55 protein-coding genes and 1 other annotated feature (2 of these 56 cut by a window edge) are annotated in these 57671 nt (G+C 40.1%); of the genes, 40 read left to right on the top strand and 15 right to left on the bottom strand.

Going from position 1 to position 57671, the window contains the following annotated elements:
* On the top strand, positions 1 to 363 hold the 3' portion of the coding sequence (locus tag K5Q58_RS21345; RefSeq protein ID WP_374758488.1) for a protein YgfX. The gene continues 51 nt to the left of window position 1, outside the view; the window shows 363 of its 414 coding nt (coding positions 52-414); its start codon lies off the left edge, out of view; its stop codon occupies positions 361 to 363.
* A 110-nt stretch (positions 364 to 473) separates the two neighbouring features.
* On the opposite strand, the gene nadB is transcribed toward K5Q58_RS21345, so the two are convergent.
* Positions 474 to 2087 (bottom strand): L-aspartate oxidase, encoded by a 1614-nt coding sequence (gene nadB / locus K5Q58_RS09035; RefSeq protein ID WP_220753605.1) that lies wholly within the window; start codon positions 2085 to 2087, stop codon positions 474 to 476.
* A 224-nt stretch (positions 2088 to 2311) separates the two neighbouring features.
* On the opposite strand from nadB, the gene rpoE reads away from it, so the two are divergent.
* The 12 genes from rpoE (at position 2312) to K5Q58_RS08975 (ending at position 12633) form a co-directional block, all read left to right on the top strand.
* On the top strand, positions 2312 to 2890 hold the full coding sequence (gene rpoE, locus K5Q58_RS09030) for an RNA polymerase sigma factor RpoE (protein WP_102529698.1): 579 nt from the start codon (positions 2312 to 2314) through the stop codon (positions 2888 to 2890).
* 25 nt (positions 2891 to 2915) lie between these two features.
* A complete protein-coding gene (locus K5Q58_RS09025; RefSeq protein ID WP_220753604.1) occupies positions 2916 to 3545 on the top strand; it encodes a sigma-E factor negative regulatory protein in 630 nt (209 codons plus the stop codon).
* Positions 3546 to 3557: 12 nt separating this feature from the next.
* Entirely contained in the window at positions 3558 to 4514 is a 957-nt protein-coding gene (locus tag K5Q58_RS09020; RefSeq protein WP_220753603.1) for a MucB/RseB C-terminal domain-containing protein, read from the top strand.
* A 63-nt stretch (positions 4515 to 4577) separates the two neighbouring features.
* On the top strand, positions 4578 to 5045 hold the full coding sequence (locus K5Q58_RS09015; protein ID WP_220753617.1) for a SoxR reducing system RseC family protein: 468 nt from the start codon (positions 4578 to 4580) through the stop codon (positions 5043 to 5045).
* Between the two features lie 141 nt (positions 5046 to 5186).
* On the top strand, positions 5187 to 6977 hold the full coding sequence (lepA, locus tag K5Q58_RS09010; RefSeq protein ID WP_220753602.1) for a translation elongation factor 4: 1791 nt from the start codon (positions 5187 to 5189) through the stop codon (positions 6975 to 6977).
* Between the two features lie 259 nt (positions 6978 to 7236).
* The gene (gene lepB / locus K5Q58_RS09005; RefSeq protein ID WP_220753601.1) at positions 7237 to 8151 is read left to right on the top strand and encodes a signal peptidase I; all 915 of its coding nucleotides are present in this window, start codon (positions 7237 to 7239) and stop codon (positions 8149 to 8151) included.
* A complete protein-coding gene (gene rnc, locus K5Q58_RS09000) occupies positions 8151 to 8831 on the top strand; it encodes a ribonuclease III (RefSeq protein WP_220753600.1) in 681 nt (226 codons plus the stop codon). Before lepB ends, rnc begins: the two co-directional genes overlap by 1 nt.
* Positions 8828 to 9832 carry a GTPase Era gene (era, locus tag K5Q58_RS08995; RefSeq protein ID WP_220753599.1) on the top strand — a complete coding sequence of 335 codons (1005 nt, stop codon included), beginning with the start codon at positions 8828 to 8830 and terminating at the stop codon, positions 9830 to 9832. The genes rnc and era overlap by 4 nt, the downstream gene beginning before the upstream one ends.
* 48 nt (positions 9833 to 9880) lie before the next feature.
* Positions 9881 to 10609, top strand: coding sequence for a DNA repair protein RecO (gene recO, locus K5Q58_RS08990; RefSeq protein ID WP_220753598.1), 729 nt, complete (start codon positions 9881 to 9883; stop codon positions 10607 to 10609).
* Positions 10610 to 10770: 161 nt separating this feature from the next.
* Positions 10771 to 11508, top strand: coding sequence for a pyridoxine 5'-phosphate synthase (gene pdxJ / locus K5Q58_RS08985; RefSeq protein ID WP_220753597.1), 738 nt, complete (start codon positions 10771 to 10773; stop codon positions 11506 to 11508).
* Positions 11508 to 11888 carry a holo-ACP synthase gene (gene acpS, locus K5Q58_RS08980; RefSeq protein ID WP_220753596.1) on the top strand — a complete coding sequence of 127 codons (381 nt, stop codon included), beginning with the start codon at positions 11508 to 11510 and terminating at the stop codon, positions 11886 to 11888. The genes pdxJ and acpS overlap by 1 nt, the downstream gene beginning before the upstream one ends.
* A gap of 202 nt (positions 11889 to 12090) precedes the next feature.
* Positions 12091 to 12633 (top strand): DUF962 domain-containing protein, encoded by a 543-nt coding sequence (locus K5Q58_RS08975; protein ID WP_220753595.1) that lies wholly within the window; start codon positions 12091 to 12093, stop codon positions 12631 to 12633.
* Between the two features lie 90 nt (positions 12634 to 12723).
* On the opposite strand, the gene K5Q58_RS08970 is transcribed toward K5Q58_RS08975, so the two are convergent.
* Together K5Q58_RS08970 and K5Q58_RS08965 are read right to left on the bottom strand one after the other, a co-directional pair.
* A complete protein-coding gene (locus tag K5Q58_RS08970; protein WP_220753594.1) occupies positions 12724 to 14007 on the bottom strand; it encodes an HlyC/CorC family transporter in 1284 nt (427 codons plus the stop codon).
* Between the two features lie 113 nt (positions 14008 to 14120).
* Positions 14121 to 14909, bottom strand: a complete 789-nt coding sequence (locus K5Q58_RS08965; protein WP_220753593.1) for an inner membrane protein YpjD — start codon at positions 14907 to 14909, stop codon at positions 14121 to 14123.
* Between the two features lie 265 nt (positions 14910 to 15174).
* Here K5Q58_RS08965 and ffh point away from each other — a divergent pair, with 265 nt between their 5' ends.
* The 8 genes from ffh to K5Q58_RS08925 all read left to right on the top strand — a co-directional run bounded on the left by ffh (position 15175) and on the right by K5Q58_RS08925 (position 21624).
* Positions 15175 to 16548: a signal recognition particle protein gene (gene ffh, locus K5Q58_RS08960; protein WP_153914082.1), complete on the top strand. Its 1374-nt coding sequence runs from the start codon at positions 15175 to 15177 to the stop codon at positions 16546 to 16548.
* A gap of 215 nt (positions 16549 to 16763) precedes the next feature.
* Positions 16764 to 17015, top strand: coding sequence for a 30S ribosomal protein S16 (gene rpsP, locus K5Q58_RS08955; RefSeq protein ID WP_153914083.1), 252 nt, complete (start codon positions 16764 to 16766; stop codon positions 17013 to 17015).
* A gap of 20 nt (positions 17016 to 17035) precedes the next feature.
* Positions 17036 to 17566 (top strand): ribosome maturation factor RimM, encoded by a 531-nt coding sequence (rimM, locus tag K5Q58_RS08950; protein ID WP_220753592.1) that lies wholly within the window; start codon positions 17036 to 17038, stop codon positions 17564 to 17566.
* A gap of 15 nt (positions 17567 to 17581) precedes the next feature.
* Positions 17582 to 18328, top strand: coding sequence for a tRNA (guanosine(37)-N1)-methyltransferase TrmD (gene trmD / locus K5Q58_RS08945; RefSeq protein ID WP_220753591.1), 747 nt, complete (start codon positions 17582 to 17584; stop codon positions 18326 to 18328).
* A 34-nt stretch (positions 18329 to 18362) separates the two neighbouring features.
* Positions 18363 to 18716 carry a 50S ribosomal protein L19 gene (gene rplS, locus K5Q58_RS08940; protein WP_055025610.1) on the top strand — a complete coding sequence of 118 codons (354 nt, stop codon included), beginning with the start codon at positions 18363 to 18365 and terminating at the stop codon, positions 18714 to 18716.
* Positions 18717 to 18924: 208 nt separating this feature from the next.
* On the top strand, positions 18925 to 19998 hold the full coding sequence (locus tag K5Q58_RS08935) for a 3-deoxy-7-phosphoheptulonate synthase (RefSeq protein WP_285165143.1): 1074 nt from the start codon (positions 18925 to 18927) through the stop codon (positions 19996 to 19998).
* Positions 19999 to 20034: 36 nt separating this feature from the next.
* A complete protein-coding gene (gene tyrA, locus K5Q58_RS08930; protein WP_220753589.1) occupies positions 20035 to 21174 on the top strand; it encodes a bifunctional chorismate mutase/prephenate dehydrogenase in 1140 nt (379 codons plus the stop codon).
* Positions 21175 to 21291: 117 nt separating this feature from the next.
* On the top strand, positions 21292 to 21624 hold the full coding sequence (locus tag K5Q58_RS08925) for a hypothetical protein (protein WP_220753588.1): 333 nt from the start codon (positions 21292 to 21294) through the stop codon (positions 21622 to 21624).
* Positions 21625 to 21723: 99 nt separating this feature from the next.
* On the opposite strand, the gene K5Q58_RS08920 is transcribed toward K5Q58_RS08925, so the two are convergent.
* Both K5Q58_RS08920 and hpf read right to left on the bottom strand, forming a co-directional pair.
* The gene (locus tag K5Q58_RS08920) at positions 21724 to 23679 is read right to left on the bottom strand and encodes a chorismate mutase (protein WP_220753587.1); all 1956 of its coding nucleotides are present in this window, start codon (positions 23677 to 23679) and stop codon (positions 21724 to 21726) included.
* Positions 23680 to 23742: 63 nt separating this feature from the next.
* Positions 23743 to 23858 (bottom strand) — a sequence feature (Phe leader region).
* 176 nt (positions 23859 to 24034) lie between these two features.
* Positions 24035 to 24388: a ribosome hibernation-promoting factor, HPF/YfiA family gene (gene hpf / locus K5Q58_RS08915; protein ID WP_220753586.1), complete on the bottom strand. Its 354-nt coding sequence runs from the start codon at positions 24386 to 24388 to the stop codon at positions 24035 to 24037.
* 593 nt (positions 24389 to 24981) lie between these two features.
* Between hpf and K5Q58_RS08910 the strand changes: the two genes are divergently transcribed.
* Positions 24982 to 25662, top strand: a complete 681-nt coding sequence (locus K5Q58_RS08910; protein ID WP_220753585.1) for a cytochrome b/b6 domain-containing protein — start codon at positions 24982 to 24984, stop codon at positions 25660 to 25662.
* 178 nt (positions 25663 to 25840) lie between these two features.
* Here K5Q58_RS08910 and K5Q58_RS08905 read toward each other — a convergent pair whose 3' ends face one another.
* Positions 25841 to 26290: a cytochrome c gene (locus tag K5Q58_RS08905; protein ID WP_220753584.1), complete on the bottom strand. Its 450-nt coding sequence runs from the start codon at positions 26288 to 26290 to the stop codon at positions 25841 to 25843.
* Between the two features lie 209 nt (positions 26291 to 26499).
* On the opposite strand from K5Q58_RS08905, the gene trpR reads away from it, so the two are divergent.
* The gene (gene trpR / locus K5Q58_RS08900; protein ID WP_220753583.1) at positions 26500 to 26778 is read left to right on the top strand and encodes a trp operon repressor; all 279 of its coding nucleotides are present in this window, start codon (positions 26500 to 26502) and stop codon (positions 26776 to 26778) included.
* Positions 26779 to 26817: 39 nt separating this feature from the next.
* Here trpR and K5Q58_RS08895 read toward each other — a convergent pair whose 3' ends face one another.
* Positions 26818 to 27207: a hypothetical protein gene (locus K5Q58_RS08895; RefSeq protein WP_220753582.1), complete on the bottom strand. Its 390-nt coding sequence runs from the start codon at positions 27205 to 27207 to the stop codon at positions 26818 to 26820.
* Positions 27208 to 27505: 298 nt separating this feature from the next.
* Positions 27506 to 28063, bottom strand: coding sequence for a peptidylprolyl isomerase (gene slyD, locus K5Q58_RS08890; RefSeq protein WP_220753581.1), 558 nt, complete (start codon positions 28061 to 28063; stop codon positions 27506 to 27508).
* 690 nt (positions 28064 to 28753) lie between these two features.
* On the opposite strand from slyD, the gene thrA reads away from it, so the two are divergent.
* The 4 genes from thrA (at position 28754) to K5Q58_RS08870 (ending at position 34218) form a co-directional block, all read left to right on the top strand.
* Positions 28754 to 31222, top strand: a complete 2469-nt coding sequence (gene thrA / locus K5Q58_RS08885) for a bifunctional aspartate kinase/homoserine dehydrogenase I (protein WP_220753580.1) — start codon at positions 28754 to 28756, stop codon at positions 31220 to 31222.
* Positions 31219 to 32151, top strand: a complete 933-nt coding sequence (gene thrB, locus K5Q58_RS08880; RefSeq protein ID WP_220753579.1) for a homoserine kinase — start codon at positions 31219 to 31221, stop codon at positions 32149 to 32151. Before thrA ends, thrB begins: the two co-directional genes overlap by 4 nt.
* A 28-nt stretch (positions 32152 to 32179) precedes the next feature.
* Complete coding sequence (gene thrC / locus K5Q58_RS08875) at positions 32180 to 33463, top strand: threonine synthase (protein ID WP_220753578.1); 1284 nt, start codon at positions 32180 to 32182, stop codon at positions 33461 to 33463.
* Between the two features lie 200 nt (positions 33464 to 33663).
* A complete protein-coding gene (locus K5Q58_RS08870) occupies positions 33664 to 34218 on the top strand; it encodes a hemerythrin domain-containing protein (RefSeq protein WP_259651298.1) in 555 nt (184 codons plus the stop codon).
* 85 nt (positions 34219 to 34303) lie between these two features.
* On the opposite strand, the gene K5Q58_RS08865 is transcribed toward K5Q58_RS08870, so the two are convergent.
* The 5 genes from K5Q58_RS08865 to K5Q58_RS08845 all read right to left on the bottom strand — a co-directional run bounded on the left by K5Q58_RS08865 (position 34304) and on the right by K5Q58_RS08845 (position 41398).
* Positions 34304 to 34489 (bottom strand): DUF3545 family protein, encoded by a 186-nt coding sequence (locus K5Q58_RS08865; protein ID WP_055025622.1) that lies wholly within the window; start codon positions 34487 to 34489, stop codon positions 34304 to 34306.
* A 199-nt stretch (positions 34490 to 34688) separates the two neighbouring features.
* Positions 34689 to 36326: a glucose-6-phosphate isomerase gene (gene pgi, locus K5Q58_RS08860; RefSeq protein WP_220753577.1), complete on the bottom strand. Its 1638-nt coding sequence runs from the start codon at positions 36324 to 36326 to the stop codon at positions 34689 to 34691.
* Positions 36327 to 36351: 25 nt separating this feature from the next.
* Positions 36352 to 37305, bottom strand: a complete 954-nt coding sequence (tal, locus tag K5Q58_RS08855) for a transaldolase (protein WP_220753576.1) — start codon at positions 37303 to 37305, stop codon at positions 36352 to 36354.
* A 328-nt stretch (positions 37306 to 37633) separates the two neighbouring features.
* Entirely contained in the window at positions 37634 to 38737 is a 1104-nt protein-coding gene (locus tag K5Q58_RS08850) for an OmpA family protein (RefSeq protein ID WP_220753575.1), read from the bottom strand.
* Between the two features lie 294 nt (positions 38738 to 39031).
* Positions 39032 to 41398 carry a phosphoketolase family protein gene (locus K5Q58_RS08845; protein ID WP_220753574.1) on the bottom strand — a complete coding sequence of 789 codons (2367 nt, stop codon included), beginning with the start codon at positions 41396 to 41398 and terminating at the stop codon, positions 39032 to 39034.
* 548 nt (positions 41399 to 41946) lie between these two features.
* Between K5Q58_RS08845 and K5Q58_RS08840 the strand changes: the two genes are divergently transcribed.
* Positions 41947 to 43383: a sodium:alanine symporter family protein gene (locus K5Q58_RS08840; RefSeq protein ID WP_220753615.1), complete on the top strand. Its 1437-nt coding sequence runs from the start codon at positions 41947 to 41949 to the stop codon at positions 43381 to 43383.
* A 159-nt stretch (positions 43384 to 43542) separates the two neighbouring features.
* The gene (gene yaaA, locus K5Q58_RS08835) at positions 43543 to 44322 is read left to right on the top strand and encodes a peroxide stress protein YaaA (RefSeq protein ID WP_220753573.1); all 780 of its coding nucleotides are present in this window, start codon (positions 43543 to 43545) and stop codon (positions 44320 to 44322) included.
* 96 nt (positions 44323 to 44418) lie between these two features.
* Here yaaA and K5Q58_RS08830 read toward each other — a convergent pair whose 3' ends face one another.
* Positions 44419 to 45864: a M28 family metallopeptidase gene (locus tag K5Q58_RS08830; RefSeq protein WP_220753572.1), complete on the bottom strand. Its 1446-nt coding sequence runs from the start codon at positions 45862 to 45864 to the stop codon at positions 44419 to 44421.
* A gap of 135 nt (positions 45865 to 45999) precedes the next feature.
* On the opposite strand from K5Q58_RS08830, the gene K5Q58_RS08825 reads away from it, so the two are divergent.
* Positions 46000 to 46296 (top strand): metalloregulator ArsR/SmtB family transcription factor, encoded by a 297-nt coding sequence (locus tag K5Q58_RS08825; protein ID WP_102529665.1) that lies wholly within the window; start codon positions 46000 to 46002, stop codon positions 46294 to 46296.
* Between the two features lie 215 nt (positions 46297 to 46511).
* Here the strand turns inward: K5Q58_RS08825 and rpsT are convergent, their stop codons facing one another.
* Positions 46512 to 46778 (bottom strand): 30S ribosomal protein S20, encoded by a 267-nt coding sequence (rpsT, locus tag K5Q58_RS08820; protein ID WP_102529664.1) that lies wholly within the window; start codon positions 46776 to 46778, stop codon positions 46512 to 46514.
* A gap of 255 nt (positions 46779 to 47033) precedes the next feature.
* On the opposite strand from rpsT, the gene murJ reads away from it, so the two are divergent.
* The 10 genes from murJ to K5Q58_RS08770 all read left to right on the top strand — a co-directional run.
* Positions 47034 to 48593, top strand: coding sequence for a murein biosynthesis integral membrane protein MurJ (gene murJ / locus K5Q58_RS08815; protein ID WP_220753571.1), 1560 nt, complete (start codon positions 47034 to 47036; stop codon positions 48591 to 48593).
* A 64-nt stretch (positions 48594 to 48657) separates the two neighbouring features.
* Entirely contained in the window at positions 48658 to 49593 is a 936-nt protein-coding gene (gene ribF, locus K5Q58_RS08810) for a bifunctional riboflavin kinase/FAD synthetase (RefSeq protein ID WP_220753570.1), read from the top strand.
* 32 nt (positions 49594 to 49625) lie between these two features.
* Positions 49626 to 52448 carry an isoleucine--tRNA ligase gene (ileS, locus tag K5Q58_RS08805; protein ID WP_220753569.1) on the top strand — a complete coding sequence of 941 codons (2823 nt, stop codon included), beginning with the start codon at positions 49626 to 49628 and terminating at the stop codon, positions 52446 to 52448.
* 9 nt (positions 52449 to 52457) lie between these two features.
* A complete protein-coding gene (gene lspA, locus K5Q58_RS08800; protein ID WP_220753568.1) occupies positions 52458 to 52955 on the top strand; it encodes a signal peptidase II in 498 nt (165 codons plus the stop codon).
* An 11-nt stretch (positions 52956 to 52966) separates the two neighbouring features.
* A complete protein-coding gene (gene fkpB, locus K5Q58_RS08795) occupies positions 52967 to 53401 on the top strand; it encodes an FKBP-type peptidyl-prolyl cis-trans isomerase (protein ID WP_259651297.1) in 435 nt (144 codons plus the stop codon).
* A 1-nt stretch (position 53402) separates the two neighbouring features.
* Positions 53403 to 54362 (top strand): 4-hydroxy-3-methylbut-2-enyl diphosphate reductase, encoded by a 960-nt coding sequence (ispH, locus tag K5Q58_RS08790; RefSeq protein ID WP_220753567.1) that lies wholly within the window; start codon positions 53403 to 53405, stop codon positions 54360 to 54362.
* A gap of 286 nt (positions 54363 to 54648) precedes the next feature.
* Positions 54649 to 55176 carry a type IV pilus modification protein PilV gene (gene pilV / locus K5Q58_RS08785; protein WP_220753566.1) on the top strand — a complete coding sequence of 176 codons (528 nt, stop codon included), beginning with the start codon at positions 54649 to 54651 and terminating at the stop codon, positions 55174 to 55176.
* On the top strand, positions 55177 to 56184 hold the full coding sequence (locus K5Q58_RS08780) for a PilW family protein (protein ID WP_220753565.1): 1008 nt from the start codon (positions 55177 to 55179) through the stop codon (positions 56182 to 56184).
* A gap of 11 nt (positions 56185 to 56195) precedes the next feature.
* Positions 56196 to 56630, top strand: a complete 435-nt coding sequence (locus K5Q58_RS08775; protein WP_220753564.1) for a PilX N-terminal domain-containing pilus assembly protein — start codon at positions 56196 to 56198, stop codon at positions 56628 to 56630.
* 3 nt (positions 56631 to 56633) lie between these two features.
* A protein-coding gene (locus tag K5Q58_RS08770) for a pilus assembly protein (protein WP_220753563.1) crosses the window boundary here: on the top strand, positions 56634 to 57671 show its beginning. 2502 nt of this gene lie beyond the right edge of the window; 1038 of the gene's 3540 nt are visible here — the first part of the coding sequence; it begins with the start codon at positions 56634 to 56636; the stop codon falls past the right edge of the window.

Genomic DNA, 57671 nt, shown 5'->3' with positions numbered 1-57671 from the left:
CTTATCTGTTTGTGCTTAACAAGCTTTTTGTTGTGGCCTCAAGTTAACGCCCTCGCTTTAACAATACTTTATTGGTTGGTGATAATTGCTGTGGTTACTTTCTTTAGCTGGCATTTAATTAAGCTTAAACATTGGCACTATGATATCTACTTGAGTGATATCTATGAGGGGAAGCTTAATCAACAGTTGTTTTGTTTTTGGCGTGAGCCCATAGTGACTGTTTTTGCTTGTGTGATGTTTATTGAGCTAGATTCAACATCCGATAAGAAGAAAAAGGTATTACTAATAGTATGGAGTGATATGTTATCTGATAAGGATTATCGTCAACTTTGTCGATTACTGATTAAGCTTAAAAATCAATAATCATAAATCTTGTAATGTTTCAATTTTACCTTTTATAAAACTGATACCGTTAAAATATCTGATTTAAACAGTATCAGTCAGTGTACTTATCTAGGTTTGCTTTTTACAAATCACCTTTCCGATTGTAAAATTGTTGGCTGTGGATTGTCCAGTTGCTCTGGATAATCGGCATTATAATGTAAGCCTCGACTTTCTTTACGTTCCATCGCGCATCGAATGATAAGCTCAGCAACTTGAACTAAATTTCTTAACTCTAATAAGTTGTTACTGACGCGGAAATTACTGTAATACTCTTGAATTTCCTGCTGGAGCATAGCGCAGCGACGCAGTGCACGCTCTAAGCGCTTATCGGTCCTTACAATGCCTACGTAATCCCACATGAATAACCTCAATTCATGCCAGTTATGGGCAATGACAACTTCTTCATCGGAATTACTCACCTGACTTTCATCCCAATGAGGAACTTGGCCTGGTGTTGGGATTTTTGAAAGTAAACTTTCAATATCTTGCGCAGCAGCGCGGGCAAAAACAAGACACTCTAATAATGAATTACTGGCAAGACGGTTTGCCCCATGAAGCCCAGTGTAGGCCACTTCCCCAATAGCGTATAAGCCATTAATATCAGTTTGACCATGTAAATCCGTCATTACGCCACCACAAGTATAGTGGGCTGCAGGTACTACTGGGATCGGGTCGGTGGTGATATCAATACCAAACTCTAGACAGCGTTGATGAATGGTTGGAAAATGTTTTATCACGAAATCGGCAGGTTTATGGCTGATATCAAGATATAAACAATCAGCACCTAAACGTTTCATTTCGTAATCTATTGCTCGAGCTACAATGTCACGTGGAGCAAGCTCTGCACGTTCATCAAACTCTGGCATAAATCGAGTGCCGTCAGGGCGCTTAAGATAGGCGCCTTCGCCGCGTAATGCCTCTGTTAATAGATAATTTCGCGCATCTGCATGGTATAAACAGGTTGGGTGGAATTGATTAAATTCCATATTCGCGACGCGACATCCTGCGCGCCAAGCCATGGCGATACCATCTCCACTGGCAATATCAGGATTAGAAGTATATTGATAGACTTTGGAACTACCACCTGTTGCGATTGCAACAAATTTTGCGGTGACGGTTTCTACGTGTTCGGCATCACGATTCCAAACATATGCACCCACGACTCGATTTCCCGGTCTATTGAGTTTGCGAGTGGTGATTAGATCAATCGCATTATAACGCTCTAGTACTTGAATGTTTGGGTGAGCTAGGGCTTGGTCTTGTAAAGTCGTTTGTACTGCTTTACCTGTGGCATCAGCAGAATGTAAAATGCGGCGATGACTATGACCACCTTCTCGAGTGAGGTGATAAGGTGCGTTACTTTGGTCACCATCTGCTGTTTCTTCTTTATCGAAGGCCACACCGCATTCAATCAACCATTTCATAGACGCTTTGGCATTTTCAGCTGTATAAGTCACCACTTCTTTGTCGCAAAGTCCCGCACCAGCGATAAGTGTATCGCTTACGTGAGACTCAATAGTGTCTGATTCATCGAAAACAGAGGCTATTCCGCCTTGGGCATAATAGGTTGAGCCTTCTGCTAAAGGGCCTTTAGATAAAAGAATAACTTTAGACTTTTCAGCTAGATGGAGTGCTAGGGTTAACCCTGCAGCACCACTACCAATAACCAAAATATCAGATTGGTGTTCAACTGCTTGTTTCATAAGGTATCATGGGTGACTTAATATGGTTTCTCAATGGTAAAACAAAACCGCTTTTTTGGGTACTGAGACATCGCTATTAAGCGATATTTAGCCATTAATTATAAAAAATTAAATTTTTTTCATTCAATATCGAACTTTTTCAAAGCATACGAGTCTACTTTATTGTGAATATGATTCGAGCGACTGAGAAATCAGTATTATAGATTTAGGAGTAGTCGGCTCGGATGAGTGGACAAATAAGTGATCAACAGTTAGTTGAACGTGTACAACGTGGTGACAAAAACGCATTTAATCTGTTAGTTCAGAAGTACCAAAATAAAGTAATGAGCTTGATCTCACGTTACATTAGAAATCAAGCTGACATCGCCGATGTAGCACAAGAAGCGTTTATAAAAGCTTATCGTGCATTACCTAATTTTCGTGGTGAAAGTGCGTTTTACACATGGTTGTACCGAATTGCAGTAAACACTGCAAAAAACCATTTGGTTTCTCAAAGCAGAAAAACACCGGCTAACAGTGTTGATGCAGAAGAAGCTGAATACTACGAAGGTAGCGATGCGTTAAAAGAATTTGCATCTCCAGAACGTTTAGTTTTGTCAGATGAAATTAACAAGGTGATTTTTGAAACCTTAGAAACGTTGCCAGAAGAATTGAAGATAGCAATATCATTGCGTGAACTTGACGGTATGAGTTACGAAGATATTGCCAATATCATGGATTGTCCTGTTGGAACGGTAAGATCGAGAATCTTCCGAGCTAGGGAATCAATCGATAAGAAACTCCAGCCTTTGCTGGAACAGTAATAGTCTTAATTGACACAGGTGAAAAATGCTTAAATCAGGTCAAGAATGGGTTTCATCAGCAGTTGATGGCGAAGTTGATGCTAAGACATTAGCGGAACTATCAGCAGACGAAGGCTCACATAAGCAGTGGCAAAACTATCATATGATTGGTGATGCTATGCGTGGTGAATTACCGCAGACAATTGATTTAGATCTAACTGCAAACATTGCAGCTGCCATTGAGTTAGAGCCAGCGATAATGGCGCCTCAAACAGAAACAGTATCAACTCATGATACTGCGACTGCAGCGGCTAATACTGACACCACACAAACCAAGAAAGATAATGTTGTGCCTTTCTTTAAACAATTTGGCCAATACGCTATTGCTGCTACTGTTGCTATGGTTGCAATCGTTGGTGTGCAAAACTATGGTCAAGAGCAAGACGCTGAATCGCCATTACCTGTACTAAATACTCGTCCATTAGTGGGTACGGCTTCACCTGTGAGTTTGCAAACTGGTGCAGTTCAAAACCAATCTAACGTTAACAATGACAATGTTGTTGAGCAACGCCGTAGAATTAATTCTTATATTCAAGACCATATGCTACAACAAAGGTTGAATTCAGGTGTAGTTGTGCAGCACAATGACGGTATTGATAACAACGTTAATAATTAATTCGGAGTTAGCTTGCGTCTAATCCTGTTAGCCCTTGTTGTATTGGCATTTCCTACTTTTGCCAATAGTAATACTGAAAGTATTGCCGAAGAAGAAATGTCTGCAAAAGCTTGGCTTGAAAGTATGAGCCAAGCGCTACAAACCAAACAGTACAAATCCTCTATTATTCAACTTCAAGCGGACCATATTCGTCCTCTTGTTTACCTGCACGGTACTGTGAACAACAAAGAAGTCGCTTTCTTAGAATATCTCAATGGCCCGCCTAAAAATGCCGTAAGAGTTGCAGATACAGTGACTTTTATTGAGCATGATCAACCCGCATACAGTATTACTGCGCCGCGCATTCAAGGTGTTTGGCCTACTATTTTTGCAACCGATTTGAGCTCTTTAGAAGAGGGATATCAGTTTATATTAGGTGGCCGTAGCCGTATTGCTGGGCGTCCAGGGCAAATGATCCGCATAATGCCAGTCGATGATAACCGCTTTATGTCACAAGTATGGATTGATATGGATACGCGCCTTCCACTGCGCTATGACATGATTAATCAAGACAAGCAACTCATCGAACAAATGATGGTTATTGAGCTATTAGAGTTGAATGAGCCTGCAAAGATTCTAGTCGAAGCTGAAAAGCAAGGTTTGCCACCTGTTATGAACCCAGCTGAGCGAATTAAAGGTCAGAACTGGGAATTTAGTTGGCTGCCTGCTGGTTTTCATATGGTCGTTAAAGACCACCATCGTTTAATAGGTAGCGATGAGTCTGTTGAATACATTGCACTGAGTGATGGATTAGTTAATATTTCTGTCTATGTTGCACGAATGGGTGATAGCCCAATGCCTGATGAACTTATTACTCGTAATGGCTTATCTATGATTGTTGAACAAGTTGGCAATGTAGAAGTGGTTGCTGTGGGTAAAGTGCCAGCTGAAACTTTAAATCGTATTGCTAAAAGCCTTATCTTAAAGTAAATCCCAACCATGTCGGAACCTTCCTCGCACAAGCCTGAACAACAGCCAGCATTGAGTAAATCAATGCTGGAGGAAGTTGCGACTGTTACTGCTTACAACCCAGATGGCTGGGTTACGGTCGAAATTGAACTTAAGAGTGCCTGTAATCATTGTTCAAATAGTGATAATTGCGGAACTTCCACTGTGGCGAAAGCTTTTTCAGTAAAACGTCAGCGATTTTCATTAATGAGTGAAAAGCCATGTGAAGTTGGCGACTTGCTCAAGCTCGCTTTACCTGAAAGTGTCATTATTAAAGCTGCTATGTTGGTTTATATTGTGCCTTTAATTGGACTATTTGCTGGAGCAGCTATGGGTTTATGGCTTGGCGACTTGTTAAGCGTTAACGCTGATTACACTTCAATGATATTTGCTTGTATTGGTGGGGTTAGTGCTTGGTTTGCCGGAAAACGACAAGCTGCCAAATTAGAAAAGTCTTCAACACCGGTAATAACAGCTTATTTAGGTCAAGCTGTGAGTTTGCATCGCGGCTAAAACGCTAAAATCTTCCATATAAACCGCCTATTTTTACATTGATTTCCATTGGTCTATTGATTCTGATTGGTATTAACCCCTTATTCAGGTACAATTTGGCACCATTATTTTCATCATTTTAGTAGTAGTCATTTCATCCAAATGAAACACATTAGAAACTTCTCAGTTATTGCTCATATCGATCACGGCAAATCAACCTTGTCAGATCGCCTTATCCAATTTTGTGGTGGTTTATCAGACCGTGAAATGGCCGCTCAAGTTCTTGATTCTATGGATATCGAGCGTGAGCGTGGTATTACCATTAAAGCACAGAGTGTTACACTCGATTATAAAGCTGAAGATGGCGAAACCTATCAGTTAAACTTCATTGACACGCCTGGTCACGTTGATTTCTCGTATGAGGTATCTCGTTCGCTTGCTGCGTGTGAAGGCGCATTGTTGGTTGTTGATGCGGGGCAAGGCGTAGAAGCACAAACACTTGCTAACTGTTATACCGCGCTTGAAATGGACCTTGATGTGGTACCAATCTTAAACAAGATTGATTTGCCACAAGCAGATCCTGATCGCGTCGCAGCTGAAATTGAAGACATTGTTGGTATTGACGCCATGGATGCCGTTCGTTGTTCAGCTAAAACCGGAATCGGTATTAAAGATGTATTAGAAACCATCGTTTCTGATATTCCGCCACCTGAAGGTGATGTTGATGCTCCACTGCAAGCATTGATTATTGATTCCTGGTTCGACAGCTATTTAGGCGTCGTGTCTTTAGTTCGTATTAAACATGGCGTACTAAAGAAAGGCGACAAATTTAAAGTGATGTCGACAGGTCAGAACTACAATGCTGACCGAGTTGGTATTTTTACGCCGAAACAAACGGACACACCTGACTTAAAAGCTGGTGAAGTTGGTTTTGTTATCTCTGGTATTAAAGAGATCCACGGCGCGCCTGTAGGTGATACGCTCACACACGCTAAAAATGGTGCAGAAGAGCCACTTCCTGGTTTTAAAAAGGTGACTCCGCAGGTTTACGCTGGTGTTTTCCCAATCTCTACCGATGAATTTGAAAACTTCCGTGAGGCATTGAATAAGCTGAGTTTGAATGACGCTTCATTATTCTTCGAGCCTGAATCATCGTCTGCGCTAGGTTTTGGTTTCCGTATTGGTTACCTTGGCTTACTGCACATGGAAATCATTCAAGAACGTTTAGAACGTGAATACAATCTTGATTTGATTACCACAGCGCCTACTGTAGTTTACGAAGTTGAAATGACTAGTGGCGAAGTTTTGTATGTCGATAACCCATCAGGTTTACCTGCGATAAACAATATCGAAGAAATTCGTGAACCAATTGTTGAAGCTAACATGTTGGTACCAAAAGAATACTTAGGTAACGTCATTACCTTATGTGTTGAAAAACGTGGTGTTCAAACCAATATGGTTTATCACGGTAATCAAGTATCTGTGACTTACGAACTGCCAATGGCAGAAGTGGTGATGGATTTCTTTGACCGTCTAAAATCTACCAGTCGCGGTTATGCATCATTAGAGTATAACTTTGTTCGTTTTGAAGCTGCTGACATGGTTCGCTTAGATATCTTGATTAATGGTGATCGCGTCGATGCTTTAGCAATGGTTATTCACCGTTCAAACATCCGTCATCGCGGTTTAGCACTTGTTGATAAGATGAAAGAGCTTATTCCAAGACAAATGTTTGATATTGCTATTCAAGCAGCAGTTGGTAGCCAGATTATTGCGCGTTCAAATATTAAAGCGATGCGTAAAGACGTAACAGCAAAATGTTATGGTGGCGATGTTTCTCGTAAGAAGAAATTATTACAGAAGCAAAAAGACGGTAAAAAACGTATGAAGCAGGTAGGTAATGTTGAAGTACCTCAAGAAGCGTTTTTAGCCGTATTGAAGCTAAATGACTAAGCTCTTAATCAATAAGCCTTACTGAGGCTTTTAATAAGAGTAAAGATAACGCCGCAGTTTGCGGCGTTGTTATTCCTAAAAGTCATTTTTATACGTTTTTTGAAAAATTTATGAGCAAAAGTTAATTTTGCAAACGAAGTGATTTTGTATACTTTGTAACATTACAGACAGTGATTCTGAATGACCTACACAGGATACTTATTAAGCAGTTTAAATCACTGAATCCATTTTAAAGTGTAAGGCAGGAGCTTAATACCCAATGGCAGCCCATTTTTCTCTTATTTTAGTTATAGTCACTCTCGTGAGTGGTTTGATTTGGCTCGTCGATGTTATCGCGTTTGCGCCAAAGCGCCGCGAAAAGCTTGCAATTGCAGAAGCAAAACAATCAGATTTGAGTGACGAAGCAAAAGAAGTCATCACTCGTGAGCCTGTGGTAGTTGAATTTGCCCATTCAATATTCCCAGTGATTGCCTTCGTATTGATTTTACGTTCTTTCATTTATGAGCCTTTTCAAATTCCTTCGGGTTCAATGAAACCAACGCTGCTTGTTGGTGACTTTATTCTCGTTGAGAAATTTAGCTATGGATTACGCGACCCAGTTTGGCGCAGCAAATTAGTTGAAACGGGCGAGCCTGAGCGTGGTGATGTGTTCGTATTCAAATATCCAGAAAACCCACAAATAGACTATATTAAAAGAGTTATCGGTTTGCCTGGCGACCGAATCGTTTATCAAAATAAGCAATTTTTAATTGAACCAAAGTGTGAAGAAGGAACCAATTGTCCCCCAGCCAAAGCTATTAAGTTAAGTAATGTCAATCGTGGTGAGTTTTCACAGGAAGGCATTCCATTATCTCGTTACACAGAGCAACTTGGTGACGTAGCACATGACATTCTAATTAACCCGTCACGTCCAGACTTTAGTAATCATTTTTACGAACAAGCTGGCACCGCGGTAGGTGAGTTTATTGTTCCTGAAGGGGAATACTTTGCAATTGGTGATAACCGCGATAACAGTACTGACAGTCGTTTTTGGGGATTTGTCCCTGAAGCTAACTTAGTCGGTAAAGCGGTTGCCATTTGGATTAGTTTTGAATTTGAACGTCCAGCTAGCAGCTGGTTGCCAACTTGGGTACCAACAGGTGTTCGTTTTGACAGAGTAGGTGCAATTAAGTAATGGAACCAATAAAGAATTTACCTCGTTTATGCAGAACGCTGGGTTATGAGTTTACTAACGTGGATTTGTTAACTCAGGCATTAACGCACCGAAGCGCTGCCTCAAAGCATAACGAACGTCTTGAGTTTTTAGGTGATTCGATTCTATCAATCATTATTTCAGATGCGCTATATCACCAATTTCCAAAAGTGACCGAAGGTGATTTAAGCCGTATGCGCTCTACGTTAGTAAAAGGTGAAACCCTTACCGTAATAGCGAAAGAGTTCAAGTTAGGTGATTACCTTTATTTAGGCCCTGGTGAACTAAAAAGTGGTGGGTTTAGACGTGAATCGATCCTTGCTGATGCGGTTGAAGCCATTATTGGCGCAATTTATCTAGACGCTGATATTGAGACTTGCCGTGGCTTATTACTGACTTGGTATAAGCAACGTTTAGCAGAAATTAAACCGGGTATTAATCAAAAGGATCCTAAAACGATTCTTCAAGAATACTTACAAGGTTATAAAAAGCCGTTACCTGAATATCAAGTTGTTGATGTTAAAGGTGATGCACACAACCAGACATTCACGGTTGAATGTCGCATTTCAGAAATTGATAAAGTAGTGACAGGTGTCAGTACTTCAAGAAGAAAAGCTGAACAGCTAGCAGCTGCTCAGGTATTGGAGCTAATTAATAAATGACCAAAAAAACAGACTTGCCAGAAAGCTCGCCAGCAGAGCCAAGCTTGGATGAATTATTGGCAAGGATGAATGGCGCTGCACCCGCTGCTGAAGCTAAATACGAAGTGACTTTTTGTGGCATGGTTGCCATTGTCGGCCGCCCTAATGTAGGTAAGTCGACTTTATTGAATAAGTTGCTTGGGCAAAAAGTTAGTATTACTTCTAAAAAGCCGCAGACCACACGTCATCGTATTATGGGTATTCATACTGATGAAGCGAAACAAATCATCTTTATTGATACTCCAGGTCTTCATATTGATGAGAAACGGGCTATCAACCGTTTAATGAACCGTGCTGCTGCCAGTTCATTAGCTGATGTTTCTATGGTTGTGTTTGTTGTTGACGGTATGACATGGACTGAAGATGACGAAATGGTGCTTAACAAACTGCAACAAGGTAGTGGAAAGCGTAAAACGGTTTTAGCCATTAACAAAGTCGATAATATTAAAGATAAAGAAGCGCTATTTCCTTATCTAGCTGAGCTGTCTGAAAAGTTCACCTTTGATGAAATTTTGCCAATTTCAGCAACTAAAGGCACTAACGTTCAGCGAATTTTAGATTTAGCCCAAGAGTCATTACCTGAAGGGCAATTTTATTTCCCTGAAGACTATGTGACTGACCGTTCTCAGCGCTTTATGGCTTCTGAAATTGTGCGCGAAAAACTCATGCGTTTCTTAGGTGATGAACTACCTTACGATGCTACCGTTGAAATCGAACAATTTAAAATGATGGATAATGGTGTTTATCAAATCAATGCCTTGATTTTGGTCGAACGTACAGGTCAAAAGCGCATGGTAATTGGTAACAAAGGTGAACGTATTAGAACCATTGCTACCCAAGCTCGCCTTGATATGGAAACCTTATTTGATAATAAAGTTTTCTTAGAGGTGTGGGTAAAAGTTAAATCGGGTTGGGCTGATGATGAACGTGCGCTGCGCAGCTTAGGTTATGGCGAAGACTAACGCTATGTCAGTCTCGTGCTTATCCATTAGCCTTTAGGCGTCGCTCTGATGCTGCGCGGCTATATACTCCACCATCGTCCTTACAGAGAATCAAGTGTGATTGTTAATCTGTTAGTCGATGGTGTAGGTCGCCTTGATGCCTTAGTCAGGGTGGGTAGCGGAAAAAAATCTATTAAAAGTATCATTCAGCCTTTTCAGCCGCTGATATTTCAGTTCAATAACAAGTCAGACTCTGCTGATACCTCACTTAAATTTATTACTCAAATTGAGCCAGCCGCACCAGCATTACCGTTAAAGTCTAATAGTTTATATTCTGCGATGTACCTCAATGAACTTCTGGTTAGAGTACTTAATGCCGGCCAGCATGCTGAAGGCTTGTTTTTACATTACCATCGCAGTTTAATGGCACTTGCAAGTGAGTTTGACTCTCAACATTTACGTTACTTTGAAATGGAATTGCTGAATGAATTAGGCGCTTTACCATCCCTTGAATATGACACTCAAGGTGAAAATATAACTGCTGAGACTAGCTATCGAATTATTGCAGATGAAGGTTTTTTACCTGTGGCTCAGCAGGCATCGGCAAACGTGACAAATAGCCGACATTTATTATCAGGTGAGATGCTAATTAACTTAAAATCCAAACAACTTGCTGAAAATAATTTAGTGCAAGCTAAAGGCTTAATGAGGTTACTATTATCTCCTTTGCTAGGTGGGAAGCCATTATTGAGTAGAAAGTTATTCATTAAAAATCCCCCAAAAAACAACAGTGAATAGCAAGTAAAGGACTATGGCAATAGTTTGACCTAGATTTCATGCCTAATGAACATTTTAAAAAGTAGTTTCTCTGTAGATTTCTTTATAAAGTGTTCATAAAAACTAATTGAGTATTGATGTCAAAACTGACATCAGGCGATAAAAATATAAAGGAGCCCACAGTGAGTGGAATTTTATTAGGAATTAACATCGACCATATTGCCACTTTACGTCAGGCTCGTGGTACTGAATACCCCGATCCTGTTCATGCAGCAGCAGTGGCAGAGCACGCAGGCGCTGATGGTATTACTATCCATTTACGTGAAGACCGCAGACACATTGTTGACCGCGATGTTTATTTACTCGCTAAAACATTAAAAACAAGAATGAACTTTGAGTTTGCTGTTACTGAAGAAATGATTTCAATCGCTTGTGATGTAAAGCCAGCTTACGCATGTCTTGTTCCTGAAAAGCGTGAAGAACTGACGACAGAAGGCGGTTTAGATGTTGCTGGTCAGCTCGATAAAATAACTCAAGCTGTCAAACGATTAGCGGCAGAAGGTATCAAAGTGTCTTTATTCATAGATGCTGATAAAACTCAAATTGATGCCGCCGTTGCTTCAGGCGCTCCGTATATTGAAATTCATACAGGTTGTTATGCTGATGCCAAAACAGATGCTGAGCAGTCACTAGAATTAGCCCGAATTACCGAAATGGCAAAGTATGCCCATGGAAAAGGTTTAATCGTTAATGCGGGGCATGGTTTGCATTACCATAACGTAAAGCCTATCGCAGCAATTCCAGAGTTATATGAGTTGAATATTGGTCATGCAGTTATTGCTCGTGCTGCGATTGATGGTTTAGCTGTAGCGGTAAAAGATATGAAGCAACTGATGCAAGAAGGTCGTAGAGGCGAGTAATGGCAATAATTGGTTTAGGGACTGATATTGTCGAAATAGCGCGAATAGAGTCGCAGTATGAGCGTCTTGGCGATAAATTAGCTAAACGTGTATTAACGGCTGTGGAACTCGATATTTATCAAGTATCTAAAGTTCCACATCGTTACCTTGCGAAGCGATATTCAGCGAAAGAAGCGGCTGCTAAAGCGCTTGGGACTGGGATTGGACGTGGTGTATCGTTTCAGCACATTCATATCAGCAATAATGATAATGGTGCTCCGCAGATAAGTTTCACCGATGGTGCTTTAGCGAGAATGAATGAGTTGGGTGCTACCTGTGCGCACATTACTATTGCTGACGAACTGCATTATGCAGTGTCGACGGTCATCATAGAATCTTAGTTTTATCGCTCTTTATCCCCTTGAAAATTATAAAGGCGCTTATGCGCCTTTTTTATTGCGCTTTATAAGCCTATGTATGCAGCAGTTAGACTGTATTTTATTATTCCTGATTCAAACAGTTGTTTATCTAGAGCTTGAGCTCCATCGCTGAAATAGGGTAAGTTAATGGGGTGTTACATTATAAAAATAACAAGGACTCCTAATGAAAACGGCTGTGGAACAACTCGCCACTTATAAAAGTGTGCATTTAAATCCTAAAAATATCAGAACACACTTTGTAGGCGTACCACTCATCATTTGGTCTGTATTTTTGTTACTGAATTTGATACCAATCAATTTTGTATTCTTAGCTGAAGATGGCTTAAAAATTAATATCGCCACTATTTTTGCTATAGGCACACTCATTTATTACTTCATTTTGCATAAAGGTTTAGCGCTGGGATTAACGATTTTTATTATTCCAGTGCTCATTACATCATCGATGGTAGCAACGCTTAATGGTGCTTGGGCTATTGGTGTAGGGGTATTTTTTGTTGGTTGGGTGATTCAGTTCATTGGTCATAAATATGAAAAAGCTAAACCCGCTTTTATTGATGACTTAAATCAATTACTCATTGGCCCTTTTTTCTTGATGGCAGAGTTATATTTTATGCTAGGTATAAACAAACCTTTAGAGGCAGAGATAACCCCGATTGCCCGTGATAAACGTAGAGCCCTTGAAGCAAAAAGAAAACAAGCTGCATAGCATTAAACTTAACATTATTAGTAAACAAAAAGGCGCATGATGCGCCTTTTTTGATGTTAATAATCAATACTGAATAGAGACACGCTTGTGCTAATCCGTATCTTCTTCAGGTTCTTCAATTAGCCCAGGGATAACTTTGACGGCCTTGATCATGTTGTCGGATACTTCAATCACTTCTATATCATAATGATCTATTTTTAGCTTTGTGCCAGCATCAGGGATATCTTCAAGGTATTCAATAATTAAGCCATTGAGCGTCTTAGGGCCATCTATTGAAAAGTTCCACTTCATCTCTTTATTCAAATCACGGATGTTAATTGTTGCATCAATGACAAAGCTACCGTCTTGCTGAATATCAATATCTTCACTGGCAGTGGTGATCATTGAGGTAGTAAAGTCACCGACAATCTCTTCAAGAATATCTTCTAGGGTGACTAAGCCTTGAATATCACCATACTCATCAACTACTAAGCCAAAGCGTTCTTTGTTCTGTTGAAAGTTCGATAGTTGAACCGTTAGAGGTGTGCCTTCGGGAATAAAATACAGCTCTTTTACAGCTCGAAGAAGAGACGATTTACTAAACTCTTCCTTAGACTGTAACCGCAAAGCATCACGTAAATGAATAAAGCCAACCGCATCATCGATGTTATCGCGATAAACTAATACGCGAGTATGAGGGCTTTGAGTAACTTGTTTATTAATCAGTTTGAATTCGTCATTAACGTTAATTGCATAGATATCGGAGCGAGGGATCATGATATCTTCAACTGTGACCTTTTCTAAGTCGAGGATCGACAGCAACATTTCTTGATGTCGTTGTGGAATAAGGGCGCCAGCCTCATGGACTACAGTACGCAACTCTTCCTGACTTAATGCATCATTGACGCTGATATTTTTAATACCTAATAGACGCAAAAAACCTGATGTGATGAGGTTAATGACCTTAACTAATGGCCATAATACTGAAAGTAACCCACGTAGTAAAAAACTCGATGGGAAAGCAATACGTTCAGGGTGGAGGGCTGCAACGGTTTTAGGAGTGACTTCTGCAAAAATTAACACCACTAATGTCAGCACGCCGGTAGCTATCGCAACGCCGACATCACCAAACAAGCGCATACCAATGATTGTGGCAATAGCAGAGGCTAAAATGTTGACTAAATTATTGCCAATCAAGATTAACCCAATCAATCTGTCTGGTCTTTCAAGCATTTTTAATGCGCGTTGCGCACCCTTATGGCCGCTAGCAGCAAGGTGACGAAGACGATAGCGATTTAACGTCATCATAGCTGTCTCTGAACCTGAAAAGTAGGCTGAGATCAGGATTAACACCAGTAAAGAGAGAAGAAGTGTGCTGGTAGAAATGGCGTCCAAAAAGGGCTCCAGTTGACTTAGTAAAATTTACAGTAAAAAAAAGACGAATGATGAGTATCAATCATTCGTCATGAGTGTCAAGTCTGAGAGGGGGTACCTGCCAGATTTGTAGTTTATCTTAAAATGATTTCAGTCACTATTCGAGCGCCAAAATAAGCTAAAGACAATAATGTTGCCCCTGATAATGTGTAAATAACAGCAGTGCGGACTCTACAACCAATGGCATAGTTCTGCCAAAGCATCGCACCATAAACTAACCAAGCTAAGATTGATAAAATAGCTTTGTGACCTTTTCCGTCTTCAAACATATCTTCTAAAAAGATAAAACCAGTGGCTAAGGATAGGGTCAGTAGAATCATGCCGATAGTCACTAAATGATAAAGTTGTTTTTCAACTGTCATTAAAGGTGGCATGCCAGGGCTCATCATTGCTTTTTTGTTTTTGAGTTTGTTCTGAATCAACAACAATTGAATTGCATAAAGTGCGGCAATCATTAATGCACTGTATGCCATTAGAGAAAGCACAATGTGGGCTAAAATCTCTGGATGAATATCAAAATGGATAATGTACTGAGGTGGAATTAACCACAAAACAGCTACCGAGATCACCGAGCAAGCATAAACCACTGGGACCACCACAATTACTTTTAAGCGATGCATGATGATGGTAAAGCTGAATGCGATAATCCAGTTAACCAATGATATTACATTGGTTAAACTAAAGTTCTGCCCATCAGCGGTGAAAATCGTTTGCGAAAGTGCGATACCGTGCAGCACAACTGCAATTGATGCAAAAATGGCCACTAATCTACGATTAGGACCTTCTGCATGGAATAATCGACTCGTTACTAGCACAAGTGCAATGCAATAAAACAACATAGCCGAAGCTGAAAAAATGACCATCTGGAATAAACCTATCAAGTTATGAGTGCAGGTTGTTTTTAAAAATAAAATCAGCACATCTATATTTATCTTAGATTAACATGAACCCTACCCATTAGGGCAGTGACCCAAGACTCAAAATTTAACAGTTTCCACCATTTAACTCCAAATAATTTACGAATAATGACCTACATCAATAGTCAGGCTTAAGGCTAATCTCGCATCTTTAAGTAGTTTGGGTATAATAGGCGCCAATTATCGAATCGTTTAAGGTAAACAGCAGAGCATGTTTGAGAATCTAACCGACAGACTGTCACGAACCCTCAAGAATATTAGTGGTCGTGGTCGCTTAACCGAAGACAACATTAAAGAAACCTTACGTGAAGTGCGCATGGCACTACTTGAGGCTGATGTTGCTTTGCCCGTTGTACGCCAATTTGTAAACAGCGTAAAAGAACGTGCAGTCGGTCAAGAAGTCTCTAAAAGTTTAAGTCCAGGACAAGCATTCATTAAGATTGTCCAAAATGAACTTGAAAAAGCGATGGGCGAAGCTAATGAAGCATTAGATTTAGCCAGTCAGCCTCCAGCAGTATTAATGATGGCAGGTTTGCAAGGTGCGGGTAAAACCACCAGTGTTGCAAAACTTGCGAAATTCTTACGTGAGCGTGAGAAAAAATCTGTTTTAGTTGTGAGTGCTGATGTTTATCGCCCAGCTGCGATTAAGCAATTGGAAACCTTGGCTGAAGAAGTTGAAGTCGAGTTTTTCCCATCAGATGTTAGTCAAAAGCCAATTGATATTGCTACTGCAGCAATTGCACACGCGAAATTAAAGTTCATTGATGTTGTTATTGTCGATACGGCAGGTCGTTTGCACGTTGACGAAGCCATGATGGATGAGATTAAAGATCTCCATGCGGCTGTGACCCCTGTAGAAACTTTATTTGTTGTTGATGCTATGACAGGTCAAGATGCGGCTAATACAGCAAAATCATTTAACGAAGCGTTACCTTTAACCGGTGTTATTTTAACAAAGGTTGATGGTGATGCTCGTGGTGGTGCAGCGTTATCAATACGCAACATTACTGGAAAACCAATTAAGTTCTTAGGTGTTGGTGAAAAAACTGATGCGTTAGAGCCTTTCCACCCTGAACGTATCGCTTCACGAATTCTTGGCATGGGTGACGTATTGTCACTGATTGAAGAAGTAGAACGTGGCGTTGATAAAGATAAGGCCATGAAGCTTGCTTCAAAGGTGAAATCTGGTGGTGGATTCGATCTTGAAGATTTTCGTGAACAACTGCAGCAAATGAAAAACATGGGCGGCATGATGGGCATGATTGAAAAGTTACCAGGAGTAGGGCAACTTCCTCCAGAAGCATTAGCTCAAGTTCAAGATGGCAAGATGACCAATCAAATGGAAGCTATCATCAACTCAATGACGCCTGGCGAACGCCAACGTCCTGACATTATCAAAGGCTCGCGTAAGCGCCGTATTGCATTAGGTTCAGGTACACAAATTCAAGACGTTAACCGTTTATTGAAGCAGTTTACCCAAATGCAAAAAATGATGAAAAAGATGTCAGGTAAAGGTGGCATGAAGAAAATGATGCGTAGCATGGGCGGAATGATGCCTCCTGGAATGAAATTTCCAGGGCGTTAATACGCTTTAAAACTTCAAAAAATTTATCTACTTCAGTCCGTAAGACTGATTCTCAACTATGCGGCCATTGTCTCTTTGGTTTTTAAAACAACGGATTTGGTTGCAATAGTTGAAAAATCAGGTAAAATCTTGCGGCTTTCTCTGGGGCCCTTCGCGAACACGGAGTCCCAGTTTTTATTTTTGCTTACTAGCAAATCATTAGAGGAATAAAACGCATGGTTACCATTCGTTTAGCTCGTGGCGGCGCAAAAAAGCGTCCATTTTACAATATCGTTGTTGCTGATAGCCGCAATGCTCGTGACGGTCGTTTCATCGAACGTGTTGGTTTTTTCAATCCTTTAGCTAAAGGCCAAGAAGAAACTCTACGTTTAGATCTTGATCGTGTTGATCACTGGGTTGGTACTGGTGCAGCAACTTCAGAACGCGTAGCGAAATTGATCAAAGACGCTCGTAAAGCTGTTGCTTAATAGCGTTAAGGTATAAATAGATGAGTAGTAACCAACAACCAATCGTACTAGGCAAAATTGGCTCTAGTCATGGTATTAAAGGTTGGATGAAAATCACTTCTTATACCGATTCTGTTGAAGGTATTTTTGATTATTCACCTTGGTTCATTAAAGAACAAGGCGAATGGCGTGAAGTAAAAGTCGCTCAGTGGCGTTTTCAAGGGAAAGCACTTGTTGCTTGTCTTGAAGGTATAGATACACGTGAGGATGCGCAACAACTTACAAATTGTGAGATTGCAATTCAGGCTGACCAAATTAAAGACTTGTCAGAAGATGAATTCTACTGGCGAGACTTGATTGGTTGTACTGTGACCAATACTAAAGGCTACAACATGGGGGAAGTTGAACAGATCGTGGAAACAGGATCTAACGACGTACTTCTTGTTAAAGCTAACGTAAAAGATGCATTCGGCAAAGCGGAACGTATGATCCCCTTTGTCCCTGAGCAGTTCGTCCTAGAGGTGAACGTGCAAAGTAAACAGATATTAGTGGATTGGGATCCAGACTTTTAAGTCGAGGTACAACATATGTGGTTAGGGGTAGTAACCCTGTTTCCTGAGATGTTTCGTGCTGTTACAGACTTTGGAGTTACGGGTCGAGCCGTTAAAAACGGCCTGTTAGAGTTGCAAACGTGGAATCCTCGTGATTTTACGAATGATCGACATAATACTGTTGATGACCGTCCTTACGGTGGTGGTCCAGGTATGTTGATGATGGTGCAACCGTTACGCGATGCTATTCATGCAGCGAAAGCTGCGGCAGGTGACGGTGCGAAGGTGATTTATTTATCGCCTCAAGGACGCAAGCTGGATCAGCAAGGCGTCAGTGAGTTAAGTAAATCATCTAGTTTGGTATTGGTATGTGGTCGATACGAAGGTGTTGACGAACGTATCATCCAATCTGAAGTTGATGAAGAGTGGTCGATTGGTGATTATGTGCTTTCGGGCGGAGAACTACCAGCAATGACTCTTATTGATTCAGTTGCAAGGTTAGTACCTGGTGTACTAGGTAAGCAAGCGTCAGCAGAGCAAGATTCTTTCTCTGATGGCTTATTGGATTGTCCACACTATACTCGCCCTGAAAACTTAGATGGTGTCGGTGTTCCAGCAGTGTTGTTAAGCGGTGACCACGAAAAAATTAGACTCTGGCGGTTACAACAAAGTCTTGGTAGGACTTTTTTGAGACGACCAGAATTATTTGAAAATCTAGCTCTGACTGGCGAACAAAAGACTCTTTTAGCAGAGTTTGTTTCAAACATGGACAAGCCTGTTTAGTCGAAGCTCAGTTAATCCTAGAACGGAGTAAGTTATGAACAATATCATTAAAATGCTCAACGATGAGCAAATGAAAACTGACGTACCTGAATTTGGTGCTGGTGATACAGTAGTAGTTCAAGTACGTGTTAAAGAAGGTGAAAAAGAGCGTCTACAGGCGTTTGAAGGTGTGGTAATCGCTAAGCGTAACCGTGGTCTTCACTCTGCATTCACTGTACGTAAAATCTCTAATGGCGAAGGTGTTGAGCGTGGTTTCCAAACTCACAGCCCACTAGTAGCTAGCATCGAAGTTAAGCGTCGCGGCCGTGTTCGTCGTGCTAAGCTTTACTACCTACGTGAGCGTTCAGGTAAATCTGCACGTATCCGTGAGAAGTTGGCAACTAAGTAATAGTTACCTGCTTGAAAAATTAGATGCAGTGTTCGCACAACAACCCGCCTATATGGCGGGTTTTTGTTTATTTGGAGAAAATTGTATTTATGGGTTGCTAAGACTCATTGAAAAAGGCATAGTTAGCTCAAGTTTGTAATGGTGTAGCGTTACACTAATATTTTAAAGTATTGTTTAGTGATAAACCGATAAGAAGTGAGTAATGAGCATGCAACAAGATACGATTAATAACGTCCATATTAGTTCTGAAAAAGTGCTGGTGACCCCAGCTGAGTTAAAAAAAGAGTTACCGTTATCTGATCATGCTTATCAGTATATTTTAGATGCACGCCAAACCGTGGCCGATATTGTGCATAAGCGTGATAATCGCGTGTTAATCGTTACAGGTCCTTGCTCTATTCACGATATCGATGCCGCTAAAGAATACGCTTTAAAACTTAAAAAGCTTCATGATGAGTTAAGCGGCGAGTTTTACATCTTAATGCGAGTCTATTTCGAAAAACCACGCACAACAGTAGGCTGGAAAGGACTAATCAATGATCCAGATATGAATGAATCATTTGATGTAGAAAAAGGCTTAAGAATGGCACGTGAGCTGATGATTTGGCTTGCAGAATTAGAGTTACCTGTAGCCACAGAAGCACTCGATCCAATTAGTCCACAATATATGTCAGAACTTGTTACTTGGTCAGCCATTGGTGCACGTACAACTGAATCGCAAACTCACCGTGAAATGGCTTCGGGGTTATCTATGCCCGTCGGATTCAAAAATGGCACAGATGGCAAACTTGATGTGGCCATTAATGCATTAAAATCTGCAGCGAGTAGCCATAGATTTATGGGGATAAATCAGCAGGGGCAAGTATCATTACTGCAAACAGCAGGTAACCCAGATGGTCACGTGATTTTACGAGGTGGTAAAACACCGAATTATGATGCACAAAGTGTCGCAACATGCGAAGAGCAGTTACATAATGCTAAGCTCAATGCCCGATTAATCATTGATTGTAGTCATGGTAATTCATCGAAAGACTATACAAGACAGACCATAGTTTGCGAGGATGTATTTCAGCAAATAAATAACGGTAATCGTTCAGTGATTGGTGTCATGTTAGAAAGTCATTTGAATGAAGGTAATCAATCATCTGATAAGCCTTTACCAGAACTTGCATATGGCGTTTCTGTTACTGATTCATGTATTAATTGGGCAACAACAGAGTCATTATTACGTCGAAATGCCGATTTATTAAAAAACATATTACCGAATCGCTTTGCTGATTAACTAATGAGTAAGTCGTGCGATAGATGGATATAAGCTATGAATGAAAAAACCACATTAGATTTAGAAAACTTGCGCGACTTGATAGATGGCGTTGACCAACAACTACTAAACCTACTCCGCAAGCGTCTCGACCTTGTTGCGCAAGTCGGTACGGTAAAACACGCTGCAGGTGTGCCGATTTATGCACCGCAACGTGAAGCCTCGATGCTTGCAAAGCGCCGTAAAGAAGCCAGTGATATGGATATTTCTCCTCAATTAATTGAGGACATCCTTAGACGGTTAATGCGCGAATCTTACCTGAATGAAAAAGATGTCGGCTTTAAACAGGTTAAAACTGACCTTGGGCATATCGTTATTGTGGGTGGTGAAGGTCAGTTAGGTGGTTTATTCAGTCAAATGCTGACGCTTTCAGGATATCAAGTTAAAAGCTTAGATAAAGACGATTGGCATCGAGCTGATGAGTTATTTGACGGTGCTGGTATGGTAATTGTTACTGTACCTATCAATGTCACTTGTGAGGTGATTCGTAGCAAGTTAAATCATTTACCTGAACAATGTATCTTAGCCGACCTTACCTCAATCAAATCTGAGCCACTAAAGGCGATGCTAGAAGCGCATAGTGGACCTGTAGTGGGTTTACACCCAATGTTTGGCCCAGATGTAGGTAGTTTAGCTAAACAAGTTGTAGTGGTGTGTGATGGCCGAGATTCAGATAAGTACCAATGGTTTTTAGAGCAAATTACTATTTGGGGAGCGCGCATCGTTAATGAAGATGCCGAGCGTCATGATAAAGCAATGCAACTAGTGCAAGCCATGCGACATTTCTCAAGCTTTGTTTACGGGGTTAACCTATGCAAAGAAGAAGCTGATATAGAAAGCTTATTACAGTTCAGCTCACCTATTTATCGACTTGAACTTGCCATGGTAGGGCGTTTATTTGCTCAAGATCCTGAACTATATGCCGATATTATTTTTGCACAAGAAGGTAGCCAAGTGGCTATTAGTGATTACCTTGATAACTACCGCGATGCATTAGATTTACTGAAAAGTGGTAATAGGGAAGCATTTGTCGCGCAATTTAGAGATGTTGCTAAATGGTTTGGTGATTTTGCGCCGCAATTTCAGCACGAGAGTCGCGCTATGTTGCAGTCAGTGAATGATATGAAGACCAATTAGGGCAATTTTTTGGGTTAACGCTGCAAAAGATTGCGAAATATACAATCTAGGATTATTGTTATAAGGGAGTTGCGATAAGTAACTCCCTTAATTTTAACGTAATAGGAGTGAAATCTGATGACAGAGACAGAGGTGTATACTGCAGAAGATTTATCACTCGGGCATTTTTTATATGCGTTATTGAGTGCATTTCCGCTATTTTTCTTACCTGTTTTTTTCAGTTTAATTATTAATATTTCACAGACCAATATTGCTGCTAACTCTTTATTGTCATCTCATTTGCGCTGGCAACGTAACAGTATCACAGGATTAGTGCCGTTATTAATGATTGGTTACTTTTTACCACAGCTGTGGTTAAGTATACCGGTATTCATATTTGCATTAGTCTGGTTTAGTTATCGGGTTTTCAAAGGTTGGTTAGGTTTAAACGACAGTGTCAGTATGTATTAAGTGCTTGCTGGAGCTTATTTTTAACCAAAGAGAACTGCAATAAACATAAAAAAACCGAACTCATCAGTTCGGTTTTTTGTTTTAGCGAGATATAAAAAATTACTGATGAAGTTGATGCAATAACTCAGCTTGTTGTTCCGAACATGTCAGTTGCTTTTCATTAATAATCAAGCCACTCGAACCTAGTTGCTTGATTGCGTTGGCTTGTTGGTTAATGAGCTTATCTTCGACGGCGTAACTCGTATTACCTAGCACTGGTAGATGACTTTCAGATATTATTTCAATGAGTCCGGCAAGATCTAAAGCAAGCTGCTCAGGGTTACTAAAGCTTCTAATTCCTGCTTCCACTAAAATAAGCTGTTGGTTACCTTGAGTCAGTATTTTGTTCGCTGATGCTAACCAATCGGCTGTACTTGCCATGGTATTTCGCTCTAACAATACAGGGGTACTTACAGAGCCAGCTATGGTGAGCAATTCATCATTGTACATTTCTTTGCCCGCGATATAGACCATGTCAGCGACTTTCACGGTTTCGTTAAAGTTAGTCACCGAATCTATCTGCACCGCGCTTGCTAATCCAGCCTGAGCAATCAAATGGCAATAGCCTTTTATATCCAGTGTACTCAAGTTTGCAGATGTAGGGTTGAGCAATAAGACAGCTTGAAATCCTGACTCTTTAATCTGTTTTACTTTGGTGGCAAATACATCAGTACTAATCGGCAGTGTTAATTGCTGCATTGCCGCAAAATCATCGCCGCCTACGTTAAATTGGTTAACCTCAATTAAAGTATTTTGTTGGCGGTATAGTTTTGAATACTTGGGCGCATCGTTATCTTGCGATGGCGTCTCTACTTTTTCCTTTGAGCTGATTGGTTCAATGAGTAATTGGCTATTGTTCAATTGAGTAGGCTTGACCGTTTCACAAGGGTAGCAACCTAATACTTTAATAAAGCGTGTTAGTCGCTCTAACTCTTTTAATGCCTGTTGAAGCTCGTTGGTTGCTAAATTAGCGTCAACATCTAGATAAAACATCTCTTCCCAAGGGGTTCCTGGTATTGGGCGAGACTCAAGTTTACTCATATTAATGTTATGTGCTTTGAGCACTAGAAGGGTTTCTACTAGTGCACCAGGTTTTTGCCCTGTCGCCATAATTAAGGTGGTTTTAGCTGGCAGTTGTGAAGGCACAGCGACAGCTTTTCTCGCCACAACAATGAAACGGCTTTGGTTAATTTTTTGATTAGCTAAGCCATTTTCAGCAGCGCTTAACTGGTATAGAGCACCACCCTCAGCACTACCGATAGCCGCAACACTGTTATCTTCAGCATCAATTACTTTTTGCATTGCTTCAGCACTGCTTGAGCAATATGCCAGAGTCAGATTAGGGTGTTGCGATAACCAATGGCTGCATTGGCTAATTGGCTGGGGATGAGCAAACACGGTTTTAATGCTATCTAAACTCGCGCCATCTTTAGTTAATAGACAATGCCCAACCTCTATAGTGGTTTCGCCAACAATAGACAATGAAGTGTGTTGTAGTACATCGTAAACTTCATTGATTGAACCTGATGAGGTATTTTCTATTGGCAGAAAGCCTAAATCAGCATGACCCAGCTCAACAGACTTAATAATTTCATCAAAGCTTTGGCAACCTAGGTCAACCATCTCTACTTGGCGGCGCTGACAAAAACGACTAGCAGCTAAATAAGAGTAGGAACCGCGAGCACCGAGATAAGCAATTGTCGATTGTTGTTGCTGTATTTCAGGGTTAGCTCTGCCATGTAAATACGCTTGTTGATTTAAAACTGAGTCTTCAATAATGCTTTGGTATAAAGAAATAACAAAATGCGCATCTAAACCGTGCTCACGTCCTTGCTCGACCAATCTAGCGAGTAATTCTTTTTCTCTTTGAGTATCGCGTATAGGTCTTACATCGACTTCTTTGCTGCGAGCAACATCTAAGCTTAAATTACGACGTTTAGACAATAAGGAAAGCAGTTCTTTATCTAAGGCGGTGATTTGTTTGCGGGTTTGGTTTAACTCTGGCGCTTTGTTCATATTTGCCTCAATGACGACTGCTTAGCTGACATACCTGTTTAACAGATAGCATTTAAAAATTAATAATAAAAAGCCCCCCAAGTGGGAGGCTTTATATTTCATTTTCGTTTTTACACAAAAATTCCGCCTCAATATGGGGGCTGCATAAAAAAGAAAATAAAATCGATATAGGTAAATTTGTTCATCTCATTAAAACTAAAGGGATGAAGGGAAAGTGTCAATCAAATTATGCTGAAGATTGCTCATAATCTTTCGTATGGCAAGGTTATGGGAATGATAAAGACTTATCTGACAAAATTTGAGCATTAAAAAGCGCACCCGAGGATGCGCTCTTGGTTAAACGTTAAATAAATCGTCAAGCTGCGGTTTCCTCCTTATAGTCATACTCAAAATCATTATCCGTTTCAGCTGTTGGCGAAACGTGACGTTGAGCTTGGGGCTTATGAGTCAGGCGATTTAGCTGTTTCTCCAGCTTTTTACCCATTGCAGTAATTGCTGCGTAAAGGTTCTCGTTTTTCGCCTGGGCAAATAGTTCTCCACTTGGCAAGCCTACAGAAGACTCGATCTTAAAGTTCTGCTTTTCCTGAGTAATGATAACGTGTGGGTTTATTAGTTGAATATCGTGTCGTGCTAGTTTTTCAAATTGTCCTTCGATGCGTTCAAGAATTAGTGCAGTGACTTCAAGTTGCTTGCTAGTGATTTTCAGCATATTTCGAACCTTCTGTTGTTTGCTTAAATTCAGATTACCAAGCTCACAGACAAAAATTGTGATCTAAATCACATTTTGGTGGGTGTTTTAGTCTGTTTGATTCATATTTGATCGCTTAGACAAAATGGATAAAAAAGTCACCAAAAATCCTTGTAATCTCTTTTTATTAGGCTCATATTGGAATGGATAACAATGTATGTGATTTATAAACTTCTGTTAATCATGCTTAAAATTTGCACAGATTATTAAGCTTCCAATACATCTAAATCTTCCTGTTTGTCCTTCTTTGCTAGTGTTTGAATAATCTCTTTATCGAAAAAGTTAACGCTTGTGGATTGAATGCAAACTCGCTTACAAATCTCATATCAATTTAAACTCATAATTTGCTTGATCTTGATCTAAAACTTTTCGATTATATCGCCGTGAAATAAATTGTCGTAAAAGGCATAGCTTGTTAAAAACTGCGAAATTACCGCACATAACTTACCTTTCTTTACGTTTCTAATCTATCAGGGTGAGTTTAGTGCCTTTATAATCGAACAGAGTAAACACTATCGATTATTTACACATTAATAGTATTTACGGTGAATTATATGAGTATAGAACAAAAAAAAATTAAGGTATGGGATATACCCACTCGTTTATTTCATTGGCTCACTGTTGGCTTGTTAGTTTCACTTTGGTGGACTGCTGATAGTGGAGAAATGGAGTGGCATCAAATATGCGCTTATAGTCTGATGGTGTTAGTGATTTCAAGACTTTTATGGGGAATTGTTGGCAGCGAGACTTCTCGCTTTACTGATTTTGTAGCTGGCCCCAAAAAAGTACTGAATTACCTGACGGGAAAGCACTCATCAACAGTAGTCGGTCATAATCCATTAGGCGGTTACATGGTGCTATTTATGCTAACCGTGTTGAGTTTACAATTACTTAGTGGCTTATTTTCTAGTGATGATATTTTTACTGAAGGTCCATTGTATTCAATGGTTTCATCTGATCTTGGAGCTTGGTTTACCTGGCTGCATAAAGTTAACTTCAATGTCATTCTAGGCTGTATTATTTTGCATGTTTCGGTCATTTTGCTTTATGCAATAAAGGGGAATAACTTGGTGACGGCGATGATTTCTGGAAATAAAAAATTAACTGATGAAGAATACAAAATGCTTTCTAAAGAACCCAAAATGACTTCATCACTGATAGCAATGATGATTGTTGCATTAATTGGTTTGGTGGTTGGTTATTGGTTAATTGCGCCTATTGTAGCGTACCTATAATGATTAAGTGGCGTAACTTTAGTTATTAATAGTCCAGTGTTTGTATAGCGGTTAGTCAATTAACTAGAACAGCATTTTCAAAGTCTAAAAAAGCCCACTTTAATGTGGGCTTTTTATTGGTTACTACATCATCTATCGAATCACCGAATCACCGAATCACCGAAGCTAGAGATAATGATTAGTCTTTTTTGTACATATCATGGCAACCTTTACAGCTTTTGCCAGTATTCCCAAAAGCTTGTTTTATTTGCTTTTTGTCACCGGTTTGCGCTGCAATATTTAATTTAGCTGCATTTTCTTGGAACGTAGTCATTTTTTCGTCAAAGTCAGCTTTATTGCTCCATATTTTTGCAAGAGCTTCAGTGTTACCTTTGTCAGACCCGTCGATAAAGCCTTCATGAGGGATCTTAGAAAGAGCGGCAAGGTTTGCTGCACGTGTTTGGAACACGTTTAAGTCAAAATCCTTTTTCCCTTTCAACATCGCACCCATATCACCAAACTGGTAGCGGATCAGGCTGAAACCAGATTTACGATAATCAATCGCATCATCAGTATCTTCAAAGTTATGTGCATTTACAGTAGGGATAAGTAATGCGCTCGCAGCAATTGCAAAAATTATGCTTTTCATAAGTTTTCTCTTATTTTCTAATTATATGGCTAGTGGTTTAAGTCACATTTTACACATAAATTTGAACTGAGTGCGAGACTTGTTTGTGTCTATTTGTAAGTAAAGTGACAAAAACAGCTAACAACGAAATAAATTACAAATTTACTTTTTGCTAGGTGTGAATTATTGGTACACTTTGTACTGTTGAGGCATTACTAAAAGAGAGTGTTATGCGAGCTGATTGGGATTGTGTTGTCGAGAAGGTGTTGAGTTATCCGAACTCTGATGAATTAGGCATTTTATTTCAACTATTACTGACAGAGGAAGAACGCAGTGCGGTCGCAGGTCGTTTGAAGGTTTTTCAATTGCTATTGGAAGGCGACTTGAGTCAGCGCCAAATTTCAGCTGATTATCAAGTTAGTATCGCAACGATCACTCGCTGTTCAAATTACTTAAAAAACATGCAACCTGCACAGAAGCAAAAAATCCAGCAATTACTGCTGGATTAATGAAATCAATCTAAAATTTAGACGGTGAGTCTAAGTTTGTTAGTTAAATTTGGCCTTGGTTTGTACCGTCGGAATTTTATGGTGACGATAGCTTATTCTGCGTAATAGAACGTAAGCACCATAGGTAAATAGGCATATCGATATCACTACACCAGAGTCTTTTGGTAGAAAGCGGAAAATTAATCCTGCTGACATGATGTAGATAAAAGGCAGATACCCATATATAGACTCGGGAAGTATCCCATCAATACGTTTTCTTTTGCGGTCTGTTCTGCGGTTTTTAGAACGTTGGTTCCAGATATGAGCACCATAAAAAAACACCAACAATGAAGCTAATATGGCGTATGGCTCTTTCAGCAGTGCAACACTTCCCGCTCCTACAATCATGTATGTAAGGGGCAAGATTTCATAAATCGGTTTAATTAACATAAGCACTCCGTCGCTTGTGATTAATCATGGGTAGGTTTTTTCAGGTTAAGTCTATGACCTCAGCAATTCCCTACCGTTACTAAACACCTGACCCATTAAATGCGTTTCCAAATTTAATCATAGTCAGTTAATTCATATTTAGTTTTGTAAATGCTCTTTAACTAATATGAATAATAACGCAAAAAAAATACGTTACCCAATTTATTGGCTAACGTATCTTTGAATTCAAACTTTAGGTTTAGGGTTATATAGCTAACTCATTGAAATAAGCATAATGAGCTTAGTTATTTGACTCTAATTAATGGCAACCACAGCCGCCATTACCATCACAACCTGGTTTTTCTGTATCACATTGCTCATTTTCGTGAGCATGATCGTGTCCACAACCACCAGCAGCATGAATATGGCCGTGAGCGATTTCTTCAGCTGTCGCTTCGCGCACGTCCATCACTTCAACACTAAAATTTAATGCTTGACCTGCTAAAGGGTGATTGCCATCAACGACAACAACAGTATCTTTCACTTCAGTGACTTGAACTGGACGTTGGCCCATTTCGGTTTCAGCAATAAAACGCATACCCGGAACGATATCTTCTACATCACCGAATGCTTCTAAAGGCACTTCTTGCTTAAGGCCTTCATGGTATTCACCATATGCTTGCTCAGTAGGTATGTTGGCATCAAACTTATCACCAATGACTTTGCCTTCAAGTTCACTTTCTAAGCCTGGAATTAGGCCCTCAGTACCATGAAGATATGCCATAGGCTCTGCTTCAAATGAGCTTTCAATAAGTTGGCCATCTTGGTCTGTTAAACGGTAGTGAATAGTCACTGCTGAATGTTTTGTGATTTTCATAACGACTCCAATTCATAATGTGGCCGCATGATAATACTTTTTATAGTAGGGGGGAATGATCAGTATCAGCTTTTGCTTATTCAATCACATGTTTTGTAAATTCAGTTAGATGAATCAATTTCATCTTGGATAACATAGCTGAGATTGATAAAACTGGTTGTTTGTCGAGGTTGGATGTTTTTATAAGGTGTAAGCCCAACAATTATTGGTTAGTGATTTATATTTAAGCTTGTGGCTGTTTAGGTTTATGTTTTATATGAATTTTAATTAACTTGGGTTTTTGGTGTTACGTTAACGTAAACATCCATAATAGCCTTTTCGTCTGGTATATATTGTATAAAATATGATGTTTGATTGTTCTAATCGCTATTTTAGACTGATGTGGAATATGTGCTTTTAAATAAAGCTATAGTTAAGGGTTGACAACAGACACGTAAAAAAGCAATTCTATTATTAATTCAAAACAAACACATAAAAATTAGTCGAGTGTCATAATGAAAATCCAGTTCCATGTTGTAGCTACCATTATTACAACCACCACAATTAACATTGTGGGGGCGGGCTGAGTACACCCTAAAGAATTTTTACAACAAGCCCGCTTCCCACAAAGAAGCGGGCTTTTTGTTTTCAGGCTTTAAAATATTTCGATTTAAAATTTAACTTAGCGCTAGCGAGTCAAGGGAGTAGAAAATGAAAGTAATGAAATTTGGTGGGACCTCGTTAGCCAACTGGCAACGTTTCTTAATGGCTGCGGACATCATCGAGCAATCAGCAAAATCTGAATCGATTGCCACAGTATTATCAGCCCCAGCCACTGTGACCAACGGATTGCTTGAACTTGTTGATTTAGCGCAGCGTGGTGAGGACTATTCAGCAGTAATAAGCCATATTGAAACGGTATTTAATGGCTTGTTTGAACATGCTGCCGAGCAATTAATATCGGCACAACAGAAAAGTTTATTAGAGGCAAAGCTTGCTGCACAGCTTGTTGATTGGAACGATAAACTTACAGGTATTAAGTTACTTAATGAATGTCCTGATCATGTACAGGCACAAGTCGTTGTATCTGGTGAGCGCTTATCTGCTGCGTTAATGGAACAAGTGATGCTGGCTAAATCACTTACGGCAGCTCAGTTCGATCCAACTCAGTTATTTGTAGCCCATGGTAAAGCCTTAGAGTCAGTGGTTGATATCAGTGTCAGTAAACCGCGTTTTGCAGCACTCGCATTAAATGAAGCAAGAGTGTGGATAATGCCAGGTTTTACCGCAGCCAACGAGCAAGGTAAAACAGTGACGTTAGGGCGTAATGGCTCTGACTACTCAGCGGCAGTTTTAGCTGCTTGTTTAGATGCGTCTAGCTGTGAGATTTGGACTGATGTTGATGGTGTTTATAACACCGATCCACGTGTTGTAACTGATGCAAAGCTTTTAGAGCAACTTAGCTATCAAGAAGCGATGGAACTGTCATATTTTGGTGCTAAAGTGCTGCATCCTAAAACGATTGCACCTATTGCGCAGTATCATATACCTTGCTACATCAAAAACAGCTTTAATCCTTCAGCACCAGGTACTTTAGTATCCAATGAAGTGGACAAAACTGGCCTACAAGTTAAAGCGATTTCTAATCTTGATAATCAAACCATGTTTAATATTTCAGGCCCTGGCATGAAAGGTATGGTTGGTATGGCAAGTCGCACATTGGAAGCTATTTCAAGAAGCGGAATTTCAGTCTCGTTAATTACTCAAAGTTCATCTGAATACAGTATTAGCTTCTGTGTTAACACTGACGAAGCTGAAAAAGCTAAGCAAGCACTTGAACTTGAATTTGAATTAGAGATTCAGTCCGAGCTATTAGAGCCTATTGAGTTAAGACAAGACTTAGCTATTGTGTCGTTAATTGGCGATGGAATGAAAACTCATAAAGGCGCAGCAGCTAAGTTCTTTAGTGCTTTAGCTAAAGCGAGTGTCAATATTGTTGCGATTGCACAAGGTTCGTCAGAACGTTCTATTTCAACTGTTATTCAACAGCGTAAAACAAAACATGCGATCAGTGCCTGTCATCAAGCTTTCTTTGATGTGCAGCAATACCTTGATGTGTTTTTAGTTGGTGCAGGTAATGTAGGTGCAGGATTGTTAGAGCAAATCAAACAACAAGCTGCAATGCTGAAAGAACAACATATCACCATGAGAGTATGTGGTGTAGCAAATTCACGCAAAATGCTGCTTAACAGTGATGGAGTCGATTTAGCTAATTGGCAGGCATTGCTCGCAGATTGTGATATGCAATATGATTTAACAGAGTTATTTGCATGGGGTAAGGAACAACAGTTGTTGAACCCCGTACTCGTTGACTGTACTTCAAGTGAATTGGTGTCAGACCGATACGTTGATGCGATGAACTCAGGGTTTCATGTTGTTACGCCTAATAAGAAAGCTAATACCCGCGATTATCAATATTATCAGCAGCTTCGCAGCACTGCGCTATTGCAACGTCGTCAGTTTTTATATGAAACAACTGTAGGTGCTGGCCTTCCGGTAATTGATAACTTGAAAAAGTTACTTTATGCAGGTGATAAGCTTCAACGTTTCAATGGTATTTTATCGGGTTCACTCTCTTATATCTTTGGTATGTTAGATGAAGGGATGAGCTTATCTGCTGCAACATCGATAGCCCGTGAAAAGTGCTTTACTGAACCGGATCCTCGTGAAGACTTAAGTGGTATGGATGTCGCGCGTAAAGTGCTGATCTTAGCCCGTGAAGTTGGCATGGAATTAGAGCTTGAAGACATTAACGTTGAGTCAGTTTTACCTAGCTCATTTGATGACTCTGGTGACATTGATACCTTTATGGCTAATTTACCAAAACTTGATGCTGAAGTTAGCGCTCGAGTCGAAGCTGCCAAAGCTGAAGGTAAAGTGCTGCGTTATGTAGGACAAATTGAGTCTGGCAAGTGTTATGTGCGCATTGCTGAAGTTGATGCAAGCGACCCTTTATACAGTGTTAAAGGTGGCGAGAATGCATTAGCGTTTTACAGTCGTTACTATCAACCAATTCCATTTGTATTAAGAGGCTACGGCGCAGGTACTGATGTGACCGCAGCTGGCGCATTTGCTGATGTATTAAGAACACTTAATTGGACTCGTGAGGTAGGATTATGAGCATAACGGTTTATGCCCCAGCCTCAATGGGAAATGTCGGTGTAGGCTACGATTTACTTGGCGCAGCGTTAGCGCCAATTGATGGCAGCTTATTAGGTGATAGAGTAATGATTGAAGCAGCAGATAGCGGCGTACATTATTCACAATCTGGCCCGTGGGCTCATAAATTACCTGAAGATGGTAAGCAAAATATTGTTTATCAATGTGCTGAGTTTTTCCTAGAAAAGCTTAATAGCAGCCAAGGTGTTGCTATTGGGCTAGAGAAAAACTTACCTGTTGGCAGCGGCTTAGGTTCGAGTGCAAGCTCGGTAGTCGCCGCGCTTTACGCACTCAACGAACACTTTGAGCAACCATTTGATGAGCAAGCTTTGTTACTCCTAATGGGCGAGTTTGAGGGCATGATTTCTGGTAGTGTGCATTTTGATAATGTCGCGCCATGTTACTTGGGCGGTATGCAGCTAATGCTAAATACCCCTAAACAAGTGTGCGCAGCCATTCCAAGCTTCAAGCAATGGTATTGGGTTGTGGCTTACCCAGGTATTTCATTGTCGACCGCAAAAATGCGTGAGCTGTTACCGAGTCAATATGACAAGTCGGTGGCAATTGATTTTGCGCGTCATTTAAGTGCATTTGTTCACGCCAGCTATCAGCAAGATGCAGAGCTTGCGATATCTGTACTGAAAGATGTTATGGCTGAGCCTTATCGAGCAGCAGCTATACCGGGTTATACAAATGCTCGTGACGAACTTGAAAGAATTGGCATGTTAACCACTGGTATTTCTGGCAGCGGTCCAACGCTATTTTCTATTACTGACTCACTTGAAACAGCACAAGCAGCTCAATTATGGTTAGAGCAACACTATTTATCTCAGGCTGGTGGTTTTGCCCACGTCTGTAAGCTGGATGAGTCTGGTACTCGTCGGGTTTAAACTGAATTACTTTATTAAGGCATTAAAAATGGAATTATATAATTTAAAGCATCCATCACAAGTGGTGAGTTTCAGCGAAGCAGTGCAGTTAGGATTAGGTAAAGATCGCGGTTTGTTTTTTCCTAAGTCTATACCAGTGTTAGATAATATGGATGAGCTGCTTGATCTTCCTTTTGCTGAACGTAGTAAACGTATTTTAGGCGCTTGGCTAGCAAGTGAAATAGGCCAAGAAAATGTTGATAAGCTAGTTGATAATGCGTTTACCTTTGACGCACCATTAGTTAAAGCTGATGACAAACGTGCTTGTTTAGAGTTATTCCATGGCCCTACATTAGCTTTTAAAGATTTTGGTGCACGATTTATGGCGCAGTGCGTCAACTTACTTGCTGGCGATAAAAAACTGACTATTTTAACTGCGACCTCTGGTGATACTGGCGCTGCAGTAGCAGATGCATTTTATGGGTTAGAGTCTGTTCAAGTAGTCGTGATGTATCCGAAAGGAAAAATCAGTGAATTACAGGAAAAGATGTTTACTACTTTAGGTAAGAACATTCACACTGTTGCCGTAACCTCTGATTTTGATGACTGCCAAACACTTGTTAAGCAAGCTTTTGATGACAGCGATGTACGAGACGGCTTGCATTTAAATTCAGCTAACTCAATCAACATAAGTCGTCTGTTAGCGCAGATTTGTTATTACTTTGAAGCTGTTGCGCAGGCTAAACAAAATAGTGATGAAGAAATTGTAGTATCAGTACCGAGTGGTAATTTTGGTAATTTAACTGCGGGCTTATTTGCTAAGGCTATGGGGTTACCAATTAAGCGTTTTATTGCGGCGACTAATTCAAATGACACAGTACCGCGTTACCTATCTGCAGGCGATTGGGCCCCCAATGCCACTGTTGCGACAATGTCTAATGCGATGGATGTCTCTGAGCCTTCAAATTGGCCACGTGTTGAAGCCATTTGTGAAGTGATGAAATGGCCTTTATCTTCAATTACAGGGTTAGCATTGACTGAAGCGCAAACAGCTAAAGCGCTAAATGAGTTATACCAATTAGGTTATCAATCAGAGCCTCACGCAGCGATTGCCGCTCAAGGGTTATCTGACGAGCTTAAAGAAGGGGAGACAGGGATATTCTTAGGTACAGCTCACCCTGCTAAATTCAAAGATGTGGTCGATGCTCAATTAAATATCAGTTTATCACTGCCTGCAGAACTTGAAGCCGTAGTGAATAAACCTATTTTATCGGCAGAACTTGATGCGGATTTTGAGCAACTTAAAGCTCATTTATTTAAAACACTCGCCTAATCATTTGTCGTTCTATTTGTGAGTATAGAAAGCACCTTTGGGTGCTTTTTTATTACTGCAATTTTGTTCGTCATTGTTTTAAATCACTTTTTTGACAATTTATAATTTTATGATCTTCGTCATAACATCATTAATAGCACTAGTGTAGATTGGATATATTCAATGTTTGCTTAATCTTTATACGTGAAGGAATGGTGATAATGGATAAGATGATACTGAAAAGGCTTATGAATGATCATAAGCATATTGCTATTTTGCTTGATGTATTAGCTAAGAAAAACATTAAGCTGTCAGAAGGTGAAGCAGTAAACTTTGCCTTGATAAGAGACGTTGTAGAGTATATGCAAGTCTATGCTGAACATAGCCATCACCCTTTAGAAGACATTACATACGATTACTTTGTGAAAAAGTTTTCAAGTCCTTGTAATACCCAATTGCATGAAGAACATAGCCGACTTGCTGAATATTCTGGCGCCTTAATGTATAGCTTGAATTTGATTTTATCAGATGTAGTGATTTCTAGAGAGAAGCTAGTCACAGATCTACAAGCCTATGTAGAAATTCAACAAAAGCATATGGAATATGAAGAGACCGAGTTGTTTCCTTTATTTGCCAAACAACTTCAAGCTGAAGATTGGCAAGCGATTAAATCTCAGTGTGAAAAGCAATTAGTTGAAGATCCATTATTTAGTGATAATGATGAAACTATATTCGAAGAGTTAAAAGAGCATATTTCACATGTAGATAAAAGGTGATTTAACATTTTAGATACAAAAAGAGCGCCAAAGGCGCTCTTTTTTATTTTGAAATTTGAATAACTATTCAATTAGTCATTAATACCTAAAGAGGCATTGTTTCAAAATCAAAATCAAAACTAGTATCGATGTCTTGAAGTTCTTTGAGTAGACGCTGTTTGTCCTTTAACGCTTCTATCTCCCGCCATTTACGTTTTTTATTTGAGCTTTTTGAGCGAGTTGGTCTTTCAACAACTTGGTCTAGCGCACCACCATAGTCTAAACGATCCATGGTAAACCTCCCTTGTTATTATGATGTCTCTATGCAAATAAGTATCATATTTCTTCGCTATTGTGCAATAGCTATGTTTCATTTTTGTTAACTTGAGCTGACAAGTTAATGAAGGTTAACTGGACTATTTAGAGATTTGTGCTACCGAGTTGATTGAAGTGCTAATAAAAAAGCCAGCTTGCGCTGGCTTTTTTAGTGTTTATATCTGACCTTGTCGATACAAATTAATTAATGCATTACTAGAAGAATCTAACTCAGTTGCCGCACTTTCAGCGCCAATCCGGTCCAGTACATCATTTCCAAGTAATTTGCCTAACTCTACACCCCATTGGTCAAACGAATTTATTTGCCATATAGCACCTTGAACGAAGGTTCTATGCTCATAAAGGGCAATGAGTGATCCTAAAGTAGTTGGAGTCAGTTTATCCATTAATAACGTATTGCTTGGTTTATTACCTGTCATCACTTTATGTTGCGAAATAAGCGTTTTATCAGAATCAGGTAAGTCTTTACCTGATAACTCTGCTAATGCTTCATCAAAAGTTCGGCCTTGCATTAATGCTTGCGTTTGGCCAAAGCAGTTTGATGCAAGTTGATTATGATGCTCGCCTAATGGATTGTGACTTTGCAGTGGCATAATGAAATCAGCAGGAATTAATGCAGTTCCTTGATGCAATAACTGATGGTAAGCATGTTGGCCATTGGTGCCTTCACCGCCCCAAATGACAGGCCCTGTGCTGAAATCGACTTCAGTGCCATCTAACATGACCGATTTTCCGTTACTTTCCATATCAAGTTGCTGGAAGTAAGCTGGTAAACCACGCAGGTAATGATCGTAGGTCAGTACAACATGTGACTGAGCATTATGGAAGTTGCCGTACAATACTGACATCATGCCCATAATGACAGGCATGTTTTGCTCCAGCGGTGTATTGGCAAAATGGTTATCCATTTGGTGAGCACCATCAAGCAATTGCTTGAAGTTATCCATTCCCACAAGAAGCGCGATAGGTAAACCAATTGCTGACCATAATGAATAACGGCCGCCAACCCAGTCCCACATAGGGAAGATGTTTGTAGCATCAATACCAAACTCTGTGGCCTTAGCAACGTTTGAAGTTACTGCGACAAAATGCTTAGCAACGTCAGTTTGTAAGCCGCCATTTGCTAAAAACCACTCTTTTGCGCTTAAGGTGTTTGTTAATGTTTCTTGAGTGCCAAATGACTTAGAAGACATCACAAATAAGGTTGTTTCAGCGTCTAAATTCTTTAACTTTTCACAAATAGAGCTAGCATCAACATTGGCAACGAAATGACAATTTAGACCTTTAACCCAGTATGGTCGAAGTGCCTGTGAAACAATCTTAGGACCTAAGAAAGAGCCGCCAATACCAATACTGACGATGTCTGTAATGGTTTTACCGGTATAGCCTTTCCATTCGCCTTGTTGTACTGATTCAACAAACTGTGCCATCTTAGCTAAAGTTTGCTGAACTTCAGGAACAATATTATTGCCTTCAGCCATGATGACTTGCTCAGGCTTACTGCGAAGTGCCGTATGCAGTACTGCGCGTCCTTCAGTATTGTTAATAATATCGCCGTTAAACATAGCGGCAATTTTATTACTTAAATCAGCTTCTTTAGCTAGTTTAAAGAGTAAGCTTAGGGTTTCATCATCAACTCGGTTTTTAGAATAATCTAATAACAAACCGCAATCTTTAACACTTAATTGCTCAAATCTCGAAGGGTTTTGGGCAAATAATTCACGCATATGTGGTAATGCTGCTGCATTTTGAGATAACTGCTGCCAGGTATTACTCTGAGTTAAATGTGTCATGCAAATCACTCCATTGAATTTGGATTTAGCCAAGTTTCTCGTTTAACATGACCTCTAATTTTCCTTGGTCAATGGCAAAGTTTCGAATACCTTCAGCAAGTTTATCAACTGCCATAGGGTCTTGGTTATATTCCCAGCGGAACTGTGCTTCAGTTAGCGGCGTTGGCGCAGCTTTGATTGATGTTGCAGGCTTAAGCTTTTGCGTGATTGCTACATCACTGTTAGCTAGTTCTTCAAGTAATGCAGGACCAATTGTAAGACGGTCACAACCCGCAAGCTCGATAATTTCACCGATATTACGGAAACTTGCACCCATAACGACAGTGCTATATCCATGACGTTTGTAGTAATCATAAATGTCTGTCACTGATACAACGCCAGGGTCAGTTTCTGCTGTATAATCTTGGCCTGTATCTTTTTTATACCAATCTAAAATACGACCAACGAATGGTGAAATTAGGTAAACGCCAGCTTCAGCACACGCGCGTGCTTGGGCAAAGCTGAATAATAAAGTTAAGTTACAATTAATGCCTTCTTGTTCTAATTGCTTTGCTGCGCAAATACCTTCCCAAGTAGAAGCCAGTTTAATCAGGATACGAGATTTATCGATGCCAGCTTCTTTATATAGCTGAATAAGCTTGTGCGCTTTTTCAATTGAACCTGCTTTGTCAAACGAAAGACGTGCGTCAACTTCTGTTGAAATACGGCCAGGAACAATTTTTAAAATTTCCACGCCAATATTGACCGCTAATTTATCGCCAGCATCTTCAACTTGTTGTGCAACATCACTTGATTGGCCTTTTGCCCATGCAATGGCGTCATCAATTAGAGGTGCATATTCTGGAATTTGTGCTGCTTTTAGGATCAGAGAAGGGTTGGTGGTCGCATCTTCAGGTTGGTAACGTTTAATTGCTTCGATGTCGCCAGTGTCTGCAACAATGGTTGTTAGTGCTTTAAGTTGAGCTAACGTGTTCGCCATGGAAATTTCCCTCTCAAGTAACAAAGTTATTTTGTTCAGTGCGGTTATTAGAAGCGATTTTACTGTATTTTCCAACAATTTTTGTAAAAAAATTACATAAAAATTGCCATTTAGAGCGTTTTAACGGAAAAACTTGTTATTTAATATCTGATTCTTTAGTTATTTAACAAATTCACCCGCTTGTTAAAAAAATTGTTACCGATAACAACCTTGTGGTTGTAAGGGTTTCTTTATTCTGTTTGTTAAAATTCAAATGAAAGTTTTAAAATAAAAAGTCGCTGCAAGCAGCGACTTTATTATTTCAATTAAGCTTAGTACTTATTGTATTTTATTTTAGTACAGGACGCTTTTCTGCACCACTGACTACAGCTTCAATACGACGGTTTTGCTTGTTAGCTTCCGCTGAAGTGCCTTCTATGATTGGGCGATCTTCACCAAATCCAACAGCTTTTAAACGAGTAGCATCAATACCGTAGTCATTAACTAGTGCATCTACAACTGCTTGAGCTCGTTTCTCTGATAATTCCATATTGTAATCAGAATTACCAACGTGCGAGGCATGCCCTTCAATAACCACTGATGTATGTGGGTTGTCTTTTAAGTACTTCGCTGCTTTGTCCATACGCGGTTTTGATTCAGGTTTTAAAACTGCAGAATCATTATCGAATAATAGGCCTTCTAAGCGTGAAGAAATTGGTGCGTCTTCATAAATAGTACAACCTTGTGCATCAACTTTATGGGTCGAAGGTGTATCAGGGCATTTATCTAAATCATCTGTTACACCATCATTATCTGAATCTATTGGTGCAGCAACAACGGGAGCAACGACAGGTGCTGGCTTATCTACGCCGAAGCGGTAGCTAAGTTCAAGTCCCCAATAGTTACTTTCCATATCGAGCGTATTGTATTTATCATCATCTAGGTTTTCATAACGACGATATTTAGCTTGTAGCTTTAGATTTTGGGTAAAGTTGTAACCAAAGCCAACACCAACATAAGGTGCTATGCCGCTGTCACTATAATATTCAGTATTATAGTTTTTCTTATTAGAAATAAGGTAGTTCATTGCACCAGCTTCAGCTGAAAAACTCCACTTTTCGCTAATAGGTAAAAATGCTGCTAAACCTAACGTCATGCCTCTAGCGCCAACATCGTTACGTTTGTTGCTGTAGTCGGTCCATTCTGCGCGACCTAAGTCACGGTAGCCTAGCTCGACACCAAAGTAATCGTTAAATAAGTAACCACCGAAAACATCCCATGCATATGGGTCATCTTCACCGCAAACTTTCATTGTTTTCTGATCGCAGTTAGGTTCATAGTTATTAATACCTAAACCACCACCTACGTACCACGGTGTTAGCTCTTGTTCTGCTGAAGCAGCAAAAGGTAACATAGAGGTGAGTAATACTACTTTTAATGTGTTCTTCATCATGTATAAGTCCATTGTTATTTTACTCCACCATAACGCATGCAAGTTAATAGTTTGTTACATGCGTCGCTGACGCTTATGTGGTGTTCCTATTATGCTTTTGTCAGCAACGTAATTATCGTCGTAAATTCAATGGTTTTCCATAGTAAGAAAGATTAATGTTTCTATTAATTAGAATGTCTTTGTTATTTAAGTTGTGCTGATGTTGTTTATTTGGTTTTTATGCGGGCGTTTAAGGCATTAAAAAAGCGCCCTAGGGCGCTTTTTATTTAATCGAATGTGTATTGATAATCTCAGTTAACGAGTCCAGACCCAGTTTTCAATCTCTTGTGGGTCAACACCATTTGCTTTGATGTAGTTACGGTGCTCAACTAATCGCTGCAACATATCAGTAGTGATAGCCACATGCTGAGTTTCATCAATAACACCTTGTTGGAACAGTTTGTATGCCATATCAATCACTAAATGATAGCGTGATGTGCCATTTCGAACGCCCATATCGAATGGTGTGGTTGTTGAACCTTCTTCTTCATAACCTTTAATTCGGAAACGGCGGCTACCTTTATAGTCAAATACGAGCTTCTTAATCGTATTAGGGTAGCCATGATAGTTAAATACTACGCCTTTATCTTCGGTAAAGATTTCATCCATCATCCAAGGTTTTGCTTGGAAATCTCGGCTACCTAGACCATTACTGTTTAATTCTGTGACACTGACAAATCGAATGCGTACTCTTGGCAGTAATTCGCGAATTAGTACTAGTGAAGCCATACATTCCTGCGTGACGTAATCGCCACAACCTGCAAGTACAACATCTGGGTTTTCGTCTGAGGCGAAATCCCACACCATAACACCATCTTCGGTTTGCTTGCGAGATTCATCAAGTGATAGCCATTGAGGTAAATCTTTTTTACCTGCAACGAGAATATTTAACTTGTCACGGTCTTCATAAGCACGTTCAGTGTAAGTAAGAGTGGTGTTGCCGTCTGCTGGTAAATACGCAGAGATAATGTCAGGGTGTTTCTCGAGCATTGCCCCTAAGAAAGAAGGGTTTTGATGAGAGTAGCCATTGTGATCTTGACGCTCTAGTAATGAAGACAGCACCACATTACAAGAAGGTACAGGTTTACGGAAATGAACCCCTTGGCTTGCATATACATATTTACAGTATTGGTCAGCCATGGATGAAACGACTTGAGAGAAAGCTTCGTAGGTCGGGAACATTGCATGGCGACCTGTGACAGTGTAACCGTGCATCATACCAAAGAGTAAGTTCTCTGAGAGTAGCTCAATCACACGGCCGTCACGAGCCATGTCTTGATCCCAACTCTTTATTGGCCATTGCCAAGCACGGTCAGTTTCTTCGAAGACCGCTTGCAATTGATTAGAGTATGTTTCGTCTGGGCTGAAAATACGAAGGTTGCGTTGATCGCGGTTTAATTTAAATGCATCGCGCATCCATTCGCCCATCTTATACATTGAAACACCGCGAGTACCGCGAGGAGTTTCAGGGCCATAACTTAGTTTTTTAAGATCAGGCTGAGCAAGAGCGCGAACGACTTCACCGCCGTAGCTTAAATGTTGGCGACCGCAGCATAAGTGCTTAGGTGGAATAAGTGATTGGATATCTTTATCAAAGGTAATTTGACCTTCAGTATTGATTTCACACAATTCGTCAAACTTATAACTGTCTAACCATTCGTTTAACGCGGTTAAATGACTTGCGTCAGTGGCGCACTTATTAACGATAACTTGATGTGATTCGCAGTTACCTTCTAGTTTTTTACCGCCATGTTCTGCTGTACCAGTCCAACCTTTAGCTGTACGCATTAAAATAACAGGCCAGCGAGGTTTACAAACATCTTCGCCATTGCGAGCACGAGTTTGAATGTCGTTGATCATTTCGTAAGACAAGTCCATCGCATTCGACATTTGGACGAACACATCTTCTTCAAGCTCATCATCAACAATAATTGGGTGGTAGCCTAAGCCGCGGAATTCAAGATCGAGTTCTTCATGATCCATACGTCCCATTCGAGTCGGGCCAGAAATTTTATAACCATTAATGTGAACGATTGGCAGTACTGCACCATTAGTAGCTGGGTCTACTAAACGATTTGCATACCATGAAGCTGCTAATGGCCCAGTTTCTGACTCACCATCACCTACCAGACAAGCCGCAATTAAATTTGGGTTATCAAGTACAGCACCCCAAGCAACAGAAAGTGAGTAACCTAATTCACCTCCTTCAAGAATTTGCCCCGGCGCTTCAGGGTTTGCATGAGAAGGGTAACCGTAAGCTGCAGAGAACTTTTTACAAATATCCTCAATGCCAGCTTCATTATATGGAATGGTTTCTGGATAGAAGTGACTTAATGAACCTTCAACAAATAAGTTAGCTTGAACTGCAGGGAAACCATGGCCAGGACCTACAAGATAAATGAAGTCCCTTTGATGTTTGACGATGAGGCGATTAACGTTAGCGTAGACAAAGTTTATCCCAGGGCAGGTTCCCCAATGACCAAGTAGTCTTGGCTTAATATCTTCGTGTTTCAAATCTCTTTTGAATAATACATTTTGTTTTAGGTAGATTTGAGAAGTGGCGAGAAAGTTTGTAGCTCGAACAAATTTCTTTAGCGACGTGATTTCATTTTCATGCGTCATAATTGACCTCAATGTTTAAAGTAAAATTTATTTAACCTTTAATGAGAACACTGTATTCTTAAAACGGTTGCAATAATGTGGTCTTTGTCTAAGTTTTTATTAAATCTTTTTATTAAAAAAATGGGTGTAGGTTGATTTGATGTTAATTCTTTTACGATTAAGGGCGTAAGATTGTTATTTGAGATGAGGGTTAAGGCTGGTAATTAGATAAGTGTGATCAAGATCACCTGACGCTTCAGATCATCTATGCTAATTTTTTGCTCCGAAAAAACAGAGATAATGAATTGAGAAAGTTTGCTAGGCATTCGTGCTTAAAAAAAGTAAAGTTAACTCGATCAAATCCTAAATAATAAATAACTAATATTTTCGCTCACTAAACTCAATGTCATCAGATAGCCTTAGTGGGTTGTTGACTTAGAACTTGAGTGTTTTTATTAAAATAATACGATAATTTTATTTTGTTTGAAGCAACAAGCCTTTGGGGTAATTCAATACAGGCTGTCTTTTTGCAAAATAAAGTTATTCCAAGGAATAAATAAAGCATGGCAATGTTAGAAACGATTGTGAATTTCATGAACGATTTACTCTGGGGTAAATTGTTAGTTTACGGGCTGGTTGGTGCAGGTTTATTTTTTACTGTACGTTTAGGTTTCATTCAAATAGCTCACTTTACACACGGCATCAAAATTTTAGCGATTAGCCGTCGTCCTGGCCGTCATGGTCTATCTTCCTTCCAAGTATTTTGTACCAGTATGGCTGCGCGTGTTGGCGCGGGTAACATGGCTGGTGTTGCTGTCGCTATCGGAATGGCAGGCCCTGGTGCTGTCTTCTGGATGTGGGCAATTGCTGTATTAGGTATGGCAACTGCTATGATTGAATCTACTTTAGCGCAAGTCTATAAAGTGAAAGATTCTGATGGTCAATACCGCGGCGGCCCTTCTTACTATATGGAAAAAGGTTTGGGTCAGCGTTGGATGGGGATCCTGTTCTCAATCTTGCTGATTATCTGTTTCGGTTTAGTATTTAATGCGGTTCAAGCAAATACTATTACTGGTGCAATGACGGCTGTATTTGGTTTTGACCCAGTTTATGTGGGTATTGCTATCGCTATATTAAGTGGTGTAGTGATTATGGGTGGCCTTAAGAAGGTTGCTAAAGTGTCTGAGGTTATCGTACCTATCATGGCGCTAGCCTACATTGCGATTGCATTTGTCGTTGTCTTGATGAATGTTGAGCAATTACCAGCAGTCTTCACTTTGGTTATTAAAAGTGCATTTGGCTGGCAAGAAGCCGCTGGTGGTGCGGTTGCTTACAGTATCGCTCAAGCTATGCAAGCAGGTATTGCACGTGGTCTGTTCTCAAACGAAGCGGGTATGGGTAGTGCTGCCAATATTGCGGCGAGTGCTTCACCAAATCCAAATCACCCGGCATCACAAGGTTATATGCAAATGATGGGTGTTTTCTTTGACACTATTGTAATTTGTACTGCAACCGCTGCGATTATTCTATTGTCTGGCGATGCTGCCGGTAGTGGTGATGGTATTGGGATGACAATTAATGCGTTATCTTCCCATGTTGGTGATTGGGGCGGTGCGTTCATTGCTTTTGCCATTTTACTGTTCTGTTTCACTTCTATTATTGCTAACTATTCATACGCAGAAACCAACGTAATGTATCTTTCTGGCAATAAGAAAGGTGCATTACCGTTATTCCGCTTAGCGGTTTTAGGTATGGTGATGTTTGGTGCTATTGCAAAAATTAATATCGTATGGAACCTAGCAGATGTATCTATGGGCTTAATGGCACTGGTGAATGTCATTGCCTTACTATTATTATCTGGTCTAGCAGTTCGAGTGATTAACGATTATCGCCAACAAGTTAAAGCTGGAGAAGAACCAGTTTTCGATACAGATAAGTTCCCTGAGCTTGCTGAACAGCTTGAAGATGGCATCTGGAAAAATAAGCCAGTTGAATCTGACAAGTAGATTAAAAGGATTGATAGAGTCCACTTTAATGAGTGAACACTAAACTCTATTAGTACAATCTAAAAAACCATGCATTTATTGCATGGTTTTTTTTATTCAGCCCAGTATCATAGGAAGTATTAAAGTTGAATACTGTATGGCTTAATAGGATAGTTAACGATGTTAGTATTAGTTTCTCCAGCAAAAACCTTAGATTTCGATACCGCAGCTAAGACCTCGTCATTTACTCAACCCACTTTATTAGATCATAGTCAGCAATTGATTGAAGTTTGTCGCGAACTTACCCCAGTAGATATTGCTTCATTAATGAAAGTCAGTGATAAGATTGCAGGCTTAAACGCGGCAAGGTTTAGTGAATGGCAACCTAACTTCAACCTTGATAACGCCAAGCAAGCCATGTTTGCATTTAGAGGGGATGTTTATACTGGGCTTGATGCTGACTCAATGACAGAGCAGCAAATTAATAAAGCTCAGCAACATCTGCGCATTCTTTCTGGTTTATATGGGCTGTTAAAGCCGCTTGATTTAATGCAGGCATACCGCTTAGAAATGGGCACCAGTTTAGCTAACTCAAAAGGTAAAAACCTTTATGCATTTTGGGGTGAGGTTATCACTGATGAAATTAATGCCGCGGTTACAGAGCAATCTGACGACATTATTGTAAATTTAGCCTCAAACGAATATTTTAAAGCTGTAAAACCAAAGCAATTAAAAGCGACATTAATCACCCCGGCTTTTAAAGACTGTAAAAATGGTCAATATAAGGTAATTAGTTTTTATGCTAAAAAAGCCCGCGGCCTAATGGCGAGATATTTAATTGATAATGGCATTAATACGTTAGCTGGGATTCAACAATTTGACGCCGATGGTTATTATTATAGTGAAGAGCTATCGACGCCTGCTTCTCCAGTTTTTTTACGTGAAGAAAGAAACCAGTAGGTTAATTTTTTTACAGAAAAGAATAGGTTTGAAAACCGAATAAAAAAAAGCAGCTTATTAGCTGCTTTTTTTATACTTTAAGTAAAGTGAGCTTTGCTACTTTTTATCTTCTTTTTTAGCTAGCGGACGCAAATCTAATTCTGACTGCGCCATGATATAAGCGAATTGCGCATAGGCTGCGACATTTTGCGCTAACGCTTTAGGATCAATTTTATCTAGCGTGTCATTCGGCGTGTGATGATAGTCGAAGTAATCCGTACCGTCTTGTCTTAGTGATGCAACAGGGACACCTAATGAAGGCATCATTGATACGTCAGGGCCGCCAGTTGCTTTATTATTACCAAGCTTAACGCCATTAATTGTCATCGCACTGTGTTCGGCCTTTACTTGCTCGAACACTGCAGGATTGACATTAAAGTCTATTTGATAAATTTCTCCAGCGCCAAAATCTGACTCTGCAGCGATATAGTGCTTAGTTAATTCATTCGCGTGCTGCTTTGCGTAAGCTTTACCGCCCACGAGTCCGACCTCTTCAGCTGCATATAACACCACTCTGATTGTTCTAGCCGGCTTTTGTGGCAGATCTTGAATTAGTTTAGCTGCAGCGGTGACGATTGCGACGCCTGCACCATCATCAATTGCGCCAGTCCCTTCATCCCAAGAATCAAGATGAGCACCAATTAACACTACTTCATCTGGCTTATTGCTTCCGGTGACTTCAGCTATCACATTATATGAAGTGGCAACGCCTAAATTTTTAGAGCTTAAGTTTAAAGATAACGTGATGTTGCTATCACGCTTTAGCATTGAATTGATCATGTCAGCATCGGGTGCTGAAAGCGCTGCAGCGGGAATTTTAGCAACACCTTCTTTGTAACGCATCATGCCAGTATGGGCCATACGGTCATGATCTGTTCCAATTGAGCGAATGACTACGGCCACAGCCCCTTTTTCAGCAGCGGCTACAGCGCCTCTTGAACGTCCGCCTACGGATTGACCATAACCCTTACCGCTGATATGCCTTTCTGTTTTATGGTCAATAAAAGCAATTTTGCCTTTTACAGCTTCAGGATCTGCAGCTTGTAAATCAGCGAGGGTATCAAACCTAATAATTTGGGCTTCTAAGCCATCTGTTGGTGTCGCGACACTACCACCCAAGGCACTGATAACAAGAGGTTGCTCAAAAGGGGCTATAATTGATGCTTTGGCGCTGCCACGAGACCAAGCTGGTACTTGAACAGATTCTTTGTAAACTTTATCAAACCCTAAAGATTCTAGTTTATTCATTGCCCAGTTAACCGCAATGATATCTTTCTCTGAACCCGCCAATCTAGGACCGACTTCTACAGTTAATGACTCAACAATGTCATAACCCAATGAAGAAGCTAAAGCTTTTTGAGCTAACGTTTGACTAATTTGATTGTTGTTAGTGTTTTCTACATTAGTTGCATTTGTTACTTGTGTATCATTTGTATAGTTCTGACAACCTGATATTGCTGTAAAAATCGTCGCAGCGCAGAGAGTCTTATTGTAGTTTTTCATGAGTTTCCTTCATTTTTATTAGCTAAGTCTCACTTTTAAAAACAATCTACCAAAAAGTGTGCTTCATGTCGCTGCCCTATTTGTTAGGGAAGGCTATATTAGCCAAGGAGATGATTGAGGAGAACCAAGCGCGTGATGAATATTGAATTAATGCAACAGCGTGCAGATCATGCTGTAGTAATGCTGAAAGCACTAGCAAATGAACGTCGTCTGTTTATTTTGTGTCATTTGCTTAATGAAGGTGAAATGTGCGTTGGTGAGATGAACAAAAAACTAGGTCTAAGCCAATCTGCATTATCGCAGCATTTAGCTTGGCTAAGAAAAGACAATCTCGTTTGTACACGTAAAGAAGCCCAAACTGTTTTCTATTCGCTGAAAAGTGAAGAAGTACGTGAGTTAATCAAAGTATTGGACAACTTATACTGCCACTAATGGCAAAGTTGGGCATGCTAAAAGCGTCTTAATTATGCTTACACTATGTAAGTAATGATTAAGGCGTTTTTTTTGTTAAATCTTTAATGAATCGCTTGGGGTTGAATCTGAACTTAGGTGAGAGTTTGAAGATAGGCAGGGATTGCTAGACTGAGACAAATTTCAGACATAAAAAAACCGGCCTAAGCCGGTTTTTTAAAGACTAAATCACAAAATTAAGCAGCGATTGCTTTGATTCTTGTGTTTAGACGTGCCTTTTGACGAGCAGCTTTATTCTTGTGAATAAGGCCTTTAGTCGCCATACGGTCAACAATTGGTTGTGCTTCTGCGAATGCTTCTGTAGCCGCTTTGTGGTCACCGCTCTGGATAGCAGCGATAACACGTTTAACGTATGTACGTAACATTGAACGACGACTAGCATTATGCTGACGACGTTTTTCAGATTGAAGCGCGCGCTTCTTTGCAGACTTGCTATTAGCCAAGGTGCAACTCCTAAAACTGGGATTAATACTTTGAGGGCGAGGAATATGCCTGCTTTTATTCATTTTGTCAATGAATATGGCAGAAATATCCTCAAAAAGACAAATAAAACTACCTTGCTCGGTTATCTTCAACCCAACTCGTGTAAGATGTGGCGCATTCTACCAGTTCTTGTATTGCATAAACAGCATTAGAATTGAAAAATTGAGATATATCCGCGTTTAATAATTCATTAGCAAACTGCTATGGAGGGGTGCTTGAGTAAAAAGCTATTAAAATCAGGTGCAATTGTCAGTGTGATGACATTGGTATCAAGAGTATTAGGCCTGATAAGAGATGTGGTAATAGCAAACTTGATGGGCGCAGGTAGTAGCGCTGATGTGTTTATTTTTGCCAATAAAATCCCCAATTTTTTACGTCGACTGTTTGCTGAAGGTGCATTTGCACAGGCGTTTGTGCCTGTGCTCACTGAATATCAACAAAAACACACCCCTGAAGAAACCAGAGAGTTACTTGCTAAAGTTGCAGGTACGCTTGGGGGCATTGTCAGCGTGGTTACTTTATTAGGTGTAATTGCCTCGCCCATTCTTGCAGCGCTATTTGCAGGTGGTTGGTTTTATGACTGGCTAAATGATGGCCCTGATGCTGACAAGTTTGAGCTTGCATCATTAATGCTTAAAATTACTTTTCCGTATTTATGGTTTATTACATTGACCGCTTTAGCAGGTTCAATTCTGAATACCCGTGGCAAATTTGCAGTATCTGCTTTTACACCTGTTTTTTTAAACATTACGATTATTGTTGCAGCACTTTATTTTGCGCCAGCAATGCAACAACCTGAGCTGGCATTAGCGTGGGGCGTATTTACAGGTGGTTTAGTGCAGTTTTTATTTCAACTGCCATTTTTATTACGCGAAAATGCGTTAGTTAAACCTTCTTGGGGATGGAATCACCCTGGCGTTGTAAAAATTAGAACGCTAATGATACCTGCATTATTCGGGGTGTCGGTTTCTCAAATTAACTTACTGTTCGATACCTTTATTGCCTCATTCTTGATGACAGGCTCAATAAGTTGGCTTTATTACTCAGACAGGTTGCTCGAGTTCCCATTAGGGTTGTTTGGTATTGCTATTGCAACGGTTATATTACCGGCATTATCTAAAAAGCATGTTGATGCAAAGGGAACAGATTTTAGCGATACCATGGACTGGGGCGTTAGAGCGATTTTACTACTTGGCGCGCCAGCGATGTTAGGGTTAATTATTTTAGCTCAGCCGATGCTTATGGTGTTATTTATGCGCGGTGCCTTTTCAGTGACAGATGTTGAAATGGCCTCATACAGTTTAGTTGCATATGGTTGTGGCTTACTTAGCTTTATGATGATCAAAGTTCTAGCTCCGGGATATTTTTCACGTCAGGATACTAAAACTCCTGTTAAATACGGCATTATCGCCATGATTAGCAATATGGTGTTTAACATTATTTTCGCCATCCCTTTTGGTTATGTTGGTCTTGCTATTGCGACTTCTATGTCTGCTTTACTCAATGCGGTTTTATTATATCGAGGACTTCATATTGCAGGAGTGTACCGATTTAGTCGTGCCACATTAGTATTTTTCTTAAAGATAGTGCTTGCTACCGCGATAATGGCTGTAATGCTTATTTATACTTTACCCGCGCAATTATTGTGGCTAGAAATGTCGATGATGGTCAAAGTGGTAACCCTGCTTAAACTCATCGGTTCAGGGGCTGGTGTTTATTTATTGAGCTTGGTATTAATGGGGCTGAGACCTTGGAAGATGAAACGTCAATCATGAATGCTGATTATCGAATCTATCTAGTATATAATCAGCCGATTTACAGTAGCAGTTAATTGGCGTAATGGAACTAATCCGCGGTATACACAATATTTTACCTTCGCATCATGGGTGCGTGCTCACTATTGGTAACTTTGATGGTGTGCATCGTGGTCATGCGCAAGTGCTTAATAACTTAGTTAATAAGGCAAAGCATTTTCAGCTACCTGCTGTAGTGATGACGTTTGAACCTCAACCACAAGAGCTTTTCCGTCAGCAAGATGCCCCAGCAAGAATTAGTTTGCTACGGGATAAAATTAGTTTACTTGATGAGCTCAATATTGATCGCCTGCTTTGTGTTAATTTTAATAGTCATTTTGCCAATCAACCTGCTGAGCAGTTTATTGAAGATTTACTCGTTAAAAAACTCGGCGTTAAGTATTTAGTTGTTGGGGATGATTTTTGCTTTGGTAAAAACAGAACTGGCACTTTTGAAATGCTGGTAGCCGCAGGTAAAAAGTTTGGATTTACGGTTGTTAGCACACAGAGCTTTATTTTAGGCTCTATAAGAGTGAGCTCAACAGCGGTAAGAGAACAACTTGCTTTAGGTAATTTAGAGCATGCAAGAAGATTATTAGGCCACCCCTTTGTGTTAACAGGCCGTGTTGCTCACGGTCAAAAGTTAGGAAGAACCATAGGTTTTCCAACAGCAAATATTGCCTTGAAACGTAAGGTCTCACCTGTTCGCGGTGTGTTTGCAGTTAAAATGTATTGGGATGACAGTGATATTTATGAGGGCGTTGCCAATGTTGGGTTTAGACCAACAGTTGATGGGCAAGTCTGCCAGCTAGAAGTGCACTTATTTGATTTCGACGGTGACTTATACAGTAAACGTGTTGAAGTAGAATTGGTGGCAAAAATCCGTGATGAACATCCGTTCGAATCATTGGAAGCACTGAAAAAACAAATTTTGAATGATGCAAATGAAGCAAAAGCTTTATTTGGCAATGATGCAGGTTGAAATAAATCAGCCCAATTAATGGTATAGGATCAATGACCGACTATAAATCTACGTTGAATTTGCCGGAAACAGATTTTCCGATGCGCGGTAATCTGGCTAATCGTGAGCCAGAAATGTTAAACCGTTGGACTCAAAACGAACTTTACCAAAAGATTCGTGATAGTCGTATTGGACGAAAACCATTCATTTTACATGATGGCCCTCCGTACGCGAATGGCAATATCCATATCGGTCACTCAGTAAACAAAATTTTAAAAGACATCATCATCAAATCTAAAACGATGGCAGGCTTTGACGCGCCATACGTTCCAGGTTGGGATTGTCACGGTTTACCGATCGAATTGATGGTAGAGAAAAAAGTAGGCAAGCCAGGCCAGAAGATTTCAGCTGCTGAGTTCCGCGCTGAATGCCGTAAGTATGCCGCTAAACAAGTTGACGGTCAGCGTGATGACTTTATTCGTTTAGGCGTATTAGGTGACTGGCATAACCCATATTTAACGATGGATTACAGCACTGAAGCGAACATTGTTCGTTCACTTTCAAAAGTTATCGACAGTGGCCATTTACACAAAGGTGTAAAGCCTGTTCATTGGTGTACTGACTGTGGTTCAGCTCTTGCTGAAGCAGAAGTTGAATACGAAGACAAAACATCACCAGCAATCGATGTTGCTTTTGATGCGGTAGAGCCTACTGCAGTTGCTGCCAAGTTTGGTGTTGAAGGTTATACATCAACGATTTCAGCTGTAATTTGGACAACGACGCCTTGGACTATTCCAGCTAACCGCGCGTTATGCCTAAGCCCTGAGCTTGATTATAGTTTGGTTGAATTTGTTAAAGATGGCGTGACTAAAACTCTCATTTTAGCTGAAGTGTTAGTTGAGTCGTGTCTGGCTAGATTTGAAGCTGAAAGCCATACCGTTATTGGTACAGCCAAAGGCGCTGAACTTGAGCTGCTCCGCTTTAACCATCCTTTGTCAGCATTTGATGTGCCGGCAATTTTAGGTGACCACGTAACAACTGAAGCAGGTACTGGTGTTGTTCATACCGCTCCTGGCCACGGTCAAGACGATTACGTTGTTGGTCAAAAGTATGGATTAGAAGTTGCCAATCCAGTTGGTGATAACGGTGTATACAAAGCTGATACTGAATTCTTTGCTGGTCAACACGTATTTAAAGCGAACAAGAGTGTTGTTGAGCTGTTAGAAGAAAAAGGTCAACTATTACATCATGTGGCTTATCGCCATAGTTACCCGCACTGTTGGCGCCACAAAACCCCCATTATTTTCCGCGCTACACCGCAATGGTTTATCTCGATGGATAACCATGGTTTACGTAAGCAAGCATTGGGTGAAATTGAGCAAACTCAATGGATCCCTGATTGGGGTCAAAGCCGTATTGAAAAAATGGTTGAGAACCGTCCTGACTGGTGTATTTCACGCCAACGTACTTGGGGCGTACCAATCACATTATTGGTTAACCGTGAAACCGATGAGTTACACCCTGATAGCGTTGCTATTATGGAACGTGTTGCCCATCGCATTGAGCAAGAAGGCATCCAAGCGTGGTGGGATCTTGAAATCAGTGAGCTGATTGGCGATGAAGCTGAGCAATACCGTAAAGTAACTGATACTTTAGACGTTTGGTATGACTCTGGTTCAACTTTCTCATCAGTTGTTGCATCACGACCTGAATTCCAAGGCCATGACATTGATTTATACCTTGAAGGTAGCGATCAACATCGTGGTTGGTTTATGTCTTCACTCATGATTTCTACTGCTATGAATGGTAAAGCACCATACAAGCAAGTATTAACCCATGGTTTTACCGTTGATGGTAAAGGCCGCAAGATGTCGAAATCTGTTGGTAACGTCATCGCGCCACTTCAAGTGATCAATAAACTAGGTGCAGATATTCTTCGTTTATGGGTAGCTGCTACTGATTACAGCGGTGAAATGACGGTTTCTGATGAAATTCTAAATCGTAGTGCTGATTCATATCGCCGTATTCGTAACACAGCGCGTTTCTTATTAGCTAACTTGAATGGCTTTAATCCAGAAACTGACATGATTGCGACTGAAGATATGGTATCACTTGATCGCTGGGTTGTACGTCGTGCAGCCGCGCTTCAAAGTGAAATAATTGAAGCTTACGAGCAATATAACTTCCACTCAGTGACTCAGAAGTTAATGCAATTCTGTTCAGTTGAGTTAGGTAGCTTTTACTTAGATATTATTAAAGATCGCCAGTACACAGCGAAGCAAGATGGTCACGCTCGTCGTAGCTGTCAATCAGCGCTTTACCATATTGCTGAAGCGATGGTTCGTTGGATTGCGCCAGTACTAAGCTTTACTGCTGATGAAATCTGGAAATTATTACCAGGCGAACGAACTGAGTTTGTATTCACTGAAGAATGGTATCAAGGGCTTGAATCAGTCACATTAGATGGCGATTTAAGTGATGATTACTGGCAGCAGTTACTGACTGTTCGTAATGAAGTGAACAAAGTGCTTGAGCAAGCCCGTCGTGACAAACGTATTGGTGGCTCTTTAGAAGCTGAAGTGACCTTATATGCCGATAGCGAATTAGCTGCTCAGTTAGCAAAAGTTGATAATGAATTACGCTTTGTATTACTGACTTCAAAAACAGATGTTGAAACAGTAGAAAGTGCACCGACTGATGCGATTGAAACAGAGCTTGCTTCACTTAAGTTAATGGTTGCGAAAAGCAGTGCACAGAAGTGTGACCGCTGTTGGCACTACAGTGAAGATGTCGGCACTATCGAGTCACATTCCACATTATGTGGACGCTGCGTAACAAACATTGAAGGCGATGGCGAACATCGTGACTTTGCTTAAGGACTAATAATGCCTCTTACTTGGAAAGAAAGTGGCATTCGTTGGTATTGGGTAGCTGTATTAGTATTTTTTGCTGATCAGCTATCTAAGCAATGGGTGTTATTAAATTTCGAGCTGTATGAATCCATACAGCTTTTACCTTTTTTCAACTTTACCTATGTCCGTAATTACGGCGCTGCTTTTAGCTTTTTAAGTGAAGCGGGTGGCTGGCAACGATGGTTATTTACTATTATTGCTATTGGCTTTAGTACACTTCTGACCGTTTGGTTACGTAAGCAATCATCTTCGCTTTGGCGAACCAATTTAGCCTATACCCTGATCATTGGTGGCGCTATTGGTAACTTAGTTGATCGCTTAATGCATGGCTATGTTGTCGATTTTATTGATTTCTATTGGAATACTAGCCATTACCCAGCGTTTAATATTGCGGACGCAGGTATTTTTATTGGTGCGGTGTTGATTATTTGGGATTCATTTAAGCCAGAACAGCCAGCGAAAGAAAGTTAGGGAGAATTACTTTGTCAGAACAACAAGCTTCATCTCGTTCAATTCTATGTCATATGAATATTATTCTTGAAGATGGTTCTACTGCTGATAGCACTAAGTCATCTGGCAAACCAGCAAGGTTTAACGTCGGTGATGGTAGCTTAAGCCCTGCATTTGAAGCCGAGATTATTGCATTACAACTTGGTGATAAACACAATTTTACTTTGGAACCTGCAGATGCGTTCGGTGAATCAAATCCAGATGCGATTCATCACATGGATAGAAGTCGTTTTCCTGCAGATATGGAACTTGAGCCGGGAGTAATTGTTAGTTTTGGCGGCCCTGGCGGTAGCGAAATACCTGGTATGGTGCGAGAAATAGCTGGTGATTCAATTACTGTTGATTTAAATCATCCATTAGCAGGCCAGAAAGTCACTTTCGAACTCGATGTGGTAGAGGTGCTTTAAGATGCTTAAAGTTGATCCGACGTCTCCAGAACTTAATATTTTACTTGCTAACCCAAGAGGTTTTTGTGCGGGCGTTGACCGTGCAATTAGCATTGTTGAGCGGGCTTTAGAGTTATTTGAACCGCCAATATATGTGCGTCATGAGGTTGTACATAACCGATATGTAGTTGAAAACTTAAAAGATCGCGGCGCTATTTTTGTCGATGAGCTTGAGCAAGTCCCTGACGATAGTATTGTAATATTTAGCGCTCATGGTGTGTCTCAGGCTGTGCGTAAAGAAGCGAAAGACCGTGGTTTAAAGGTTTTTGATGCAACTTGTCCTTTAGTGACAAAAGTACACTTACAAGTCACTCGAGCAAGCAGAAAGGGAATCGAATGTATTCTGATTGGTCATGAAGGGCATCCGGAAGTTGAAGGGACGATGGGCCAATATGACAATGCGGAAGGTGGGGTTTATTTAGTGGAGTCGCCAGAAAGTGTCGCTAAACTAGAAGTTAACAACCCTGAAAACTTATGCTTTGTTACTCAGACGACATTATCTGTTGATGACACGTTAGATATTATTGAAGCATTAAAGGCTAAGTTCCCGTCTATTGAGGGGCCACGTAAAGATGATATTTGTTACGCAACACAAAACCGTCAAGATGCTGTAAGAACTATGTCTTCTGACGCAGACTTGTTTATTGTTGTTGGGTCTAAAAACAGTTCTAACTCAAACCGATTACGAGAGTTAGCAGAAAAAACAGGTACTAAAGCTTACCTTGTTGATACTGCTGCAGATGTCGAAGATACATGGTTTGACGGGGTCGCAAAAGTTGCTGTGACCGCAGGAGCTTCAGCACCTGAAGTTTTGGTGCAACAAGTTGTCGATGCTATCGCTAAATTTGAGCCTTCAGTAATAACTGAAGTAGAAGGGCGAAAAGAAGATACTGTCTTCGCTGTCCCAGCAGAATTAAGGTAGTAACTTAATAGTTAGCCCATACAACTGACTAGATTAAAACCGTAAACCTATTAGGCTTACGGTTTTTTTATGCCTGCAGCTACAGGGCTATTTATTGAGCTATACTTAATAGATCGGGAAAATTAATCTTTAGCTAATATTTAATATACAATAAGTAACCTTTTAGCTACATCTTGCTCGACTAATTATAGTCAATATAGTACTTTGTGTATAAGCTAAGGATTTTAAACAAATTATATTAGATTGCTATGTCAAAAATGTGGCAATTGATGGAGGTTTGACACTCATGTCAGCTAAAAGGAATGGATTTTCCTTAATTGAAGTGATGGTTTCATTGGTCATTTTAACCGTAGGGTTGATAGGGATTTTTAATCTTCATATCGTTGCTAAGCGAGGCAGTTTTGAGTCTTTTCAACAGACTCAGGCTTCTTATTATGCCAATGATATTATCAATCGGATGCGTTTAAACCCTACTCAGTTAGCCAACTATGTTAACGGTTCTCCATATTCAGGTAATCCAACAGCTGTCAGTAAAAATTGCGAAGGTGCGGCTATATGTTCAACTGCTGAAATGACTAATTGGGACATATTTGAATGGCAGTCCTCGTTTACTGGTGCCTCTGAAACGGTTGGTACTAAAAATGTTGGTGGACTGAGTACAGCTACAGGGTGTATACAGCAAAATGGCGATACCGTGACAGTCATCTTGTCTTGGGAAGGCATTAGAAGTACAAGCGATTCTGGAGATGAAAACTCGTGTGGCACCGAGAGCGATAAGCGAAGAATTTACACAATTGAAACAGTGATCATATAAATGATAATTATAAATAAAATTAATAATAAGCAGTCGGGTATGTCGCTTGTTGAATTAATGGTTGCTTTAGTCATCAGTTTATTTCTGTCAGCAGGGATATTCACTATGTTCAGCATGTCTTCATCAAATGTGACGACGACAAGCCAATTTAATCAACTGCAAGAAAATGGTCGGATTGCTTTGGCAATTTTAGAGAGAGATATTAGTCAACTAGGTTTTTTTGGCGATATGACAGGCACAGAATTCATTGTAGGCACTAATACTCTTTTAGATAGTAATGTCGCAGCAGCTGATGATTGTATAGGTGCAGGTTTAAACAATGAAACGTTACCGAATAATCAACCTGCTCACTTTAGGCGTTTGTGGGCATATGAAAGTGGAATAAGCAGTGAGTCTTTAACCTGCTTAAATGGCGTAAGTGTTGTTTCAGGTACAGATGTAATACAGATAAAACGTTTTGTTGGCCCAAATGCAGGCAATGGTGATGGTACGGATAGCCCTGTAGGCAATGGTTCAAGTTTTTTTGTTTCTTCAACTTCTAGTCAAGCTGTTTTCTTTAATGGTTTAGACCCATCTCAAGACTTATTAAATTCAAGAGTTTGGGAATACCAACATCGAGTGTATTTTATAGATACTGAAAATGGAGTTCCAATTTTAAGCCGTAAAACGTTAACAGACGGGGGAATGACAAATGATGAGCAACTTGTTCAGGGTATCGAAAATATAAGATATTCATTTGGTTTTGATAATGATGGCGATAGTACACCAGATAGATTTATACCTTCATCATTAGTGACCTCTTTAATGTGGGATAACGAGTCATTTCAACGATTAGTGGCTATTAAAGTTTATGTCCTTGTACGTGCTATACAAGAAGACTCTACCTATACCAATCAAACTCAATATCAATTAGGTGACAAGCCTATTTCAGCGCCGAATGATAATTTTAGAAGAAAAGTGATGGCGACTACGGTAGTACTGGAAAACCCAGTATTAATTAGAAACTGATGGTTAAGAATATGAAAAAACAAAAGGGAATTGTGCTTTTTTCCTCACTAATAATACTGGTCATTATGACTGTCATAGGGGTCGCTTTGGCCGTGAATTCAACTCAATCATTAAGAATGGCTGGTGCTGGTTCTGAGAGAGTTGAGGCTAAAGCCATTGCAAATGGTGGTTTGGAACAAGTTATTTCCAATAATTCTGGTGCTTCTCTAGCGAATATGACAGCAGTTGTTAATGCTAATGAGTTTAATAGCGCACAAGTGATTACACCACTACCAGAAGCGGGTGTAAGAGACGTCGCTTGTCAACGCACCTCAAATGCCATGGGGGCAAATTTGGTGAGTTGTAGACGTGCTGAAGTAACCAGCACTGCGAGGTTTGGGCGAAATAATTTAGGTTCACTGACTGTTTCTGCAGGCGTAGAGCAGCAAGTGCTAACAGGAAACTAAGATATGTATTATAAATTTATCACAGGTGTGATTTCAGCATTAATTGTTTTCTCAAGCTTTAGCTTTGCTGATGATACCGAATTATATTTAATTGACTCTAGTGCTCGTTCTGGCAAAAGGCCTCAAGTACTTTTTATTTTCGATAATTCAGGAAGTATGGGAACTGAAGATCAAGAGTCTGTAAGTCCTTATTGCTCTGCAGAAAATAAAGCTTTAGGAGCATGTAGTTATGCTAGCGGGTTTGATGATTATCTTGCCGGTTACTCTGGCTATATAAACGATAAAGGTATTTATTGGAATGCTGGCGGTATTGATGATGGTGCGAGTTTACCAACACCTGATTCCCCCAATGACTCTCGTCGGTTTTATGCTGATAACAATAATTGCAATAAAGCAGCTGAAGCCCTTGAAGAAAGAGGGAAATACACAGGTTATTTAAGAGAGTTTAAGTCAACTGGTAATACGGGTTCTTGGACTTCTTTAGCTGAAAATGAAGGCTTTAATCAAGGTCAAATTGTAGATTGCTTTCAAGATATTGTAGAGTACGATGCTGCAAATCCTGGCCGTGAAAAGCATGGTAATACTTACACCAATTTTGATGCTGGATACCCAATTGACACTAAGTTAATGTATACAGATGGTGCTGATTCAGCCGCGCGTGATGAAAGTTACAATGGCACTGATTTTGGTACTGGTGTGCCTGTTACACTATATAGCTCTCACTATTTAGTTTGGTACGAATGGGTAACGACAACTGATGAAGGGCAAAATAGTGGTGGTACTGGCTCTAGAATGGATGTGGCCAAAGATGCGCTTGAAGCTGCATTAGTAGACATGTCGATTCCAATTGATGCTGGGTTAGCTATCTTTAATGTTAACTATCCTAATGAAGGCGATGCTGATGGCGGCCGAATAGTTTCTGATATTGTAGAAATGGACTCGGTAAATCAAGCGAGTTTAATAACCCTTGTTAATACATTAGATCCACAAACGAATACTCCATTATGTGAAACCTTATACGAAGCGCATCAATATTTTAGT

The sequence above is a fragment of the Shewanella sp. KT0246 genome (assembly GCF_019654955.1).
In the GTDB taxonomy this organism is placed as follows: domain Bacteria; phylum Pseudomonadota; class Gammaproteobacteria; order Enterobacterales; family Shewanellaceae; genus Shewanella; species Shewanella goraebulensis.
The sequence above is the reverse complement of the archived record's forward strand: the minus strand, read 5'-3'. Positions and strand labels throughout refer to the sequence as shown.

Coding starts and splice junctions, on each gene's coding strand:
- thrC (WP_220753578.1), top strand. CDS start 32,180: ATGGAATTATATAATTTAAAGCATCCATCACAAGTGGTGAGTTTCAGC.
- K5Q58_RS08830 (WP_220753572.1), bottom strand. CDS start 45,864: ATGAAAAACTACAATAAGACTCTCTGCGCTGCGACGATTTTTACAGCA.
- K5Q58_RS08775 (WP_220753564.1), top strand. CDS start 56,196: ATGAAAAAACAAAAGGGAATTGTGCTTTTTTCCTCACTAATAATACTG.
- K5Q58_RS08905 (WP_220753584.1), bottom strand. CDS start 26,290: ATGAAAAGCATAATTTTTGCAATTGCTGCGAGCGCATTACTTATCCCT.
- K5Q58_RS08850 (WP_220753575.1), bottom strand. CDS start 38,737: ATGATGAAGAACACATTAAAAGTAGTATTACTCACCTCTATGTTACCT.
- K5Q58_RS08895 (WP_220753582.1), bottom strand. CDS start 27,207: ATGTTAATTAAACCGATTTATGAAATCTTGCCCCTTACATACATGATT.
- trmD (WP_220753591.1), top strand. CDS start 17,582: ATGTGGTTAGGGGTAGTAACCCTGTTTCCTGAGATGTTTCGTGCTGTT.
- era (WP_220753599.1), top strand. CDS start 8,828: ATGACCAAAAAAACAGACTTGCCAGAAAGCTCGCCAGCAGAGCCAAGC.
- lspA (WP_220753568.1), top strand. CDS start 52,458: ATGCCTCTTACTTGGAAAGAAAGTGGCATTCGTTGGTATTGGGTAGCT.
- K5Q58_RS09025 (WP_220753604.1), top strand. CDS start 2,916: ATGCTTAAATCAGGTCAAGAATGGGTTTCATCAGCAGTTGATGGCGAA.
- ileS (WP_220753569.1), top strand. CDS start 49,626: ATGACCGACTATAAATCTACGTTGAATTTGCCGGAAACAGATTTTCCG.
- ffh (WP_153914082.1), top strand. CDS start 15,175: ATGTTTGAGAATCTAACCGACAGACTGTCACGAACCCTCAAGAATATT.
- ispH (WP_220753567.1), top strand. CDS start 53,403: ATGCTTAAAGTTGATCCGACGTCTCCAGAACTTAATATTTTACTTGCT.
- K5Q58_RS08975 (WP_220753595.1), top strand. CDS start 12,091: ATGAAAACGGCTGTGGAACAACTCGCCACTTATAAAAGTGTGCATTTA.
- rpsP (WP_153914083.1), top strand. CDS start 16,764: ATGGTTACCATTCGTTTAGCTCGTGGCGGCGCAAAAAAGCGTCCATTT.
- pgi (WP_220753577.1), bottom strand. CDS start 36,326: ATGACACATTTAACTCAGAGTAATACCTGGCAGCAGTTATCTCAAAAT.
- K5Q58_RS08840 (WP_220753615.1), top strand. CDS start 41,947: ATGTTAGAAACGATTGTGAATTTCATGAACGATTTACTCTGGGGTAAA.
- lepB (WP_220753601.1), top strand. CDS start 7,237: ATGGCAGCCCATTTTTCTCTTATTTTAGTTATAGTCACTCTCGTGAGT.
- K5Q58_RS08935 (WP_285165143.1), top strand. CDS start 18,925: ATGCAACAAGATACGATTAATAACGTCCATATTAGTTCTGAAAAAGTG.
- tal (WP_220753576.1), bottom strand. CDS start 37,305: ATGGCGAACACGTTAGCTCAACTTAAAGCACTAACAACCATTGTTGCA.
- K5Q58_RS08965 (WP_220753593.1), bottom strand. CDS start 14,909: ATGGTCATTTTTTCAGCTTCGGCTATGTTGTTTTATTGCATTGCACTT.
- thrA (WP_220753580.1), top strand. CDS start 28,754: ATGAAAGTAATGAAATTTGGTGGGACCTCGTTAGCCAACTGGCAACGT.
- K5Q58_RS08865 (WP_055025622.1), bottom strand. CDS start 34,489: ATGGATCGTTTAGACTATGGTGGTGCGCTAGACCAAGTTGTTGAAAGA.
- K5Q58_RS08780 (WP_220753565.1), top strand. CDS start 55,177: ATGATAATTATAAATAAAATTAATAATAAGCAGTCGGGTATGTCGCTT.
- K5Q58_RS08870 (WP_259651298.1), top strand. CDS start 33,664: ATGGATAAGATGATACTGAAAAGGCTTATGAATGATCATAAGCATATT.
- lepA (WP_220753602.1), top strand. CDS start 5,187: ATGAAACACATTAGAAACTTCTCAGTTATTGCTCATATCGATCACGGC.
- pilV (WP_220753566.1), top strand. CDS start 54,649: ATGTCAGCTAAAAGGAATGGATTTTCCTTAATTGAAGTGATGGTTTCA.
- ribF (WP_220753570.1), top strand. CDS start 48,658: ATGGAACTAATCCGCGGTATACACAATATTTTACCTTCGCATCATGGG.
- trpR (WP_220753583.1), top strand. CDS start 26,500: ATGCGAGCTGATTGGGATTGTGTTGTCGAGAAGGTGTTGAGTTATCCG.
- slyD (WP_220753581.1), bottom strand. CDS start 28,063: ATGAAAATCACAAAACATTCAGCAGTGACTATTCACTACCGTTTAACA.
- yaaA (WP_220753573.1), top strand. CDS start 43,543: ATGTTAGTATTAGTTTCTCCAGCAAAAACCTTAGATTTCGATACCGCA.
- recO (WP_220753598.1), top strand. CDS start 9,881: ATGCTGCGCGGCTATATACTCCACCATCGTCCTTACAGAGAATCAAGT.
- tyrA (WP_220753589.1), top strand. CDS start 20,035: ATGAATGAAAAAACCACATTAGATTTAGAAAACTTGCGCGACTTGATA.
- nadB (WP_220753605.1), bottom strand. CDS start 2,087: ATGAAACAAGCAGTTGAACACCAATCTGATATTTTGGTTATTGGTAGT.
- hpf (WP_220753586.1), bottom strand. CDS start 24,388: ATGCTGAAAATCACTAGCAAGCAACTTGAAGTCACTGCACTAATTCTT.
- rnc (WP_220753600.1), top strand. CDS start 8,151: ATGGAACCAATAAAGAATTTACCTCGTTTATGCAGAACGCTGGGTTAT.
- rpoE (WP_102529698.1), top strand. CDS start 2,312: ATGAGTGGACAAATAAGTGATCAACAGTTAGTTGAACGTGTACAACGT.
- thrB (WP_220753579.1), top strand. CDS start 31,219: ATGAGCATAACGGTTTATGCCCCAGCCTCAATGGGAAATGTCGGTGTA.
- K5Q58_RS08845 (WP_220753574.1), bottom strand. CDS start 41,398: ATGACGCATGAAAATGAAATCACGTCGCTAAAGAAATTTGTTCGAGCT.
- rimM (WP_220753592.1), top strand. CDS start 17,036: ATGAGTAGTAACCAACAACCAATCGTACTAGGCAAAATTGGCTCTAGT.
- K5Q58_RS09015 (WP_220753617.1), top strand. CDS start 4,578: ATGCTGGAGGAAGTTGCGACTGTTACTGCTTACAACCCAGATGGCTGG.
- K5Q58_RS08825 (WP_102529665.1), top strand. CDS start 46,000: ATGAATATTGAATTAATGCAACAGCGTGCAGATCATGCTGTAGTAATG.
- rplS (WP_055025610.1), top strand. CDS start 18,363: ATGAACAATATCATTAAAATGCTCAACGATGAGCAAATGAAAACTGAC.
- K5Q58_RS08925 (WP_220753588.1), top strand. CDS start 21,292: ATGACAGAGACAGAGGTGTATACTGCAGAAGATTTATCACTCGGGCAT.
- acpS (WP_220753596.1), top strand. CDS start 11,508: ATGGCAATAATTGGTTTAGGGACTGATATTGTCGAAATAGCGCGAATA.
- K5Q58_RS08920 (WP_220753587.1), bottom strand. CDS start 23,679: ATGAACAAAGCGCCAGAGTTAAACCAAACCCGCAAACAAATCACCGCC.
- K5Q58_RS08910 (WP_220753585.1), top strand. CDS start 24,982: ATGAGTATAGAACAAAAAAAAATTAAGGTATGGGATATACCCACTCGT.